We start from the raw sequence: 49,554 nt of genomic DNA, 5'->3' as shown, positions 1-49,554 counted from the left end.
GGGCGAGAGCGGGGGCGACGACAACGCAGAGGGTGAGACCGGGGGCAGCGGGTCCCCGGCCGACACCTTCGACACCTTCGGCGGCCCCGTCGATGACGAGGGCTGCAGCTGCTCCGACACGGACAAGAGCGGGGGCTTCGCGGGCCTGGCCTTGCTCGCGCTGCTCGGCCTCGCAACCCGCCGTCGCCGCGAGTAGTCGGGGCGCGGGGGCCCGCTCAGCGCCGCCGCCGGAGGCCCGCGAGCACCAACAGACCGAGGGCGACCCCGAGCGCGCCGCCGCTGTCGCGGGCGCCTGCGCGGGTCGAGCACGCGCAGCCCTCGGGGTCGTCGTTGAAGCCCGGGCCACCGAAGGTGTCGAAGCCAGCGTCGAAGCCACCGTCAGCGCTGGTCTCACCGCCGTCGCCATCTCCGGGGTCGCCCCCGTCGCTCCCGGGGTCGCCGTCGCCGTCCCCGGGGTCGCCGTCGCCGTCGCCCCCGCTGCCGCCGACGGTGATCACGACCGTCGCCGACTGCGTGACGTTGTCGCCGAAGTCCTCGGCGACCGCGACGAGCTCGTAGGTGCCGCCGCCGAAGCTCGCGTTGGCGAACAGCCACGGCTCGTCCTCGTCGGTCGAGATCAGCTCACCGTCGATCATCAGCCCGACGGCGACGACGCCAAACTCGGCGTCCTCGGCCTCAACCTCGATGTCGAGGGTCTCGCCCGGCTCGAAGGTCGCGCCGCTTGGTGGGTTGACGATCGCGACCGAGGGCGCGTTGTTGTCGGGCGGCGAGCCGTAGGCCGGTCCGCAGGTGGCTGACAGGGCCGACAGCGGCGTCGAGCAGCCGTTGTTCCACGAGGCCGAGCTGTTGGTCGGATCGGTCGCGAAGCCGCCACACGCCGCGCTCGGGGCCCAGTTGCCGTTGATGTCGTGGCAAGGCGTGACGTCGATCCCCGAGTTTTGCTCGATGAAGGGCACCGCGCGGCTGATCAGGGTGTAGGTGTCGGCCCCAGCGCCGCAGTCGGGGCCCCCGGACACGGTCCCGAACGCGCGCCAGCTGCCATCGGGGAGCTGATAGTAGGCCGGCCCGCCCGAGTCGCCGCCGCAGGCCGCGTTCCCGACCTCGCCGACGACCACGACCTCGCTCTGAGCGGTCACGGGGGTCTGGATGACCGTCTGGGACCAGCGCTTGGTCCCGGCCCCGCTCTCGCCCTCGTTGTTGCCGAAGCCGACGATCATCGCGGGCTCGCCGACGGTGAGCAGGTCGAGCTCGCAGCCGTACATTGGCGGGGTGATCGGGATGTCGTTGATCGGCTGCGCGAGCTTGCAAAAGGCGTAGTCTCCGGCGTTGACCCCGTTGTTCTCGTTGGGATCCCAGTCGGGGTTGCGCAGGCAGTACTCGACGCTGACGACCCGCTCGGCGAAGCCGCCCGACTCGCCGAAGCGGATCTCGTTGACGTAGGGACAGTGGGCCGCCGTCGACACGATCTGCGGGTGGATCAGCGTGCCCGAGCACAGGCCGTTGGCGAGCAGCAGCGCGGTCGTTGGCCACTGGCAATTCTGGGCCGGGGTGCCGTCGGAGATCAGCGGATCTTGGTCCGGCGCCTCGACCTGAGGTTCGGCAGCTTTGACGGCTGTGGCGGCGAGGAACGTGACGAGGGCGACAGACAGTCCACAAGTCCAAAGGGGACGACACATGGCTCCAAACTACCATCTGGGCGGTGGCTGAATAGACTTGATGATGTCTGGACTGTATCTTGTAAGAAGTGAATTCTAACTCACGGTCTCGTGTAGAGGTCGGGGTCTACGGGCAGGTTTCGCGGCCGCGGGGATGAGCTCTTGACCGGTCGCAAGGGTCCGCGCTAGGCCCATCGAGTGCGGTACAGCCGCAGGTGAGGGCGTATGGATAGGTCTTTGGTCAGCGTCCTCCGAAACCACGCCGCGCGGACGCCGGACGCCGTCGCGTACACCTTCTTGACTGCGACGGGGCCGATCGAGCTGCGCTGGTCCGAGCTCGACGCGCGCGCGCGCGCGGTCGCAGCCGAGCTCCAAGCAGAGGGTGAGGTCATCGGTGAGCGCGTCGTGATCCTCGAGCCGACCAGCCCGGAATTTGTCGTCGCGTTCTTCGCTGCGCTCTACGCGGGGGCCATCGCCATGCCCCTCGCGCCGCCTCGCGATCCCCGGGGCCTCGAGCGGACCGTACCGGTGCTGCGAAGCGGTCGTCCTCGGGTCGGCTTGATCAGCGCCCGGCTCCAGCCAGAGGTTGAGGCGCTCGCGCGACGCTTCGAGGAGTTTCGCGGGATCCGCTGGCGCTCGACGACGCGCAGCCAAGAGCGTGGCCAGGGCTGGCGGCCGCCCGCTGCGGATCCCGATCGCCTGGCGCTGCTTCAGTACACCTCGGGCTCGACCGGTCGCCCGCGCGGGGTCGCGGTCTCCGACGCGAACCTGCGCCACAACCTGGCGATGATGCGCGACGCGTTCGCAACCACGCGTGACTCGACGATCGTCTGTTGGCTGCCGATGTTTCACGACATGGGCCTGATCGGGAACATGCTCCACGGGCTGTTCCTCGGCTGCCACAGCGTGTTGTTCTCGCCCCGCGCGTTCCTCGACAAGCCGGTCCGATGGCTCGAAGCGATCGCGCGTCACGGCGCGGACTTCAGCGGCGCGCCGAACTTTGCCTACGAGATGTGCGCGCGCAAGGTCTCGGCGAGCGAGGCCGCGGAACTCGATCTGTCGAGCTGGCGCGTGGCCTTCAACGGGGCAGAGCCTGTCCGCGATCAGACCCTGGTCCGATTCAGCGAGCGCTTCGCAGCGAGCGGGTTTCGGGCCGAGGCGTGGTTCCCCTGCTACGGGTTGGCGGAGGCGACGCTGTTCGTATCGGGCGGCGACCACCGGGCCCGCGCGCGACGATGCTCGGCGCCGGGCGACGCCGAGCGCGTGCTCGTCAGCTGCGGTCACGCTTGGTCTGAGCAGGAGATCGCGATCGTCGAGCCGGAGGCGCGCGAGCGCGTGGCCGAGGGCGAGGTTGGTGAGATCTGGCTGCGCGGAGCCAGCGTCGCGCAGGGCTACTACGGTGCCGCGAGCGTCGAGACCTTCGCCGCGCGCCTCGCCGACGACGACGGACCCTTCCTGCGGACGGGCGACCTCGGCTTCCTGCGCGGAGGCGAGCTGTACATCGTCGGACGGCGCAAGGATCTGATCATCATCCGCGGGCGCAACCACTACCCGCAGGACATCGAGTACACGAGCGAGCGCAGCCACGCGGCGCTGCGCGTGGGCTGCTGCGCCGCGTTCACGGCGGGCGACGAGCTCGGCGAGGGCGTCGTCGTGGTTCAAGAGCTTCGCACGCGCGAGGTCGAGGTCGAGGTCGACGCGGTCGACGCGGTCGTGGCCGCGATCCGTACGGCCGTGTTCACCGAGCACGGCGTGCCCGTGGCTCGCGTCGTGCTCGTCGTCGCCGGGCAGGTGCCGAAGACCTCGAGCGGCAAGGTCCGGCGTCGGACCTGCCGCGAGCGGCTGGTCGCGGGCACGCTGAAGCTCGTGTACGACAGCGACAGCGCGGCGGTCGACGTGGGCCGCCCCCTGCGAGCGCCGGACGACGACGACGACGCGCGCGCGAGGATCCGCGGCCTCGTCGCCAAGCTGCTCGGGCTACCGGAGTCGGCGATCGCCGATCATCGGGCGCTGATCGCCCTCGGGCTCGACTCGCTGGCCGCGGCCGAGCTGCGTGCCCGGCTCGGGGGCGAGGCCAACGAGCCGGCGCTGTCGTTCGAGGTCCTGCTGTCGACGGCGACGGTCGCCTCGCTCGCGGCGGCCGCTCGACCCCCAGCTGCGCCGTCCCCTGCGCTGACCCGCCCGAGGGCGGCGACGATCACCCGGCGCGCGGCGACGGCCGCCGAGGCGCGGCTGTGGCTACTCGAGCAGCTCCAGCCGGGCACCCAGCATGTCCCCTTCGTGATCGAGATCGAGGGCGTCGTCGACGAGCGACGGCTCGCGCGGGCGTGGCGAGATCTGGTCGCGGGTTGCCCGGCGCTGCGGACTCGCTTCATCCAGCGCGAGGGCCCGGAGGGCGCGCTCGAGGCAGAGCTCGTCGAGGTCGACGCGCCCGAGCTCGCGCGTGTCGAGCTCGTCGAGCCCGACGCCGCGACCCGCGATCAGCGAGCCCGGGCGCTGATCGAACAGACCTGCGCGCGGGTGTTTGACACGAGCGAGGCGCCGCTGATCCGGGGCTTGCTGATCCGCGGGCTCGAGCAGCGCAGCAGGCTCCTGGTCGTGGTCCATCACCTGGTCGCCGACGGCTGGTCCGTCTCGTTGCTCGGTCGCAGTCTCGCGCACGCTTACCGCTCGCGGCCCTGGACGATCGCCGGGATCTCCGATCTGGCGGCCGAGCTCGTGGCGCCAACGGAGTCGACTCGGGCCGCGGATCTTCGTTATTGGCGGGCCGAGCTCGGCGACGCGGACTGGTCGATCGCGCTGCCCCGTGATCGCGGCTCGACGCCGAGCGAGCGCGGGGCCGCGCTGCGGGTCTGCACCCGGGCGCCGAGCCTGGGCCCGGCGCTCGCGCGGGTGGCCAGGTCCGAGCGGGCGACGCCCTTCGTGGTCATGTTGGCGGCGCTGGTGAGCTTGCTGCATCGCTACTCCGGCCAGGCTGAGCTGTGCGTCGGCACGGTCGCGGCCCAGCGCGCCGCGCCAGCCACTCACGCGGTCGTGGGTCCGCTCATCAACACGATCGTCTTGCGCAGCGACTGCGCCGACGATCCGAGCTTTGCGACGCTGATCGGGCGGCTCAAGGCGACGGTGATCGCTGGCTTCGAGCACGCGGCGCTGCCCTTCGACGAGGTCGTCCGCGCGCTCGCGCCGGGCTCTGGTGGTGGGCGCTCGCCCTTTCAGGTCATGTTCGTCTACCAGAACTTCCCGCTCGAGCCGCTCGAGGTCGAAGGCGCGCGCTGGTCGGTGACCGAGCCCGAGGTTCCGCTCGTGCCCTTTGACCTGACCCTCGCCATTCGGCCCGAGGGCGACGTGTTGAGCGTCTCCCTCGACGTCGACGCGGCGATGTTCTCACGCGCGAGCGCCTCGCGGATCCTGCGGGACTACCTGCGCGTGCTCGAGGCCGCGCTGACCGACCCGAGCCGCCCGCTGTCTGCGCTCGGACCCTGGGACGCGGCCGAGGCGGGTCCGATCGAGGCGCACGCGCTCGTCGGCGCGACGGACCCGGCCTTTGTTCCGATCCATCGAAGCATCGCAGCGGTCGCGGCCCGCGATCCCTCGCGCCCGGCGATCCTCGGCCCACGCAGCTGGACCTTCGCCGAGCTCGCGCGGGCCGCAGACGCCCTCGCCAGCCGGCTCCGCGCCCACGAGCTCGGCCCCGGCGCGCTCGTCGGCGTCCACGTCAGCGATCGCGCGTCGGCCCTGGTCGCGATTTTAGGCGTGCTCGAGGCCGGCGCCGCCTACCTGCCCCTCGATCCCGAGCTGCCGGCCGCGCGACTCGGGACGTTGCTCGACGACGCCCAGCCCGAGCTCGTCGTCAGCGATCGCCCCGTCAGCGAGCTGACGGTCCACGGTCGCGCCGCGCTCACGCTCGATTTCGACGCCTGGCTCGCTGGGCCCGCGCGCAGTCGTGGGCCCAGCGTCGACGTCGATCCCGAACAACCGGCCTACGTGCTCTACACCTCGGGGACCACGGCGGCGCCGGTCGGCGTGGTCGTCTCGCACCGGGCCCTGGCTTACCACGCGCGCGCGCTGGCCTCGTGCTTCGAGCTCGGGCCCGACGACCGCGTGCTGCAGTTCGCGTCGCTCGCGTTCGATGTGTCGGCCGAGGAGCTGTTCCCGACCTGGTCCCGCGGCGCCGCGGTCGTGGTGGTGACCGACAGCAACCCGCGCGCGCTGACTCGCGCGCTCGCGGACCTCGCCGTGACCGTGCTCAACCTGCCGTCGCGCTACTGGGAGCTGTGGTTTCAAGAGTGCAGCGAGGAGGTGCTGCCGAGCCTGCGCCTGCTGATTACCGGCAGCGAGCCCGTGTCTGCCGAGCGCCTCGCCGAGTTTCATCGCCGGCTCCCCGATGTCCGCTGCGTTCACGCATACGGCCTGACTGAGTGCACGATCACCTCGCTGATCCACGAACTGGGCGGCGATCCGGACCCCGCCGAGATCCCGATCGGGCGGCCGATCCCCGGGACCTCGGCGTGGGTCCTCGACGCGGGCGGACACGCGCTCGGGCCTGGCGGCCGCGGCGAGCTGTACCTCGGCGGCCCTGGGCTTGCGCAGGGTTACCTCGGGCGACCGGCCGCGACCGCGGCGTTGTTCGTGCCCAGCCCCTTCGGTCCACCGGGCGCGCGCCTCTACCGGACCGGCGACCTGGTCCAGCGCCTGTGGACTGACGAGCTGGCCTACCGCGGGCGCGATGACCTGCGCCTCTCGGTCCGGGGCTACCGCATCGATCCGGCCGAGATCGAGGCTCAGCTGCGCGTGGCCGGGGCCGTCGACGCGGTCGTCGTCGCTGACGAGGAGCGCCTCGTCGCCCACCTCGAAGCGCCGGCCGAGCGCGTCGCCGACATTCGCTCGCAGGTCGCGGCCCAGCTGCCAGCGTACATGCGGCCGAGCGTGTGGGTGGCCGTCGACGCGCTCCCGCGGCTCGCCAACGGCAAGATCGATCGTCGCCGGCTCGCCGCGGCGGGCCTGGACTCGCGCGACGATCCCGGCGAGGCGCCGATCGGTCCGCTCGAGCGTACCGTCGCCGAGATCTTCGCCGAGCTGCTGTCGCCGGACGAGCCCGCGCGGATCGATCGTGACACCCACTTCTTCGCGGCCGGAGGTCACTCGCTCCTGGCGCTCCAGGCGATCGCGCGGATCGAGGTCCGGCTCGGCGTTACCCTGGGGCTGCGCGCGCTGTTTGACGCGCCGACGGTCCGCGGCGTGGCCGAGACGCTCGCGCAGGCCCGGCCCGAACCCGACCCGACGACGATGGCACCCACGATCAAGTCGCCCGCGAGCCCCGGCCCCGCCCCGCTGACAGCCGCGCAGCAGCGGCTAGCCTTCATCGAAGGGCTCCGGGGCGACAGCGCCGAGTACAACATGCCGCTCGCGGTCCGAGGCCGGGGGCCGGTCGACGGCGAGCGCCTCGGGCGAGCCTTCGCCGCGCTCGTCGCCCGCCACGACGCGCTCCACAGCGTGATCGTCGACGGTCACAACCACGAGGGTCCACAGGCCTCGCTCGTGATCCGTAGCCTGGACGAGTGGCCGAGGGTCGAGACCCGGGCGCTCGAGCTCGCCCGCCAGCCCTTCGAGCTCGAGCGTGGTCCGCTGATCCGCGCCGAGCTCCTTCACGGCGACGACGATCGCTGGATGCTGGTCGTCGTCGTGCATCACATCGTCTGCGACGGCCGCTCGCTGCGGGTGATGCTCGACGAGCTCGGCGAGCTGTACCGCGGCGACTGTCCGTTGAGCGCTCAACCCGGACGCTACGCCGACTATGCGCGGTCGGAGGCCGCCCGCAGCTACGAGCTCGGTCTCGCGTTTTGGCGCTCGGAGCTCGCGGGCAGCGAGCCCGTGTGGCTGCCGACCCTGGGGTCCACGGCGACCGGCGAGGCCGGCCGCGTCAACGCCCGCGTGCCGGTCACTCGCGCCGAGCTCGAGCGCCTCGCCCGGCGAGCGGGGGCCACGGTCCATATGGTCCTGATCGCGCTGACCCAGGTCATGCTGGCGCGCTGGAGCGGGGACTCGGACGTCCGGGTAGCGACGCCGGTCGCGAATCGGCCCGGGACCGAACACAACGGCGTGGTCGGCTGCTTCGTCAACACCGTGATCCTCCGGGCCACGGTTGGCGAGCGCACGCCCTTCGCCTCGTTCCTCGACCAGCTGCGCAACATCGCCCTGGCCGCCTACGAGCACCAGGCGACGCCCTTCGATCAGGTCGTGGCCGCGCTCGCGCCGGCCCGCGGCTCGGGCACGCCGCTGATCGAGCTGATGTTGCTGCTCGAGTGCGGGGAGATGGAGCTCGCGCTCGGCGAGGAGATCTCGACCGAGGTCCACGAGCTCGACACCGGCGCTGCCAAGTTCGACCTGACCCTGACCGTGCGCCTGCGCGAGCGTCGGGTCGAGGCCGAGCTCGAGTACGATCGCGGCCGCTTCGAGCACGCGACCGTCGAGTCGATGCTCGCGAGCTTCGCCGAACTCGCCCAGTCGGTCGTCCGCGAGCCCGAGGGCGAGTGCGGCGCGCTGCGCATGCTCGACGAGGACGGTGAGGCCCAGGTCGAGGCCTGGGAGTCCGGCGGCCCGGTCGAGGCCGGGGCCGAGGTCCAAACCACCCTCCACGACTGGGTCGAGGCCCAGGCCCGAGCCACACCCGACGCCGTCGCGGTCGAGTGCGGCGCGCGGACGCTGCGCTATCGCCAGCTCGACGCGCGGGCCAACCAGGTCGCGCGCGGGCTCCGGCGCCTCGGGCTTGGGGCCGGGGCCCGCGTCGGGCTGCGTATGGATCGGAGCGAAGATCTGATCGTCGCGATGTTCGGCGTGCTCAAGGCTGGGGCGGCCTACGTCCCGATCGATCCCGAGTACCCCGTCGAGCGCCAGCGCTACATCGAGGACCACAGCCGGGTCGAGCGCACGCTCTCGGGTATCGGCGCCTTCGCCCGCGAGGATCCTAGCCCGGTGAGCGTCGAGGTCGAGCCCGAGCAGCTCGCCTACGTCATCTACACGTCGGGGTCCGAGGGCCGGCCCAAGGGCGTCGGGATCCCGCACCGCGCGGCTGCGGCGATGGTCGCCTGGGCCCGGGCGACCTACGGGCCGAGCCGGCTCGCGCGGGTGCTGGCCTCGACCTCGGTCTGCTTCGATCTGTCGGTGTTCGAGATCTTCGCCCCGCTCGCGGTCGGCGGGGCCGTGATCCTGGTCGAGTCGATCGAGGCGATCGCCGAGGCCGAGGACCCGACCCTGGTCAACACCGTGCCCTCGGCGATCGCCCACTTGCTCGGCCGCCTGCCGGCCTCGGTCCGGACCGTCAACCTCGCCGGGGAGGTGCTCCCACGCAGCGTGGTCGAGGCGCTCCACGATCGGGGCGTGAGCGAGGTCTGGAACCTCTACGGGCCGTCCGAAGACACGACCTACTCGACGGCCGCCCGGATCGCGCGCGACGATCCTCGCTCGCCATCGATCGGTCGCGCGCTGCCCGGGACCACGACCCGAATCCTCGATCCCCACATGCAGCGGGTCCCGCCCGGAGCGCGCGGCGAACTCTACCTCGGCGGCGTCGGGCTCGCGCGCGGCTATGTCGAGCGGCCGGCACGTAGCGCGACGCAGTTCGTGCCCGACCCGTTCGCGCGCGACGGCCAGCGCCTCTATCGGACCGGAGACTGGGCTCGCCATCGGCCCGACGGTGAGCTCGAATTTCTCGGGCGCCGCGATCATCAGGTCAAGGTCCGTGGCTATCGGATCGAGCTCGGCGAGGTCGAGGAGGGCCTGCGTCGCGCGGGCGCGCTCGAGGCTGTCGCCGTCGTGGGCCGCGGTGACCACCTGATCGCCCACGTCGAGCTCGACTCGAGCGCCACGGACGGCCTCGTGGGCCTGCGCGCGCGGGTCGCCGAGCTCCTGCCGCGCTACCTGATCCCGACGAGGTGGGGTGAAGTCGTCCGCTGGCCGCGAACCTCGAGCGGCAAGATCGATCGTCGCGCGCTGCCCGAGCCCGCGCGGCACGAGGCGGTCGGCGCCGCGCCCGAGGGCCCCGTCGAACAGCGCGTCGCGGCGATCTACGCGGAGGTCCTCGGGCTCGAGTTGGTCTCGCGCGAGACCGACTTCTTCGACGCTGGCGGCCACTCGCTCCTCGCTATCCAGCTGGCCGAGCTCGTGCGCCGGGCGTTCGGCGTCCCGGTCCCGGTTCGGGCTCTGTTCGACGGCCCGACCGTCCACGAGCTCGCGGCGGTGATCTCCTCGCTCGGCGCTCACGAGCCCGACCAGCCACCGTCGGCGGCGCCTGCGATCGCGCGAGGCGAGGGCCGCGACTGGCCGGTGACCGCGGCCCAGCGCCGGCTGTGGTTCGTCGAGCAGCTCGCGCGGGGGCGCTCCCACAACCACGTGCCGATGGCGATCGAGCTCCGCGGCCCGCTCGACGTCGACGCCCTGCGGCGGAGCTTCGAGCTCCTCGTCACCCGTCACGAGGGCCTCCGGACCTGCTTCGTGGCGATCGACGGGGTCCCCCACCAGCGCCTGATCGATGTCCCGCTGCCCTTCGAGCTCGTCGAGATCGGGCCCGACGAAGTCGAGGCCCGGGCCGCGGTCGAGGTCGAGCGGCCCTTCGATCTCGAGGCCGGGCCCTTGTTTCGACTCACGGTCCTGCGCACGAGCCCCGACGCGGCCCTGTGGGTCATCGTGATGCACCACCTGATCTGCGACGAGTGGTCCCTCGGCGTGCTCCTGCGCGAGTTCGCGGCGCTCTACCCCGCGCTGCGCTCCGGCGCCCCGGCGCCGACGCTGCCGGCCCTCCCGACGCAGCTGATCGATCTCGCCCTGGCCCGAGCCGAAGCCAGCGAGGCCGAGGTCCGCGAGTGGGACGCCCAGCGCCGCTACTGGACCGAGCAACTGCGCGAGGTCGAGCTGGTCCCCGTCCCCGGCTCCGCGACGCTGGTCTCGCGCGGGGCGGCGTTGGGCCGCTACCGGGACTTTGCGATCCCGGCGGCGATCGTCGAGCGGATCGACGCGCTCGCCCGGGCCGCGCGGGCGACTCAATCCATGGTCCTGCTGGCCGTGTACGCCGCCTGCCTGACCCGGCATACGGGGGCCCGCGACCTCGCTATCGGCATGCCCACGGCCTCGCGCAGCGCGGCGACCGAGGGCCTGGTCGGCTTCTTCGTCAACGAGCTGGTCGTGCGCATCGACTGCGACTCCAGCCTCGGCTTCGGGCAGCTCCTCGCTCGCACGCGCGCGCTCGTGCTCGCCGCGCTCGACAACCAGGCGCTGCCCTTCGACGAGGTCGTGGCCGCGGTTCGCCGTGCTGGCGATCCGCAAACGCCCCTGGTCAACGTTCAGTTCGACGCCCACAACGCGCCCTTCGGGCCGCTCGAGATCGCCGATCTTCAGCTCGCTCCCCGGACCCTGGCCCGGGCCACGGTGCCCTTTGATCTGCAGCTCTCGGTCGAGGACACGCCGGGCGGTATCGCCGGGTTTGTCGGTTGGAACCGCGAGCGGATCTCCGAGGACTGGGCCCTTCGCTTCATCGCAGACTTCGTGCGCCTCGCCGAGCTCGCCACGATCGATCCCGAGGCCCCGATCGCGCAGCTGTTTGGCTCGGGCTCGGGCTCGGGCTCGGGCTCGGATGACGAGGCCGAGGACTTTGTGTTTTGACCTTGGGCCACCATCTGGACCGTGGGCTCGACGCGGGGCCGAACGAGGCGGCGACGACGGTGCTGATCGACGCCGGACACCTCGTCGTCCCGTCCTCGGGGGCGGTGTTGGCCGACCAGCGCGTGCTCATCGAAGGTCAGCGCATCCTCGCGATCGGCCCCGACCTCGACGCCCCGCCCGAAGCCGAGCGCATCGATCTGTCCGACGCCTGGTTGCTGCCCGGGCTGATCGACTGCCACACCCATCTGTGCTTCGGCGTCCGCCCGATCCGCTCGGATCGCCAGCGTGAGCTCGAGGCCAGCGTCTTGACCTACACGGCGAGCAACAGCACGGCCTGGCGCGCGCTCCAGGGCGCTCACAACGCCAGGGCCATGCTCAGGGCCGGGTTCACGACGGTCCGCGATCTCGGCAACGCCGGGGCCTGGGCCGACAGCGCACTCGCCCGCGCGATCGAGGAGGGCCTCGTGCCTGGTCCCACGATGATCTGCTCGGGCAAGGCCTTGACGCCGTCCGGGGGGCAGTACGCCTCGGGCATCGTCCCGCCCGAGCGCCCCGGCCTCGTTGGGATCGATTGGACCGTGGCCGACACCCGCGAGCGAATGCTCGCGGCGATGCGCGAGAACGTCGCCCACGGGGCCAAGCTGATCAAGGTCATCGTCGACGATCAGCGCTGCGGCTACACCCGCGACGAGCTCGCGTTCGTCGTCGAGCATGCCCGGGACGCGGGCCTCGCCGTCGCCGCTCACTGCGTGACCGATGCCGGGACCCGGCGGGCCGCGCTGGCCGGCGTCAGCTCGATCGAGCACGCCGTCGAGGCTTCGCGCGAGACCCTGGAGCTGGTCCGTGACCACGGCGTGGTCCTGGTCGGGACCGAGCTGAGCCAGGGCTATCTCGAGGCCGCGGGGGCGCCCCCGGATCACGCTCGCGAGCTCCACGAGCAGGTCATCACGCGCCTGCGTCACGCGATCGAGCTCGGCGTCGAGATGGCCTTCGGCAGCGACATCATGTCGGACATTCCCGGCCGCGATCGTGGTCAGCTGGCGCTGACGATCCTCGACAGCTACGTCGAGGTCGGGCTCGCGCCCCTGCGTGCGATCTCGATGCTGACCCGCGACGCCGCCAAGCTGCTCGGGCTCGACGACGATCGCGGCGACCTCCGCGTCGGGCTCCGCGCTGACCTCGTCGCCACGAGCCGGGATCCGCTGCAAGACATCCGCGCGCTGCGAGAGCTGCGCCTGGTCATGCAGGGCGGGCGGGTCCTCGCGCTAGCGCGGCGACCGCCTTGAACTCACGCCGCCAGGCGCATCTGGGGCCGCTGTTGCCGTTGTCGACTCGGCCTCGCTTCAGGCAGGAAGGGGCCAAGGTCGCACCCACGGTTCGTCTTCAAGGGGCCTTTCAAAAAAGGCCCCTCGCTGCGGCGGCAAAGCCCCCTCCGCTCACCCCAAACGCTCGCCTCTCGGCGAGTGCTCGTCTTCAAGGGGCCTTTCAAAAAGGCCTTTTTGAATTCAGCGTTTGATTTAGATTTAGCTGCGCTTCTTGTTGAAGCGCTTCATCGCCCGATGGATCGCCTTGTCGCTCTTCTTCTTCTTGCTCGCGGCCTGCTTGTCGGTGCGCGTGTGGACGAAGTCGAGCTCGCGCCCGAGCTTCTCGTAGCTGGCGAGGCGGTCGGCGTCGAGCTCACCGGCCTCGGCCGCGGCCCGGACCGCGCAGCCGGGCTCGCGCTCGTGACGGCAGTCCTTGAACCGGCACTCGCGGGCGAGGCTGCCGATGTCTTGAAAGGTCGCGTCGAGGCCCTCGTCGGCGACCCACAGCTGGAGCTCGCGCATGCCGGGGGTGTCGATCAGCATCCCGCCGCGGGGCAGCACGAACAGCTCGCGATGGGTGGTCGTGTGGCGGCCGCGGGAGTCGGCCTCGCGCACGGCCTTCGTCGCCTGGACCGCGCCGCCGATTAGCTGGTTGATGAGCGTCGACTTGCCGACCCCCGACGAGCCGATCAGCCCGATGGTCTTGCCCTTCTCGAGGTACTGCTCGATCGCCTCGACGCCTTCGGACGCGAGCGCGCTGAGCGGGTGGACCGGGACCGAGAGCGCGACCGGGGCGACGTCCGCGAGGACCGCGTCGACGTCGTCGCACAGATCGACCTTGTTGATCAGGATGACGGGCCGGGCCCCGCTCTCCCACGCGAGGGTCAAGTAGCGCTCGAGCCGGCGAAGGTTGAGGTCGTGATTGAAGGCGGTCACGATGAACAGCACGTCGATGTTGGCCGCGACGACCTGGGCCTCGACCTGCTCGCCCGCAGACTGGCGCATGAACACCGAGCGTCGGGGCACGACCGCGTGGATCATCGCGGGCCCGTCACTCTCGGGTAGCTCGACGGCGACGAAGTCACCGACGGCCGGGAAGTCGACCCGGGCGTTGGCGTCGTGGCGAAAGCGACCGGAGACCTCGGCCGGGAGCTCGGCGTCGTTGGTTGCAACGCGGTAGTGCTCGCGGTGCTCGACGAGGACGCGCGCGGGGACCAGCCCGGCGTCGGCCCACGGCTTGAACGTTCGCGCGGACCGGTCATCCCAGCCGAGGGCCTCGAGATCGTGGGGGGCGGCGGTCATCCGGCCTCGCTCGGCGCGGCGCCGGGTTCATGCAGCACGCGGCCGAAGTCGCGGACAGGCTCGCGGTGGAAGCCGACCGAGAGCGTGGGCGCGAGGGCGAGCACGGTGTGGTACCAGCCGCGCGGGATGATCAGCAGCTCACCGGGCGCGAGGATGAAGTCGGTCGCGTAGGCGTCGGCGAAGCGCGGGTAGCAGTCGAGATCGGGCTCCCAGGGGTTGACCCAGCAGGGCTGGTCGCGGTTGAAGCTCTTGAAGGGGTACATCGACGGGCTCTGGTCGGGCGAGTAGAGCTTGAAGCGCTTGCGCCCGATGACCTGGCCGAGGAAGGCGTCGCCGCTGTCGCGGTGCAGGAGCGTCGAGATCTGCCCGGCCGCCGAGCCCATCCACAGCTGCGCGGGTCCGAAGCCCTCGGGATCGAACAGCGGCGGCGGGAAGAAGGCGCGCATCGCCTCCGGCATCACGCAGCCGATCGTGTAGGGCGCGGGCTCGATGGCCGCGAGCGCGGCCATGAAGTCGGCGACGCTGGTGATCCCGAGGGTGCTTTGGATCTCAACCTTGGCGAAGCGCTCGCCGACCCCGTCGAGGGTCCAGCCCAGGGCCTCGGTCCAGGCCGAGAGCCCGCCTTCGACGATGACCGGGACGCTGGCTTCGACGAGGGCCGCGACCTCATCGGCGGGCGTGGCCGAGACCCGTCGCGGCTCGGCGACTCGATCTGTGTTCGAGGAATTGACCCTGCTCGCGTAGCGGGCTTCGATCTCGGCGAAGCGGGCGAGCGCGGCCGCGTTGGGCCGCTTGGTGATCTGCGCGAGGATGCCGAGGATCGCCATGTCGCCGTCGGCCTCGATCCGTTCGAAATTGAGCTGATCGTGAAAGTCGATGTTGTCGCCGGTCGCGATCTCCACCGCGATCGCAGCTGGCATGCGAATCTTGGCCCGAGGGGCGTCGGCGTGGCCGCTGCGGTACGCGAGGCGATCGGCGGTGATCTGGAGCTGAAACGCGCCACCGTCGTCGCCTTCGAGTTCGAACTGGCACACGCCCTCGATCCTCGCCGGGTTCTCGAAGCCGGCCTCGAAGCGCTCGAACAGCAGCGCCGCGGGCGAGCCAGGTTTCGGTCCAAAGGCCATTGCGTAGAGTATTTACCACGCCCACGCGGTGCCATGATAGGCTCCGGAAGATGTGCGGGATGGAGGATAGCCTGCGGCGCCGATCGGGGAGCACATGAGCGAGGAGCTTGTCTACCTTCGTGGCGACGCGTGCGCGAGACCCTTGGTCTCGCGCTGGCCGGCCACCGAACAACACATTCCGCCGATCCAGTCGGCTCTCAACCTCGTCAACGTGTGGCTACCCCTGCTCCGGTCCTACGTCGAGGCGCCCGAGTATCACTGGAAGGCGGCGCGCACCCCGGCGCTGATTGGCGGCCCATGGGTCGACATCGATCCGGCTCGGGTCGCCGAGGTCGAGACCGTGCTCGAGGCCATGCAAGCGCGCGAGCGCGAGCGAATTGCCCTCGCCCGCGATGTCGAGCAGCTCGACGCGCTGGTCCGCAGCGCCGCCACGGGGGGGAGCATGACGCCGCTCTACGCCCGGATTCCGCCGCGCCTGCGTGGCTACGTCGAGCTCGTCTACGACCTCGCCAATTCACCCCGCGTCCGCTTCCTCGAGGGGCTGCTCTACCGCAGCCCCCACTACGTCCCAGAGCTCCAGAGCGTCGCCCTGCGCAGGCTCGCCGGCGATCACCGAGCGCCACAATTCACGACCCCGGTCCTCGACTCGGACCCTGATCTGTGCGCCTCGGTGCCATTGGCGAGCGAGGTCTACGACGAGCTGTTCGCCGCTCGCCGCCACGGTGTCCCGCGCGCCCGCGTCGACGAGCTCGGTGAACGCCTGGCGATTTCGGCCGAAGATCGGGTCGGGTTTCGCGAGCTGTTCACGGCGGGCGCGGACGCAACATTCGCGCGTAGCGGACCACGTGAGACCACGCCGATCGATGGGCTCCGCATGCGATATTTCGGGCACGCCTGTGTGTTGTTCGAGACCGATGAGGTGAGCGTGCTGTTCGACCCGGTCCTGGCCTACGAGCAGCCTTCGGGCGCGCCTCGCAATAGCTGGAGTGATCTGCCCGATACCATCGACTACGTCGTCCTGACCCACTATCACAAAGACCACTTCAACCTGGAGACCCTGCTGCAGCTCCGGCATCAGATCCTTCGCGTGGTGGTCCCCAAGAACACTGGCGGGACCGTCGAAGACCCCTCGTTTCGGCGGACGCTGGCGGCGATCGGGTTCTCCGAGATCATCGAGGTCGACGAGCTCGAGTCGATCGCGCTCGCGGGCGGCGAGCTCACGGCCTTGCCCTTCCTCGGCGAGCACGCGGACCTCGACATCTCGAGCAAGGCCGCCTGGCACCTGCGCCTCGGTGGGTTTTGCGCGGTGTGCGCCGCTGACTCGGCGAACGTCGACCCCGAGCTCTACGCTCACATCCACGCGATCGTCGGTGAGGTCGACGTGCTCTTGCTCGGGATGGAGAGCGTCGGTGCGCCGCTGTCCACGACCTACGGTGGGCTGTTGTTTCGGCCGCTGCCCCGGACTTTGGATCAGGAGCGTCGGACGACCGGCTCGGACTACGCCGGGGCCATGGCGATCGTCGACCGCCTCCGCCCTCGCCGGGTCTACATCTACGCCATGGGCCTCGAGCCGTGGCTGGGCCACCTGCTGCCGATCGAGGCCAGTCGCGACGGCCAGGGTGTTGCGGACTCCGATCGCGTAATCGCGGACTGTCGGCGTCGGGGTATCATTGCGGACCGGCCGCACTGCGCGGCGGAGCTCTGGCTCAGAAACGGATCTGACTGAATGCATGAGCTCAACATTGGGCTGTGGCTGCCGACCCGGGCCAGCATGTCCTCGATCGCCGTCCACTCCCCAGGCATGTGGCTCGAGCAGCTCGAGCGCGAGTTCGTCGAGCGCCTGTCGGCGAGGCCCGGGGTCCTGATCGTCCCCCAGCTCGACTTTCGCGTGGCCCACATCCGCAACGGTCGGGTGCTCGCCGGGGACTTCGACTTTGCGACCCTCGACGCCTACTTTTGGTTCGGAGAGCTCGACCGGTCCTACGGCAGCTTTCACCTCGAGGTCCTCGAGGCGATCGGTCAGCGCTGCCCGGTCCTCAACACCGCCGAGTCAGTCCGCACGACGCTCGACAAGTACCGGACCCAGATGGTGCTCGAGCGCCACGGCGTCCCGGTCCCGGACTTCATGCTGATCTCGCGCGACAACGTCGAGGCCGTCCGCGACCTGGTCGACGCGCGGCCGCACATCATCAAACCGCGGCTCGGGAGCTTCGGCGTCGGCATCACCCGCGTCGCCAATCACGATCAGCTCGTCGACATCGTCGACTACTCGGAGCACCCGAGCCACTTCGTCGAGGCGTTCATCGAGTCGACGCCGGATCGCTTCATCGGGGTCAACGTCGTCGGCGATCAGGTCGTGGCCGCCTACGGCAAGGAGGTGGCCAAGTTCCGGGGCTGGAAGGTCATGGATCGCCACCGCCGCGGCGGTGGCATGTTTTCGCGCCAGCCGACGCCCGAGCAGCGGCGCATCGCGATCGCGGCCGCGCGCGCGACCGGGCTCGACTTCGCGGGCGTCGACATCATCGAGTCGAAGGCGGGCGAGAGCTTTGTCGTCGACGTCAACCCCTTCCCGGGCTTCTACCCGGGGATCCACGAAGGGGTCGACCTCGTGCGCCACCTCGTCGACGCGCTCCTCGCCAAGCTCCCGCGCGTGGATCTGGCGACCAGCTCGTGACCGTGGCCCGCGATCGGCTGTCCGCGGCGCTCGCGGCCTGGTCGTCGACGCTCGGCGTCGACGGGGTCGAGACGCGGGCGAGGGAGCTCGAGGCCGCCGAGACGGCGACCTACGCGACCGCCTCGCGGGTGCTTGCGATCTTGCGGCCGAGGACGCGCGCGGAGGTTCAGGCCTGCGTCCGCGTCGCCGCCGAGCACGGCGTCCCGCTCTACCCGACCAGCACGGGCAAGAACTGGGGCTACGGCTCGCGGGTCCCAACCACCGACGGCGCGGTGGTCCTCGAGCTCGGCGGCCTCGATCGGATCCTCGAGCTCGACGAGGAGCTGGGCTACGTCGTGATCGAGCCGGGCGTGACCCAGCGCCAGCTCCACGACTTCGTCCGCGAGCAGACCGGCGGGCGGCTGTGGATTGACGCGACCTCGTCGAGCTTCGACTCCAGCGTGATCGGCAACCTGCTCGAGCGCGGGCACGGAGTCACGGCCTACTGCGACCACGTCGCCTGCGCGAGCGACCTCGAGGTCGTGCTCGCCGACGGTGAGGTCATCTGCACGGGCTACGGCGCGTTCGGGGGCGAGCACCCGGAGTCGGCGACGCGGGCCCTCGACTCGTGGGGCCTCGGGCCGGCCCTCGCCGGGCTGTTCTCGCAGTCGAATTTCGGCGTGGTCACGCGCGCGACGATCTGGCTGATGCGCGCGCCCGAGTACGCGCGGGTTGGGTTCTTCACCGTCGAAGGTGACGACGCCCTCGCGGCCGCCGTCGACGCGATTCGTCCTCTTCGCCTCGATCGGATCCTCCCGAGCGGGCCCTTCTTCGGCAACGTCTACCAGGCGCTGCGCAAGGTCATGAGCTATCCGTGGGCGGCGACCGGTGGCGCGGTGCCGCTGGACTCGACGACCGCCGAGGCGCTCGCGGCCCCGCATCGCTACGGCCGCTGGAACGGCTCGATCGGGCTGTGCGGGACGGTCGAGCAGGTCGAGCTGCAGCAGCGTCGGCTCGAGGCCGCGCTGGCCGGGCGCGCGTCGTGGTCGTGCTTCGTCGACGCGTCGCTCGCCGGGCTCGAGCGCGAGTTTCCGGCTTCGCGCCACGCCGAGGTTCGGGCGGTCGTCGCTGGGTTCACGGGCGGCGTGGCCGGGACCGGGCTGCGCGGCGCGTACTGGCGCGTGGGCGATCCGCCGACGAGCGAGGCCATGGACCTCGACCGCGACGGCTGCGGGTTCAAGTTCACGACCGCGACGGTCCCCTTTCGCGGCGCGGAGCTGCTTGCAGCTGCACGCTACGCGTGCGAGGTGATCTCGAGCCACGGCTTCGAGCCGGGAATCGGCGTGTTCCCGGTCCGCGAGCGCGCGCTGCAGCTGCACATCTCGACGGCCTACGACCGTCGCGTGGAAGGCCACGACGCGGCCGCGCTCGCCTGCCACGCGGCGCTCGCCGCCGGGCTGATGGACCGCGGCTACTTCCCGACCCGGCTCGGGGTCGGATCGATGGACGCGCTGACCCGGCAGACTCCGCGCTACGGCGAGCTGCTCGGTGCGCTGAAGCGGGTCTTCGATCCCTGCGGGATTTTGGCGCCGGGGCGCTATGCGGCAGAGCCCGCCGGGTCCCCGCTGCTGAGCATGACCGATGCCGAGCACTGCGCGCTCGAGCGCGAGGCCCCGCGCGAGCATCGGTACATCGCTGGCAAGGTGCCTGCGATGGCTGGCGGCACCCTCGAGCACAGCCGGCTCGTGGCCGAGCTCGGGTCCATGCTGCGCGATGCCCTCGAAGGCGGGCCGTGCCGAGTTCTGACTGCCGACGCGCGGATCCGCATCGAGGCTGTCGACGTCGACACCTACCCGGATCTCGCGGTGGTCCATGGCCCGCCGAAGGTCGCCGCCGACACCCATGCCTTGCTCAACCCCACGTTGATCGTCGAGGTCCTGGCGAGGTCGACGGAGGCCTACGACCGCGGGCTGAAGGCCTCGTACTTTCGCCGGATCCCCTCGCTGCAGGCTTATCTGCTCGTGGCCCAGGATCGCCCGCTGCTCGAGCTGCAGGTCCGCGAGCGCGGGGATCGCTGGGCCCTGCTCGAGGCCGGGCCTGGGCAGCGGCTGACGATCGAGGCCCTCGAGCTCGAGCTCGAGGTCGACGCAATCTATCGCGAGGCGCTCTCGGCCTGAGCGCTAGCAGCCCGGGGTGCAATGCCTCGCGCCGCCTCGCTTGGCCTCTTCGCCGAGGGCTTTGTCGCCAAAACTTGCAGTACGCCCGGTACAGCGGCGTTTTGGCTTCGCGCCCTCGGCGAACATTCCGGCGCGAGGCGACACGATGCATTGCACCCCGGGCTGCTACCCGGCCGTGCCCGCGCCGACTCGAGCGAATTCGACGAGCTGGCGCAGATACAGACGCAGCAGCTCGGCGTCGATCGGCGGGCAGCGAATGCCCGCGGGCTCGAGCCCGCGCTCGGCGTTGTGGCAGTCGAAGCGCATGTTGAGCCCGGGCCCGTCATGCGGCGGCGCAGCTTCGGCCCCGAGCTCCGCGGAGATCCGCGCGAGCATCGGCAGCAGCGGAGCCACGGCGCAGGGCGTGCCCGCGTCGACGCGCCCGCGCACGGCCGCGACCCACTCGTCGATCGGCACGCGCGGGAGCGGATGACCGAGGCCGGCGAGCTCGTCGAGCAGCGCTGGCCAGTGAAAGCGATCGTGGTTGACGAGGTGAAAGGTCGTCGCGCTCGGAGCCGAACCGAACCCGAGCTCGACGATCGCGGCGGCGACATAGTCGACGGGGGTCATGTCTTGGGACCAGCCGATGTCCGGCGCGAGCCCGAGCTCGATCGAGCCGACGACCATGCGCGAGAGGAAGTCGCGGGTGTTGGCGCGGCCGCGTTGGGTGTCGCCGCTGACGGTCCCGAGCCGATACACGCATGTCGGGACGCCGCGCTCGCGGGCCTCGGCGACGAGCTGCTCCGCGACCCACTTGGACTGGCTGTAGCCGCCGCGGGGCAGGGCGTGGCCGACCAGGGCAGCGTCTTCGCGGCAGACCTGCGCGCCAAAGCCTCCGAACACGCCGACGGTCGAGACGTAGTGGACGGGCTTGAGCCGACGGTGACAGGCGAGGGCCAGGATCGTGGCGGTGCCGTCGACGTTGGTCCGGCGCAGGGCCTCGAAGGGATAGAGGAAGTTGACCTGCGCGCCGTTGTGGAGCACGGCGTCGACCGACTCGCCGAGCTCGTCGAAGTCGGCGGCCGCGAGGCCGAGGTTGGGCTCGTCGAGGTCGCCGAGGATCGTGTTCACGCGAGGGCTGGCGGCGGCCGCGTCGAGGCCGAGCTCGCGCAGCGCCTCGCGCAGCCGGGCGTCGGCGTGGGCGCGATCGCGAGCGCGGACCAGGCACGAGATCGACGCGTCGGTTCGACGCAGGAGCTCGCGGACAACGAAGGCCCCGACGAAGCCCGTGGCGCCGGTCAGCAGGATCCGCGCGGCCGGGCGGCGGGCTGGGCTGAGCTTCGGTGTCGGGCGAATGTTGGGGGCGAGCCGGGCTGCGTCCTCGAGCTTGGGCGCGTCGGGCTCGCGCAGGTCGTGGGCGCGGGCGCGGTCGACGGCCGCGGCGAGCTCGGCGAGGGTCGGGGCCTCGAACAGCCGCCGCAGCGGGAGCGAGACCCCGAAGCGACCCTCGAGCCGAACGAAGAGCCTGGCGAGGAGCAGCGAGTGGCCACCGATGTCGAAGAAGTCGTCCTCGCGATCGATCTTGTCGACGCCGAGCAGCTCCGACCACAAGGCTGCGAGGGCGAGCTCGGTCTCGCCGCGCGGCGGGTGACGGACGACCCGAGCCCTGGCTCCGGCGCTCGATCGACGCGCGAGCGCGAGGCGATCGACCTTGCCGGAGGTCGTGGTCGGGAGCGCCTCGAGGAACACGAAGCGAGCCGGGACCGCCTGGCCGGGCAGCTGCGTGGCGAGCCACTCCCGCAGCGCTCGGTCGAGGTCGGCGGCCCGGCGGCGGACATCCGCGACCCGGACCGGCCGGTTGGCGCGCCGCTCGGGCGGCAGGGCGCCGATCTCGTTAGCGGGAAAGCGCGGCGCTCGGCGCTCGCCGACGGCTGGCCCGAAGGCGACGTCGATCCTGCCAGGCTCGGCGCTCGGGCGAAGCTCGACCTCGCGGCCGAGGCGCTCGCCGATCGCCCACAGCTCGGCGGGCTCGATCGCGGCGCTCGGGGCCGCGGTGGCCGGGGCCGCGCGGATCGCCGCGGCGTCGGGGAGCTCGGCATCGGCGAGGGCCGCGAGCACGCCGAGCTCGTCGCGCACGCGGGCGTCGAGGAGGCCGCCGATGCCGATGGCGGCCGGGGTCGCCCCGAGCAGCTCGGCGATCTCGGCCAACCCGAGCGGGCGCGCGGACGCGTCAAACCACTCGATCAGCTCGCGCTCGACCTGCTCGCCGACCTCGATGCTCACGTCGTAGCGAAACTTGGTCAGCTCGTTGTGAGCGCGGCCGGGCTCGAGCTCAATCCGAAGCGCTGCGATCCGCGGCGTCCGGGCCTCGAGCTCGACGAAGAGCTGCGGCGCGATGAGCAGCTCTTCTTCGCTCGCGCGTAGGCGCTCGATCTGATCGAGGAGCTGCGCTCGCGGACAGTCGTCGTCGGCCCGGTCGACGACCACGGAGCTGAGGAAGGCGTGGTGGAGATCGAGGTTGCGGACGTCGCCGATGAACAGCTGGCCGCCCGGGCGCAGGGCCGCGAGCGCGCCGTCGATGACCCGCAGGAGATAGTCTACGCTCGGCCAGTACTGCACGACCGAGTGGATGACGACGAGATCGAGGGACTCGGCCTCGAGCCCGGACCAGTCATCGGCGGCGGCGAGGCGCAGCTCGACGTGGGCGAGCTCGGGCGCGCGCTCGACGAGGACGCCGAGCCGCGCGAGCGCCCGCGCCGACAGATCGCTGGCGATGTAGCGGGTGCTGGTCGGGGCCAGCTCGCGCACGAGCAGCCCGTTGCCGCAGCCGAGCTCGAGGATCCGAGCGTGGTCACGACCAAGGCGGGCGGCGAGGCCCTCGAAGCGCTCGCGCAGCTGCGCGGCGGGGAAGGGCTGCCCGCGCGAGTCGATCCAGCCGCAGGCCTCGTAGGGATCGGTGGCCGTGGCGGCGAAGGTCTCGTCCCATACGGTTCGCCAGCGACCGACGTGTTCGGTCTCGAGCTCGCCGGAGGCCTCGGCCTCGGCCTCGGGGACGACGAAGGCGACCAGCTCCGGGGCCTCGGCACCCGCGAGGCTCAGGACTGCGGTGGCCCGGACCTCGGGCGCGCGGGTCAGGAGGGCCTCGACCTCACCGAGCTCGAGCCGAACGCCGCGGATCTTGACCTGATGATCGACGCGACCGAGGAACGCGAGGGTCCCGTCCTCGCGCCAGCGAACGAGATCGCCGGTTCGATACATTCGCGCGCCGGGGGGACCATTGGGGTCCGGGACGAAGCGCTCGGCGCTCGCGCGCGGGCGCCCGAGGTAGCCCCGCGCGAGGCCCTCGCCAGCGAGGTGGAGCTCGCCGACGAGCCCGATCGGCGCGGGCTCGCCTCGCCCGTCGAGGACCTGGGCTCGGGTCCCGTCGATCGGACGGCCGATGTGAACGGGGCCCGAGTCCAGGGTCGCGCTGGTCGAGTACACGGTGTCCTCGGTCGGGCCGTAGAGGTTGTGGATCGCGTTGACGTGGTCGAGGCCAGCGAGCGCGACGACCAGGGCCTCGGGGACCGGCTCACCCGCGAGGTTCACGACCCGGACCGAGCGCGGGATCCGGCCGACGCGGACCAGCTCCGCGACCGCCGAGGGCACGCTGTTGATCAGCGTCACGCCGACGTCGTCGTCGAGTTCGGCGAGCTCGAGCACGTTGTCGACGATCACGGCTCGTCCACCGCTGGCCAGCGGCGCGAGGAGCTCGAACATGAACAGGTCGAAGGCCACGGAGGTCGCGAGCAAGACGCCGGCGAGGTCCTCGGGCGCGTAGCGTCGCCGCAGCCACTCGACCAGGGCCACGACGCTGCGCTGGCTGATCCCGGTCGCCTTGGGCTCGCCGGTCGAGCCCGAGGTGAACAGCACGTAGGCCAGCTGCTCCGGGTGCGGCTCGAGCTCTGGCGTGCGCTCGGGGCCCTGGCCCTCGGGTCCCTCGGCGTCGATCTCGAGCCGCGTGACGCTGGTGGTCAGGGCCCGGCCGAGGCGGGCCTCGGTGACCAGGAGGCGCGGCGCGGCGACGGCGAGGCTGCGCTCGGTCCGGGCGGGAGGGTGCTTGGGATCGAGGGGCACGACGCAGCCGCCCGCGGCCCAGACGCCGAGCGTGAGCGCGACGAGCTCGGGACCACGGGAGAGGTAGTGGGCCACGCGGACCTCAGGACCGACGCCCGCCTCGCGGAGTCGTCGGGCCCACCGGGCGACGCGGCGCTCGAGCTCGCGGTACGACCAGCTGGTGTCGCCGTGGGTGAGCGCGGTCGCGTCGGGGCTGCGCCGGAAGGGGTCTGCGAGCGCGGCCAAAATGCCCGAGAATTCGGCGCGCTCGGTCGCGGGCGCCGGACCCCGCGACCACGCGGCGAGCTGCTCGAGCTCGGTCGGGGCGAGCAGCGCGAGCGCGGACAAGGGCTGGCGCGGCGCGGCGGCGGCCGAGCGCAGCAGCCGACACAGGTGCTCGATCAGCCGCTCGATCGACGCGGCCTCGAACAGATCGGTGTTGTACTCGAGGGTGCACGCGAGCCCTTGGGCGTTCTGCGTGAAGTACCAGGTCGTGTCGAACTGCGCCGAGCCCTTGTCGAGGGGAATGCTGGTGATCGGCGCGCCGCCCAGGTCCGGAGTCAGGGGCGCGTTCTGGACCACCAACATGGTCTGAAACAGCGGCGAGCGGCTCAGATCGCGGTCGGGGGCGAGCTCCTCGATCAGCCGCTCGAAGGGGAGATCCTGATGGCTGAAGGCGTCGAGGGTGGTCCCGCGGACGCGGCGGAGGAGCTCGGCGTAGCTCGGGTCCCCGGACAGATCCACGCGCAGCGCCAGGGTGTTGGCGAAAAAGCCGATCAGCTCGGCGAGCTCGGTCCGGTTGCGGTTTGCGACCGGCGTCCCGACGAGGATGTCTTCGCGCCGGGTGTAGCGGCCGAGCAGCGCGGCGTAGCCGGCGAGCAGGGCCATGAACAGCGTCGCGCCCTCGGCCCGGGCGACCTCGGTCAGCGCGGCCGTCGACTCGGCGTCGATCGTGAACGAGACCGCCGCGCCGACGTAGGTCTGGACCGGCGGGCGCGGACCTGCGATCGGGAGGTCGAGAGGCGGCGGGAGCTCGGCCAGCTGCCGCCGCCAGTAGCCGAGCTGCTCGTCGAGGACCTCGCCGCGAAACCACTCGGCCTGCCAAACCGCGAAGTCGGCGTACTGGATCGGCAGCTCGGTCAGCGGCGAGGGGCGGCCGGAGGACAGCGCGTCGTAGAGCGCCCCGAGCTCGCGGATGAACACCCCGATCGACCAGCCATCGGAGATGATGTGGTGCATCGCGAGTTGAAGGATGAAGCAGTGTTCGTCGAGCTCGAACACAGTTGCGCGCAGGAGCGGACCGCGCGCGAGATCGAAGGGCCGGCGGGTCAGCGCCAGGGCTGCGGTGATCGCCTCGGCTTCACGGGTTGCGACCGGCGTCTGCGAGAGGTCGACGTAGCCAAGATCGAAGGGCGCGGGCGGATCGATGATCTGCGCGGCCTGCCCGTCGACGAGCACGAAGCGGGTCCGGAGGGTCTCGTGCCGACGGACGAGCTCGTCGAAGCTTCGGCGGAGGGCGTCGACGTTGACCGGGAGATCGAGGCGGATGCAGCCGGGCACCGTGTAGGTCGCGGTCCCGGGCTCGAGCTGGTCGAAGAACCACATCCTTTGCTGGGCGAAGGACAGCGGCAGCGGCCGGCCACGCTCGATCCTGGTGATCGGCGCGGGCGCGGAGCGACCCTCACCCGGGCCGGCCTCGATCAGCTGCGCGAGCTTGGCGACGGTCGCGTTGGCGAAGAAGGCGTCGAGGCGGACGTGCATGCCCTGCTCGCGCAGATGGGTCAGGACCCCGGTCGCTAGCAGCGACTGACCGCCGAGATCGAAGAAGTCGTCGTTGATCCCGATCGGTGAGAAGCCGAGGTATTGGGTCCAGACCTCGGCGAGCCGCCGCTCGAGCGCCGTTCGAGGGGCGAGGTACTCGGCGGCGCCCTCGGGCCGCTCGTGGACGTTCGGATCGACGCGCTCGCCGTGCCCGGACTCGGGCGCCGCCTCGACGAAGATCTCGACGCCCTCGTCGAAGGCGAGGGCTCGCTCGTAGAGTTCGCGCAGCTCGGTCGCCGCAGCAGGTCGCTCACCGGCCAGCGGGGCGCCGGACTCGGGCGCGGCGGTCCAGCCGCGGAAGTTGAGCGAGAGCCACCGAGCTCCGCTGCGGTGCTGCTCGACGGCGGCGGCGGCGGTGAGCGCCGCGTCGACGGCCGCGGTGGCGGTGGATGAAACCCGATGCAAGAGGCACCACGCGGCGGGCTGGGTCGAGACGGTCGCGAGCAGCTCGAGCGCCGCGTTGACGGTCGCGGGCGCGAGCCCGAGCACGAGCCCGCGGGTCGCGTCGACGAGGTCCGCGAGTCGCTCGCCGAGCTCGGAGGGGGCGTCGAGATCGCAGGCGTGCCAGCGGATCTCACAGCCGCTCGCGGCCAGGGCCTCGACTCGCTCGCGCGGGGGTTGGGGGCCGACGAGATGGAGCTGCGAGGGGCCTGCGGTCGCGGTGCTCGAGCCGTAGGCGCAGGCGAACCACCAGTTGGGGCCGTCGAGGGCACCGACCAAGACAGGCGCGCTCGTGGCCAGGGCGGGGGCGGGGGCATCGTCGGTCTTGGGCATCGCGTCGGCGCGCGCGACCCAGCGCTGGCGACCGCGATATGCGACGCGCTCGGCGGCCGCCTCGGACTCGCCTGCGTCGAGCTCGGCGACAAGGCGCGCGAACACAGCGGGCGCGATCGGGCCTGGGGGCACATCGATCGCGCGGGCGTGCGCGCGCGACTGCAAGGCCACACCTGCGATCGCCGCGGCGCGCGGGCGAGGGGCCTCGGCCCCGGTCACCGCCGCGATGCCCTCGCCGATCAGGGTCAGGCGGGTGTCGTCGGTCAGCTGGTCGCTGAGCGCGAGCATCGAGGCGAGCTCCTCGACCTCGGCTGCAGGATCGAGCAACCACACGATGTGTGGCGCGGGGCCGTCGCCACGCAGCTGCTCGGCCCAGCTGGTCGCGCTCGCAGCAGTCGGTGGAGCCGCGCGCGTGAGGACGTGGCCGGCGTCGAGCAGCGCGCGAGCGCGCGCGTCGGCGGGGGCCCCACTACGATCGATCAACACGACGCGCCGCTTCTCTGGCTTCGTTTGCCCCCGACCCTCGCAGGCCTCGACTCGCCAGCTGGTCCAGCGCAGCAGGCCCTCGTCATCGTCGACCCTGGTCGCGCTCGCGCTCGCGCTCGCGCCGAGCGGATCGAGCCAGTAGCGTCGACGCTCGAAGGGATAGGTGGGGAGCACGACCCGGGCTCGGCGCTGACCCTCGACGAAGCGATCGAAGTCGATCTCGACCCCCGCACACCACGCCTGGCCGAGGCTCTCGAGCAGCTGGACCTGCTCGTCCTCGCCAGGCTTGGCCAGGGCCGCGATCGCGGCCCGAAGGTTCTCGTGGCGACGCTGGCGAACGAGGCTGGTCAGGGTGCGGCCGGGCCCGAGCTCGAGCACGACGGTCTCGGGCTGGTCGAGGACCACGTCGAGGGCGGCGGCGAAGCGGACCGGCTCGCGCAGCTGTCGAACCCAGTGTCCGACGTCGACGGCCTCGCGGTCCCCGAGCGGGGCGCCCGACAGCGTCGACACGATCGGGATCTTCGGTGGGCGACGCTCGGTCGCCGCGACCACGCGAGCGAACTCCGGCAGCGCCGGGTCCATCATCGCCGAATGGAACGCGTGCGAGGTCGCGAGCTGGCGGACCCCGACCCCCTCGCGCGCGAGCTCGCGCTCGAGGGCCGCGAGCGCGTCGTGGGGGCCCGCGACGACGCACTGATCGTCGGCGTTGACGGCCGCGAGCGCGAGCGCGTCGCCGAGCCGGCCGTCCAACTCGCGCGCGGGCAGCAAGACCGCGAGCATGCCCCCGGACGCCAGCGCCTGGACCAGGCGCCCACGCTCGGTGATCAGCGCGAGGGCGTCGGGCAGCGCGAACACACCCGCGAGGCAGGCGGCGACGAGCTCGCCGACGGAGTGGCCGACGAGGCGGGTCGGCTGGACGCCCCACGCCATCCACGTCCGGGCCAGGGCGTACTCGAGCACGAACAGGGCCGGCTGCGCCCAGTCGGTTCGGCGTAGATCCGGGCCCGCGCCAGCCGGCGTCCGAAACCACCGCTGGGGCGCATCACCGAGGCTTGGGCGGAGGAGCTCGACGCAGGCGTCGACCTCGCGGGCGAACACCGGCTCGCGCTCGTAGAGCGCTGCGCCCATGCCGACTCGCTGCGCGCCCTGGCCGGGGAACGCGAACACCAGCTCGGGCGCCCGGGGACCGACGGTGTGGAGGTCTTCATCGAGCTCACGCAGGCGCGCGCTGGCGTCCTCGAGCGAGCCGCTCACGATCGCCAAGCGTCGCGCGAGCTGCCGCCGCCCGACCCGGGTCGTGTGAGCGACGTCGGCGAGGGCGAGCTCGGGCGTGGCCTGGAGGTGCTCGCCGAGTTCGCGGGCTGCGTTTCGAAGCGCGGCCTGACTGCGAGCGCTGACGAGGATCAGCTCGGACGCGCGCCCGGGATCGGTGGCCGCGCGCGGCGGCGCTTGCTCGAGGATCACGTGGGCGTTCGTGCCCCCGATCCCGAGGGAGTTGATCGCGGCGCGGCGCCGCGGCCCCGCCCACGGGCTGAGCTCGGTCTGGACACGAAAGGGGGAGCGCTCGAGCTCGAGATCGGCGTTGGGTTGCTCGAAGTGGAGCGTCGGAGGAAGCTCGCCGTGGCGCAGCGCGAGCGCGGTCTTGATCAGGCCGGCGACGCCCGAGGCCGTGTCCGGGTGGCCGCAGTTGGACTTGAGTGAGCCGAGCGCGCAATACCCCCGGTCATCGGTGTCCTCGCGGTAGGCCCGGGTCAGCGCGGCGACCTCGATCGGATCGCCGAGCGCGGTCGCGGTCCCGTGGGCCTCGACGTAGCTGACGCTGCGCGCGTCGACGCGGGCGTCGGCGAGCGCGTCGCGGATCGCGGTCACCTGGCCCGCGATGCTCGGGGCCGTGAACCCGGGCTTGTCGGCGCCGTCGTTGTTGATCGCCGAGCCCTTGATGACCGCGTAGATCGGATCACCGTCGGCGAGCGCGTCGGCGAGGCGACGCAGCGCGACCACGCCGAGGCCTCGGCTCGGCACCGTCCCGGTCGCGGCGGCGTCGAAGGGCCGGCAGCGGCCGTCGTCGGAGCAGACCCCCGACTCGGCGTAGAGATAGCCCTGGGCCTGGGGGATCAGCAGCGCGACGCCGCCAGCGAGGGCCATGTCGGTCGCGCCGCGGCGCAGGGCCTGGCAGGCGAGGTGCACGGCGACCAGCGAGGTCGAGCAGCCGGTCTGGACGTTGACGCTCGGCCCGCGCAGGTCGAGCTTGTACGAGACGCGCTGGGCGAGCAGGTCGTTGGAGTTGCCGAGCATGGTCTGGAACGCGCCCATCTGCTCGAGCAGCTCACGGTTGGCGAGGAGGTTGTGGAGCAGGTAGGTGTTGAGCGACAGCCCCGCGAACACGCCGATGTTCTTGGCGGGGAAGCGCGCGGGGTCGTGGCCGGCGCGCTCGAGCACCTCCCAGCAGGCTTCGAGGAACACCCGCTGCTGCGGATCCATCATCTGGGCCTCGCGCGCGTGGTAGCCAAACAGGCCGGCGTCGAACAGCTCGATGTCGTCGATGGTCCCGCCCGCGCGGACGTAGTGTGGGTGGTCGAGGGCCACGGGATCGGTGCCCGCGGCGAGCAGCTCGGCCGACGAGAACCGGGTGATGGTCTCGCGACCTTCGCGCAACAGCGCCCAAAATTGGTCGAGATCGCGGGCGCCGGGGTAGCGACAGGCCATAGCGATGATCGCAATGTCGCGCTCGCTGTCGTCGGCTTCGGATCGGGCCCGGTCGCGGGTCGGCGCCCGCGTCGAAGCCTCGCTGCTCGCTTCGGTCGGGGCCGCGAGGAGCTGCTCGAGGTGCCGGGCGAGGGCGTCGATCGTCGCGTGGTTGAACAGCTCGACCCGTCGGATGGTCTGCTCGAAGCGGGCCTGAAGCCGGCTGTGGACGCGAACGAGCAGCAGCGAGTGGCCGCCGAGATCGAAAAAGTTGTCGAACACGCCGACCTGCGAGACGCCGAGGACCTCCTGCCAGACCTCCGCGATGCTGCGCTCGATCTCGGTTCGGGGCGCGACGTACTCCTCGCCGAGCTCGCGCCGGGGCTCGCCGAGCTCGGGCAGCGCGTGAAGATCGAGCTTGGCGTTGGCCGTGCGCGGGAGCTCGGCGAGCTCGACGAAGCTCGCCGGGATCATGGCCTCGGGCAGCAGCTCGCGCAGGAACGCGCGGAGGCGCGAGGGCAGCGAGTACGCGCCGACGGTCCGCGCGGGGTTGTTGGTAGGAGCTCGGCCCGCGCGGGGGGGGCCGGGGAACGCGACGCGAATTCGGCCTTGGGCCCCGCGCACGAGGGCGAGGTCGAAGCTCCCGTCGGCGTCGTGGCGGAGCCAGCTGAGCTCGACCGCGTAGCCGAGGCGCTCGCCGAGGGCGTGGAGATCTTCGGGCTTGATCCCCGCTCGAGGCGAGCCTGTGATCGCCATGCGGAGCTCGCCGAGGGTCGCGGGGCCGTCGGCGGCCTCGACCAGCGCCCACGCCCGGCGCTCGGCGTCGAGCCGCGCGTTGGGGACGCTCGTGAGCCCGAGCAGCTCTGGGGCCTCGTCGATCAGCAGGCGCTCGAGGCCGTCGAGCGAGCCGACGGCCGCGGACCAGTCGCGCCAGGTGAGGGTCCGCGCGGGGGTCTTTGGCTCGCCGACGTGGATGACGACCTGGTAGCGAAAGCGGGTGAGCTCGTTGAGCTCGCGCCCGCGCTTGGGCACGACCTCGACATCGGACACCGCGGGCAGACGCTCGCGCAGCGCGACGAAGAGCGCGGGGTCGACGAGCAGCTCCTCCTCGCGTCGCGCGGCCTGGCGGATCCGCTCGCGCAGCTCCGGGCGGCGCGTCGCCGCGGGCCAGCTGTGGATGGCGATCGAGGTGTGGAGCAGATCGACCAGGGCCAGGCTGCGCACGTCGCCGACGACCACGACCCCGCCCGGGCGGCACGCGGCCACGGCCCCGTCGAGGACCCGCAGGAGGTAGTCGACATCGGGGAAGTACTGGACGATCGAGTTGAGCACGACGAGATCGAAGTCGCCGGGCAGGCCCTCGAAGTCGTCGGCCTCGCGCTGCTCGAGCACGACGTTGTCGATCGTCGCGCCCGGCCGGCCGAGCTCGCGGCGCAGCCGATCGAGCGCGACCGCCGAGAAGTCCGTGGCCCGGTACTCGACGCAGCGCGGCGCCACGCGAAACAGGATCAGGCCGCTGCCAACCCCGATCTCGAGCACGCGGCGCGGGGCCCTGGCGACGAGCCGCGCGACGCTGTCGTGGACCCAGGCCTGCATCTCGCCGTCGGAGATCGGCTCGCCCGTGTAGCTGCTGTTCCAGCCCGAGACGTCGAAGCGCGGGTCCTCGGGCTGGGCCACGGCGTAGGTCTCGTCGTAGAGCGCCTGCCAGTGGCTGACGTGCGTGGCGCCGAGCTCCTCGCCCTCGGGTCCGGCCGCGGCCTCGGTCTCGGTCTCGTCAGCGGGGGCCACGAACGCGACGAGTCGCCGCTGGAGGGCCTCACCGCGGACGACGACCGCGGCCTCGCGCACCTTCGGGTGGCGAGCGAGGGCGGCCTCGATCTCGGGCAGCTCGATACGGAAGCCGCGGATCTTGACCTGGCGATCGGCGCGGCCGCAAAACACGAGCTCGCCGTCGGGCAGCCGCCGCGCGAGGTCTCCGGTCCGGTACAGGCGGGCGCCCGGCCGGCCCGAGAAGGGATCGGGTACGAAGCGCTCGGCGCTCAGGCGCGGACGGCCGAGGTAGCCGCGCACGACCCCGACGCCGCCGACGTAGACCTCGCCGACGACACCGACGGGCGTCGGCTCGCCCGCGTTGGACAGCACGTGGACCTCGACGTTGGCGATCGCGCGGCCGACCGGCGGCGGCGCGTTGTAGATCCCCTCGCAGCGGTGTTGGGTGCAGAAGATCGAGGCTTCGGTCGGGGCGTAGACGTTGAACAACCGGCGGTCGCGGGCCCAGTGCGTGACGACCTCGCCCGCGCAGGCCTCACCGCCGACCGTCAGCGCGCGCAGCTCCTCGAAGCGCTCGCGCGGGAGCAGCTCGAGCAGCGCGGGCGTGGCGGCCACGGCCGTGATGTGCTGAACCTCGAGCAGCCGCGTCAGCGATGGCGGGGACAGCAGCACGCTGCGGTCGGCGAGGACCAGCGTCGCCCCGCTCGCGAGGGCCATGAAGAGCTCGAGGACCGAGGCGTCGAAGCTCAGCGAGGCCTGCTGGAGCACGCGGCTGTGCGCGTCGACCTCGAACAATTTGATCGCCGCGTGGATCAGGTTGACCGCGCCACGGTGAGGCACGAGCACGCCCTTGGGTCGCCCGGAGGTGCCCGAGGTGTAGATCACGTAGGCGAGGGTGTCGGGGCTCGGGGCTGGCAGTTCGCGGCGCTCGCTCGCCTGCGCGAGCTCTTCGTCGAGGTCGACGAGCTGCGCGCGGGTTCGCGCTAGGGTTCCGCGCAAGGCTGCGTCGGTGACCACGATCTCGGCGTTCGAGTCGTCGAGCATGAACGCCAGCCGCTTGGGCGGGTAGCAGGGATCGAGGGGGACATAGGCGCCGCCGGCCTCGAGGATCCCGAGCACCGCGACGACCATCTCGATCGAGCGGTGGAGGTAGACGCCCACGCAGCTCTCGGGGCCCACGCCGCGCTCGCGCAGCCGAGCCGCGAGCGCGCTCGCGCGGCGCTCGAGCTCGGCGTAGCGCAGCTCGGGCCCGGACGCGAAGCCCTCGGACTCGAGCGGCATGCGGACCGCGACGGCGTCGGGGTGCCGTCGTGCGGCCGCCCAAACAAGCTCGTGGAGGCAGCACGAGGGCGCGCTCGCGTCTGTGCTTCGATTGAGCTCGACGAGGGCTTCGCGCTCGCGCGGTGCCAGCATCTCGAGCCGCGCGAGCGACTGATCGGGGCGCGCGAGACCGGCCCGGAGCAGCTCGACGACGTGCCCGAAGATCCGCGCGATCGTCGAGGCCTCGTAGCGATCGCTGCGGTAGCGGACCTTGGCCTCGACGGGGCCCGTTTGGCGGGACAGATCCACGCGCAGCTCGGGCTCGGGCCCAACGAGCGCCAGCCCGGCGGGCCCGTGGATCTCGTCGAGGGTCACGGCCACGTCGAACAGCGGGAGCTCGACGCCGTCCCCGGCCTGGCCGAGATGGCCGAGATGGCCGAGATCGTCGACGAGGCGCTCGTAGGGGTAGCGCTGGCGCTCGTAGGCCGCGAGCAAGGTCTCGTGAACGCGGCCGAGCAGCGCACGGAACTCGAACCTGGCGTCGATCTCGTCCTGGATCACGACGACGTTGAGCTCGGCGCTCGCGGGGTCGGTGGTGTAGGCCGGGCTGCCAATAGCGACTCGGCCGTCACCGCTGTGACGGATCAGGCACGCCGCGATCGCGCTGACCAGCGCCGTGTAGATCAGCAGGGGTCGATCACCGCTGACCTCGCGCAGGCGTTGGTCGAGGGCTTCATCGAGGACCAGGGTGTGGGTCGCAAAGCTGCCCGGATCGCGGCCCTCGTGATCGCGGCGCCAGCTCGCGCGGGCGTCGGCGCGGGTCAGCCGCTCGATCCAGTAGTCCTTCTCGGCCTTGAGCTGCTCGTCGAATAGCAGGGTCCTCGGGGTCGTGGACATGGCGAGCTCCGCGTCAGGGGTCGAAGTGAAATTCGGGTTCGTTGGACGTAGGCGCGAGCTCCCGCGAGCTCCCGACCCGCTCGCGCAGGGTCGCAACGAGGCTCGCGCAGGTCGCCGCGCCGACCCGCGCGCGCAGCTCGAACTGCCCGGCGGCCGTGCGCGTGAGGATGATCGGGAGCTCGCGCTCGAGCTCGGGGTGCTCGCGGAGCGTGGCGACGAAGCCGCGCGGACCGTCGAGCAGGGCCGCGTCGGGCAGCGCCGGCTCGGCCGCGACCCTCGCCAGGCGCGTCGGTCGACGCAGCAGCGGGAGCCCGTAGGCGCGGTGGGTCCGAGCGCGGGCTCGCTCGGCGCGGACCCGCTCGAGCCGCTGTGGCCACTGCAGCTCGGGGTCGGCGTCGACCTTGACCGGGAGCAGTTCGGCGTCCGGCTCGTCGTTGATCAGGACCAGCGCGTGGCCACGCCTGGCCGCTCGCGCCGCGGCGAGGCCGAGCGCCGCGACGAGTGAGAGCGGATCGCGGTCGTCGAGCGCGAGGGCCCTGACGATGGGGGCGCGCGGGCCTCGCTCGCGGCTGAGCAGCTCGATCGGTCGGGCGCGATCGCTGAACTCGGCGAGGACCTCGAGCCAGTAGCCCTCGGCGGCGCGGTAGTCCGCCCCTGACAGGCGTGGGGCGCTGGGCTTGGCGGGCGCCGCAGCGGGCGAGGGGACCCGCGCGCTCGCTCGCCGAAGCTCGGCGAGCCGCGCGGGGCTCAGCTCGCGCCCGGCCTCGGGCCGCAGCAGCCGATCCTTGACCGCCGCGTTGTAGCTGCGCAGGAACGCGTGGACCCTGGCCGGGCTCATGCCGTGGCGCTGGAGGTAGAAGGTGCTCCAAAACTCGAACCCGGCTTGCTGTTGCCAGGTCGAGCCCTCGACGGCCAGGAACATGTGCTCGATCCACGCGCAGGCCTCGGTCACGTCCATGGTGTCGTGGGTCCAGGCGAAGCCCTCGCCGCAAAGCCCGTGGCGCTCGCGGTCACGATAGATCGGCGTGATCGGATCGCAGTACCAAAGCTGGGCCCGAAAGTAGGACGGCCGCGCGGTCTCGATCAGATCGATGGTCTCGGACACGCTCTCGCTGGTCTCGCCGGGGAACCCGACGATCAGCGACGCATAGCAGGCGACGCCGAGGGCCTCGAGCCGCGGGATCGCGCGCAGGTAGTGCTTGCGCCGCGCGGACTTGTTCATGATCTCCAAGATCCGATCGCTGCCCGACTCGACCCCGAGGATTACGCCCTCGCAGCCGGCCGCGGCCATCAGCTCGAGGGTCTCGTCATCGCCGTGATCGCAGCGGTAGAACGAGTTCCAGCGGAAGCCGTAGTCGCGCGCGATCATCAGGCGCAGGATGTCCTTGAAGCGGCGCTTGGGGACATTGAAGGTGTCGTCGATGATCGTCAGGGTGTCGACGCCGCCGAGCTCGGCGATCGCGTCGAGCTCGGCGGCGACCTCGTCGACGGACAGCACCGTGTAGCGACCGGCGCGCTCGGGGAAGCCACAAAACGCGCACGAGAAGGGGCACGACTTGGCGGTCCGGGTGGTCACGAAGCGGCCAAACGCCCCGGGCGGGAACAGTTGATAGTCGACGCGGCTGGCCGACAGATTGTTGTATTCGACGCTGCGCTCGCTAAACACGACTCGCTGACCCCGACGGATCCCGAGGTTGTGGATCGGGTCGAGGGACGCGCCGCGCGCGAGCGCGTCGACGATCTCGCACAGGGCGGCCTCGCCCTCGGCCGAGATCACGTAGATGTCGCCGCCGAGGTAGAGCAGCTGCTCTTCGAACAGCTCGGGCGTGAGCGCCTTGGCCTGACCCGCGATGTAGGGCCCGCCGATCACGATCGTGGTCTCGGGCCGATGCTCGCGCACGAACGCGACGAGCTCGAGGATCGGTTGCGGGTGGGTGTAGAGCGTGGTCGTGAGCGCGACGACCCGGAGATCCTCGGCCGCGAGCTTGCGCGCGAAGGACTCGCGCTCGAGGTGGGGGAGGTTGACGTAGTCGAAGGCGTGGCCCGCCTGGCTCAGCCGGGTCCCGAGCAGCGCGACCGCGGGCCACAGGAAGTCGGCGTTGTGCAGGTGCGGCCCGTCGGGGTGGAGATGGTTGATCAGATCGAGGGCCCGAAACGGTCGGCCCTGACGCCAGACCAGGCTGAGATCGAGATCTTGATAGGCCGCCGTCGTCGCGCCCATGGCCCGGACTCGACGCTCGTGGGCGACGATGTCGATGTCGTAGAAGCCGACGATGAGGCACTCGGCCATGGCGAGCCCTCAGAAGCTGAAACCCTCGCGGGTCAACGAACTCACCGCGGTCGCGGGCGTCGGCGGTCCGACCGTCGCGCTCGCGAGCGGGGCCTCCGGTGTCGCGGCGCTGCGCCCGAGCAAGGTTGCGAGCTGGGCCCGGAGCTCGGCCCGGGTCGAGGCCGGGCACGTGCCGCCGAGGCGCAGCGCCGCCGCCCCCGGCGTGGTCGTGAGGCGGAGCTCGAGCCCGATGGACGCGTAGGCTGGGACGTCGCGCCACGGGGGCGGCAGGTCGCCGGCCCCGTCGATCCACAGGCCGATCGAGAATTTGGGTGATTGATCGTGAAAGGGCAGCACGCGTGAGCCGCTCGTGAGCACGTCGAGGCTGTGGACGCGATGGGCGTGGGCGCGGACGAGCTGCTCGCCGACCTCGGCCTCCCACGCGGCAAAGGTGAGCGTCGGGCGGGGCTCGAGCGCGATCGGGAACGCGGCGTCCGAGGCCGGCGCGACCGGTGCGCCCGCGATCACCAGCCCGATCGCGCGGAGCTCGTCGAGGCGCCAGGCCAGGACCGCGATCGCAGCCAGGGTTCGCGTGCTCAGGGCGAGGGGGTCGCGCAGCTCGGTCAACGCGGGCGGGAGCTCGACGGTGCAATCGCCGTCGCCGTCGCCGTCGCCTTCGAGGCTGCGCGCGAGCGCCTGCCCGCCGCCGAGCGTGGGCACGAAGGCCTCGCGGCAGTAGCTCTCGGCCGCGAGCCGGGCCTCGGCCGAGAAGCTCGCGCGGACCTCCGGAGCTGGCTCGGGCCGATCCTCGAACGCGGCCGCGGCCTCGAGGTTGGCGATCAGCCCGGCGTGGACCCGCTCGTCGACGACCCCGCTGATCTTCTCGCGGACCACGGCGTTGAACGCCCGCAGGTAGCCCTTGATGCGCTCGAGGGCCATGCCCTGGCGCTGGAGGTAGAACAGCGACCACTGAAAGAAGCCGTACTGCGGCAGGAAGATCGACTCGTCGACGGTCTGGAACACGTGATCGACGAGGTCGCAGGCCGTGGCCGCGTCCATGGTCGAGTGCGACCACCGAAACGACGAGCCTTGGATCTGGTAGAGCTCCTTCTTCTTCCACACCGGGGTCAGCGGGTTGGCGTACCAGGGCTGGGCCGAGAAGGTCACGGGCCGGGTCGTGCGGATCAGATCGAGGGTCTCTTCGACGGTCTCGCGGGTCTCGCCTGGGAACCCGATGAACACGTTGGCGTGGGCGAGGATGCCCTCGTCGGCCAGGCGTGGGATCGCGCGGAGGTAGTCCTCACGCTTGGCGGTTTTGTTCATGGCCGCGAGCATCTTGGGGCTGCCCGACTCGACCCCGAGGAACACCCCCTCGCAGCCCGCCTTGGCCATCAGCGCGATGATCTCGTCGTCGGTGTGATCGCTGCGCAGCGTGCAATTCCAGCGAAAGTCTCGCCAGTACTCGTTGCGGATCATCATGCGGAGGATCTCGCGGAAGCGCTTTTTGGGGACGTTGAAGGTGTCGTCGATGAAGGTGAGGGTCGTGACCGTGCCGATCGCCCGGATGTTGTCGAGCTCGCGCTCGACGTCGGCGACCGAGGTGTAGGTGTACTTGCCGGCCTGCTCGGGGAAATTGCAGAACGCACAGGCGAAGGGACACGACTTGGCGGTTCGCGTTGACACGAATTGCCCGATCTGCTCGGGCGAGAACAGCGTGTAGTCGACGGGGTTGTCTTCGATCGGGTTGCGCTCGACGACCGAGGGGGTGAACACCATGCGCTCGCCGTCGCGGATCGCGAGGTTGTCGATCTCGCCGACCGCGGCGCCTGAGCGCAGGGCGTGCAGCAGCCGCGCGAGGGTGGCTTCGCCCTCGGAGCTGATCACGTAGTAGTCGGCCCCGAGCGCCTGGAGCTGACGCTCGACCCCGAGGCGGTCGTCGCTCTTGGTCACGTTGGCGATGTAGGGCCCACCGACCACGATCGCCACGTTGGGGTCGCAGCTGCGCACGAATTCGATGATCTCGGTGATCGGCCAGGGGACGACGTAGAGCGTGGTCGAGATCGCCACGGCCAGGACCTCGCGGGTCCGCAGCTTCTCGCGCAGGGCCTCGCGCTCATGGGTGAAGGCGTTGATGAAGTCGAAGCTCAGCCCGCGTCGCGTCAAGTAGCCGCCGAGGTAGGTGATCGTCGGCCAGATGAAGTCGGCGTTGTGAAACGGGACCTCGCGCGTGCCGCCGTCGCGGACATAGAGCTTGGTCAGCAGATCCAAGGCCTGGTGGGGCGCGCCCTCGTAGTCGACGTAGGACAGGCGGATGTCCCGGTAGGCGCCGGAGCTCTGTCCGTGGCTCTTGACTAGGTCGAGGTAGTCGACGAAGCGCTGGCTGTTCATGCCAACCAATAGACAGTCGAGGCGCGCGGTCATGGTGTCCCTTGGCTGAAATCGAAGCTCGCGCGGGGCGGGGTCGGGGCGGCGGCGCGACTTGGACCACCGTCTTGGCCAAGGTCGAGCTGCAGATCGAGGACCCGGCGGTCGGGATGCTCGACGATCGCGGCGAGCAGTTGGTGGTAGAGCCCGATCATCGTGAGGATCGTGGCCCGATCGAACAGCTCACAGGAGTACTCGACGTCGCCGAGCAGACCCTCTTCGTCGTCGGTCAAGGCCAGGACCAGATCGAACTTGGCCGTGCGGCTGTGGGTTTGCCATGGGCTGATCGTCAGGCCCGGCGGGGACTCGGGCTCGAGGACCGTGTTTTGAACTGAGAACGCGGCGCGGAACAGCGGATTGTGTGTTGTCCGGCGCTCGGGTCGAAGCAGCTCGACGAGGCGCTCGAAGGGCGCGTCCTGGTGGTCGTAGGCGTCGAGGGTGACCTGGCGGACGCGGGTCAGGAGCTCGCGGAAGCTCGGTGTGCCCGACGAGTCCACGCGCAAGACCAAGGAGTTGACGAAGAAGCCGATCAGCGGCTCGAGCTCCGCGCGGTTGCGATTGGCGACGGGCGAGCTGAGGACGATGTCGTCCTGATCGGAGTAGCGAGTCAGGAGCGCGACGAAGGCCGCGAGCAGGGTCATGAACAAGGTCGCCTCGGCCTCGCGAGACAGCGCGAACAGGGCGTCGCGCAGCTCCGGCTCGACGCGAAAGGCCTCGATCGCGCCGCGGTAGCTGGGCTGGTCGGGGCGCGGGCGGTCGGTTGGCAGGCGCAGCTCCGGCAGCTCCGCGAGCTGGCGCTGCCAGTAGCGCAGCTGGGCCTCGATCCGCGGGTGGTCGAGCTCACGCTGCTGCCAGAGGGCGAAGTCGGCGTACTGCAAGGGCAGCGGCGCGAGCGGCGAGGGCTCGCCACGCGAGCGCGCCGCGTAGTTGCGCGCGAGCTCGTGGCGCAGGACCCCCGCGGACCAGCCGTCGAACAGGATGTGGTGGATGTTGAGCAGCAAGACGTGGTCTCGCGGCCCGAGGATCACCAGGCGCAGGCGCCACAGCGGGGGCTGCTCGAGGTCGAAGGGTCGCTGGGCCTCGGCGTCTGCGAGCTGCTCGGTTCGGGCGAGGCGCGTGGGCTCGTCGAGCCCGCTGAGGTCGACGACGGGCAGCTCGACCGGGAGCGCGTCGAGGATCACCTGAGCGGGCTCGTCGCCGACCATTCGAAACGCGGTCCGGAGGATCTCGTGGCGCGCGACGATGTCGCGGAAGCTGGCCACGAGCGCGTCGCGATCGAGGGGCCCACGCAGACGGACGGGGACCGGGCCGTTGTAGAGCGCCGCGGCGCCCGGTGGGAGCACGTGATGCATCAGCCACAGGCGCCGCTGGGGGCTCGACAGCGGCAACACCGCTGGCCGTGCGCTGGCCGTGGGCGCCGGGCGCTCGGGCTGCGCGTGGTCTGGCCTGCGCTCGGCCAGGGCGGCCTCGACCGCGGCCGCGAGCCCAGCCAGGCTCGGCTGCTCGAACATCGTCCCGAGCGGGAGCTCGACGTGGAGTGTCTTGGCCAGCTTCGACATGACCTGCGTGACCTGCAGCGAGCGGCCGCCGAGATCGAAGAAGCTGTCGTGGAGGCCGACCTGCTCGACGCCGAGGATCGTCTTCCAGCTCGCGGCGATCACCCGCTCGACCTCGGTCTGGGGCTCGGCGAACGCGACCGCGAGGGCCGGGCGCTCGGGCTCGGGCTCGGGCAGGGCCGCGCGATCGATCTTGCCGTTGGCGGTCAGCGGCAGCTGGTCGAGCTGCACGAACACCGAGGGCAACATCGAGTTGGGCAGCCCGACGGCGAGGTGCTCGCGCAGCACCGTCGTCGATGGCATCGGACCGTCGACGACGAGCCAGGCGACCAGCCGCGCGGCGCCCGAGTCGTCACCGCGCAGCTCGACGACGACATCGCGGACGCCCGGGTAGCGACGCAGCGGCGCCTCGATCTCGCCGAGCTCGACGCGGACTCCGTCGAGCTTGATCTGGCGATCGACGCGACCGCAGAACTCGATGACCCCTGCGGGTCGCCGACGCCCGCGATCTCCGGTCTTGTACAGCCGCCCGCCCGGGGTCGGGGAGAAGGGGTCGGGGACGAAGGACAGGGCCGTGTCCCGCGGCAGGCGATCGTAGCCGCGGGTCACCGCGAGGCCGCCGACGTAGAGCTCTCCGACGACGCCGTCGGGGACCGGGCGCATGTGCTCGTCGAGCACGTGGACCCGAGCGTTGGCGATCGGCGCCCCGATCGGTGGAGGGCCCTCGCCGCCCGGGGCGACGTGAGCCATGCAGTCGATCGTCGCTTCGGTCGGGCCGTAGCAATTGACGAAGCGCCGGCCTGGACCCCAGCGATCGGCCAGCTCCGCGCTGCAGCGTGCGGCGCCGACGTGAATGACCCGCACCGCGGGGACCTGTTCGGGCTCGACGAGCGCGAGCACGGCGGGGGTGATCGCACCGATCACGCTGACCTCTTGCTCGCGCAAGAAGCTCGCGAGGCCGGGACGGGCGGCGCGGCGCCAGGCATGGCGCGGTGCCAGGCACAGCGCCGCGCCGCGGGTCAGGGCCAAGAAGGTCTCGAGCACCGAGGCGTCGAAGCAAAACGAGCAGATCCGGCTGACCCGGTCGCGCGCGTCGATCCCCGCGCCCTCGGCGAATTGATGAATTGCGTTGGCGAGGCCGCGGTGTGTGACCGCGACGCCGCGCGGCGCACCGGTCGAGCCGGACGTGTAGATGACGTAGGCGAGGTGATCGAGGTCTGCGCTGCGATCGGGGCGCTCGACCGTCGGGGGCTCGGCGGACGCGTGGTCGTGGATGACCAGGGTCGGGGTGTCGGGCGGCAGCCGCGAGCACTGCTGCGGCTCGACGATCGTCACGAGCGGGCGCGCGTCGGCGAGGGTCTTGGCCAGGCGCGCGTCCGGGTAGTCGGGATCGAGGGGCACGTAGGCCCCGCGGGCCTTGAGCACGGCCAGTAGCGCGATGACCTGATCGGCGGGGTCGTCGAGCAGCAGCGCGACGCGGACCTCGGGTCCGACGCCCCGGGCCTCGAGCGCGCGCGCGAGCGCGGCCGCGCGGCGGTCGAGGGCCCCATAGCTGAGCGAGTCGCGGGGCCCATCGCCGAACGAGCCGGTCCCGGCCAGCGCCGGGGCGTCGGGTCGCAGCGCCGCGTGGTGCTCGAAGCGCGAGAGCACGGTCCCGGGCGGGATTGGGCCGGTCACGCCGTCGCCGTCGTCGACTCGCGGAGCCGGGGGCAGCTCGGTCAGCGGCCTGCCGTGGTCGGTCACGCCTGCATCGAGAAGCGCGACCACGAGCGCGCCGAAGGCCTGCACGGCCGCGCCCGCGTAGCTTGGCGCGTCGACGCGAATTCGGACGCGCTCGGCCTCGCTGGTGGCGTGGACGATGATCTCCGGGCGCGGCTCGAAGTCACCGGACAGCCCGTCGAGCGCGACGCCGACGTGGATCAGCGCCCGGCTCGGGCTGAGCTCGGCGAGCGTGGGCCCGCAGGGCTCGTCCTGGCTGGCGAAGCCGTCGAGCAGCGATCGTCGAGCGGCGCTGAGCAGGTCGCGAAAGCGCAGGTCCGCGGTCAAGCTCTGGACCAGTGGGATCGTATTGGCGATCGCTCGTCGCTCGCCGTCGATTCGTGGCGGCGTGCCAACGATGACTTTGTCGGTTCCAGCGAAACGTGCGAGGGCGAGCTGGGTGCTCGCAACAAGAGCGGCGAGCTCGAGCAGCTTGGCGCCGCTGGTCACCGCGCGGAGCAGAGTCGTGGCGCGCTCGTCGAGCACGAATTCGAGCTCACCCGCGGGGGCGCCGGGCCACAGCCCCGGAGACGCTGAATCGAGCCCCTCGAGCTGTCGATGCCAGCGATCAGTGGTTGTTGATAGTCCGCTCATCGCCGCCCCGGACTCTAACACGGACCGCCGGCCTTTGAGGGATTACTCGACGATGCGAACGACCGTCCCGCTGCCTCCGTCAACTTCGACATGATCACCAGTACATAGCTCCGCGACGCAATCACGAGCACCGACCACGCAAGGTAGGGCCAATTCCCGGGCGAGGACCGATGCATGTGATAGATGGTTGCCAGTTGCGACGACGACGGCCGCAGCGTGGGCCGACAAGGGCACCCACGCTGGGGTCAATACTGACGTGATCAGGACTTCACCGGCCCCTAGATTAGCGAGATCGGACGGGTCATTAAGGATGTGCGCGCGGCCCGCCGCTCGCCCTGGGCTCGCTGGCAGACAGTGCCAGATATCGCCTTGCTCGCCGCCTGTGGCCGGTTGACGCAGTATTTCGGCGATCTCCAGGGCCCGCTTGAAGGGCACAGGCAACTCACCATCACCAAGGTACAGCGGCGGCGACAGTCGAGCCTGGTGCGAGCGCGCGCGTCGGCGGGCCGCGATCTGGACTTTGATCGTTGGATCGACATCGCCTGATTTGACGAGGGCCTCGAGCTCGCGGTGTTCGAGAAAGAAAACGTCGTCATTACGCTCGATCCAACCTTCGCCGACGAGTTTTGTCCCAAAGGTCAAAAGTATTCGACGCATGCACGGCCACGCTCGCGTCACTTCTTGCACCGCACGCGAGCGCGCGCGAGCCAGCTGTTCGGCGCGCAACAATAGCGCGTCGAAGCGGGCTCGCGCGCGCGGGCTCAGGCTGGCCGAGACCCGCTCGCGCGCGTCGTCGCGGAGCTTCGTGGCTGCGGCGACGCGCTCGGCGACGGCCGTGACTGGCGGCGTCAGGCCGCGCTCGGCGACGCTCGGCTCACCCCAATCGAGCGAGAACACAGCGTGATCTTCGAATGTCGGGACCTCGATCCCGAGCAGGAGCGTGCGCGGGTTGAGACCCTCGACCTGCGCCCGCACGAACTCGACCAGCAAGAGCTCGGCCTTCCACGCTGCGTTGCAGATCCCGGATAGCAACCCGAAGCCGAAGGCCGAGACCTCGACGAGGGCCTCGAGCCGCGCGAGCGCTCGGTGTCCGTGCTCGTCGTCGCCCTCGGCGTCGCGGAGCAGGCGATCTCGACGCGGAACGAACTCCTTGACCCAGGCTTGGCGACACGCCCGGCTCCCCGGGTCGCTCGGCCGTCCGGCGAAGATGATCGAGGCCCTTCGCGGGTCGCGAACGAGGTGCACGAGCAATCGACCGATCATCATTAGGGTGCCCCGCAGATCGCTGGGGACCGTGTCGACCGTCGTGTAGTACCAGCCGTTGACGAGCACGCTCGTGGGCTCGGGCGACGGCAGCCCGACCCAGCGGAGGCGAAAGTCGGCGGCGCCCCGCTCGAGCCCGGGGATCAGCCAGGTCGCGGCCAGCGGCGTCAGCGGGGCCCCGAGCCACTCACCGAGGCGCAGGTGACGAGCCCAGGCCCCCGGCCGCGGGGCCGCCCACGCGGGGGGCTTGGGTGCGCTCGTGAGTGGCCGGGCCTGGAGCAGGTAGAGCGTGTCGTCGTCCAACGCCCACTCGATCTGCACGCTGCCAGTGAGCCCGAGCGCGGCCTCGACCCGGACGAGCAGAGCCGCGACCGCGCGGGCCCGAGCCGGGGTCAGGACCTCGGGCTCGCCGCGGCACTCGGCGCGCTCGCCCTCGACCCGCCAGTCCTCGCCATTGATCGTTCCGGCCAGGAGCTCGGCGCCCAGGCCGAGGACAGCGCTGACCCGAACCCCCGCGGCGCCGCTGCCCGGATCGACGCTCGCCGCGACCCCGGCCGCGCGCGCGTCGATCTGCCGTTGAACCAAGATCGCCAGCCTCGAGTCTGGGGGCCGACCGAGGCCCTCGCGGTAGGCCTCAATCGCCGCCCCCGCGCCACGCCAGCATCGCTCGATCGCTGCGGCCACGGCGGTCGGTCCGTGGACCTCGAGCTCGCTCGCGTAGAGCCCGGCGAAGGACGCGTCCCCGTCCTCCTCGACGGCCGAAGACCGAACCGCCCAGGGGCCCTCGTCGAGCTTGGCGATCGCGGTCAGGAGCTCGGCTGGCAGCCCATCCCCGCCGGCGGACTTGGCGCCGGTGGGGCGGGCGTCGACGGTGCACACGAAACCCTCGGGGACCTCGAGGCCTGCACCGCGCAGCCTCGCCAAGGTCGCGGCCTTGCGTCCGACTCGTGCGGGGGCCCGGCAGCGCGGGTCATCGAGCGATACGATCAAATCGCACATCACGACATCGAACTCGAGATCCACGTGTTGTCATAGATGTATCATCTCGCAGGGACCTGCGATAGGCTTCCGACCATGGCCACTGATTCAGACGATCTTTACATAGTCGTTATCAACCATGAGGAGCAATACTCGATCTGGCCCGTCGGCCGACCGATCCCCCTCGGTTGGGAGGCCGTGGGTGAGCCTCGAGATCGGGCGGCGTGCCTCGACTACATCGAGGAGACCTGGACCGACATGCGTCCCCTGAGCCTCCGTCGTCACATGGCCGAGCGCTGATGGCCCTTCGAACAGGCAGCCAGTATCTCGCGGCGCTTCGTGACGGTCGCACGGTGATCCACGACGGACGGGCCGTCGACGTGAGCGAGGCGCCCGGCTTCGCGGCCACGGCCGCCACCGTCGCGCAGTTCTACGACTTTCAGAACCTGGCTTCGATGGCCGAGATCATGAGCTACACGAGCGAAGACGGCGAGCGCGTGGGCATGGCCTTCATCGAGCCGCGCAGCCGCGAGGATCTCCGCCGCCGCGCGGCCGCCTACGCGGCCTGGGCTGAGGTCAGCTGCGGGTTGATGGCCCGGAGCCCGGATTACATGAGCACGTGTCTGGCGGCGCTCGGCGGCATCAGCCGGGTGTTCGAGGGTGTCGACCCGGTCCTGGCCGCGCGCGCGCGCAAGATCTACATCGACGCGCGGACGCGGGACCTGTGCTACACGCACACCTTCTCGGAGCCGTTCAAGGTCTTGCCGCCCGCGAGCGAGGGCTCCGAGCCCGCGCCCTCGTGTCGGGTCGTGCGTGAGACCGCCGACGGCCTCGTGATCTCGGGCGCGCGGGCGTTGGCTACCCTGGCGCCGTTCTCGGACATGAATTTCGACCTCCCGGGCGGTGCGCTGTGTGTCCGCGAGGGGCAGCCGTGGCTGGCCGGCTTCGTGATGCCAAGCTCGGCGCCGGGCCTGCGCTGGATCTGCCGCGATACTCTCGGCGGCTCTGGACGCGAGGCGTCGCTGAGCTCGCGCTGCGACGAGATGGATTGCGTCGCGCTGTTCGACGAGTGCCTGATCCCGTGGGAGCAGGTCTACCTCTTGGTGCCCGCCGATACACCCTTTCCGGCGATGCCGCTGGTCATGGCCGGGCTCCAGCACCACGTGGTCGTGCGCTGCGTGGCCAAGACTCGGTTGTTCGTCGGCCTCGCGCACCTCATCGCCGAGTCCTCGCGGGTCGGGCAATTCGTCAACGTGCGCGCCAAGATCGGCGAGATGATCGGCTTCCTCAACACCATGGAGGCCTTCGCGATGGCGGCGATCGAGGGCGCGATCGAAGACCCGGAGACCGGTCACTGTGTTCCGCACCCGGCCAGCGTCGAGGCGGGCGTGACCATGTACTCCGAGTTTCACGGCAAAATGGTCCATCACCTGCTCGATCTCGGCGGCTCGCGCTACATGAGCACCCCCCAGGCCGCGACCCTCGATCTACTCGGGGGGCTCGTCGAGGATCACTTTCGCGGCCGGGCTGAGTCGGGCCGTGACAACGTGGCCCTGTTTCGACTGGCGTGGGATCTCGTCGGCAGCGGCTGGGGCTCGCGTCACAACCTCTACGAGCGCTTTCACTTTGGCGACGCGACCTTGCGCAAGAGCGCCGCGTACCTGCACCACGACATGGACGGCGCCGTCGGTATGGTCCGGCGCTTGTTGAAGCTGCCCGCCGCCGGCGGCTTCAGCACCGGAGCCGAGGGCTGAACGCGATGCCCGATCACGCGCCCGATCAACCGGCCCCCGTGACCGCGGTGTTCGACGCGGCGCTGCCCGCCGCCCTCGACGCCGGTCGTCGGTCACGCGCGCGCTGGGTCTACGCGTTCGAGCTGCTCGGCGGCGAAGGCAGCTGGACCCTCGATCTCGCCGCGGCGACGCCGAGCTGTCGGCCTGGGGCCAGGGCCGGGCACGACTGCCACCTGGCGATCGCCGCCGCCGAGCTCGCCGCGGTCCTCGAAGGCCGCGCGGATCTCGAGCAGCTGTTCTTCGAGCAGCGCCTCGTGGTCAAGGGCAACATGGAGGCTGCGGCCGCGCTCCCCGGTGTGCTCGACGAGCTCCTCGGCCCGGAGCGCGCCTTCGGGCTCGCACCGCTCGTCGCTCCGCTCCCGGTCGACGAGTTCCTCCGCGATCGCTGGCCGGATCGTCTGTGGATTGGGGGGGCGCCCGATGCCAGCCCCGAGTTCGCCGCGATCCCGCAGCTGCGAGACGTCCACGCGCTGCTCGAGGTCTGGCCCGGCGTGGTCCGAGTGTTCGGGCCCCACGACGATCACGCCCTGTCTCCGCAGGTCGATGTCGAGACCGGCGCGAAGCTCTACGAGCGCGGCTTCACGCTCGTGTTTAGCTGCGTGGATCTGCTCATCCCCGCGCTGAAGACCCAGCTCGAGGCGTTGAGGAGCGAGCTCGGGCTCGCGCCCAACACCTGGGCGCGGTGCATGGTCTACGCGAACCCGACCGGGGGCGCGCTCAACCCTCACTTCGACGAGAACGCCAACTTCGTGGTCCAGCTGCACGGTCGCAAGATCTGGCGGCTCGCCCCCAACACCCACGTCCGGCACCCAACCACGAGCCACCTGATCGGCGGGCCCGTCGACCCGGAGCTCGAGCCCGAGCTCGACGCGCCGCTGCCTGATCGGCTCCCGGACACGGCTGAGACCGTCACGCTGACCGCGGGCTCGCGGATGTTCCTGCCTCGGGGGTATTGGCACGAGACCCGCGCGAGCGAGCCGTCGATGTCACTCAACTTCACCTTCAGTCAGCCGTGTTGGGCCGATGTCCTGGCCGAGGGCCTCCGCCGCCGTCTGCTCGAGGAGCCGGCCTGGCGCGAGCTCGCGGAGGTCGGCGAGCCCGCGCGCTTGGCCGAGCTGACCCGCGCGGAGGTCGAGCGGCTCGCCGCGGTCGAGCCTGCCGAGTTGGCCGGGAGCTTGGTCGCGAGCTTGGTCCCGCGGATCCCCGACGAGGTCGACGTGCTCGATCTGCGCCGCGACTGGGTCGCCGCGCTCGCGCGGCTCGGGGCGCGAGCAAGCTCCAGCGGGGACTCAGGCGCAGATTGACGCGGCCGGGCCGAGCAGCCCGAAGCCGAGCGCGGGCATGTCGAAGTTGACCGGAGTCGAGAAGTCGGGCTTGGTCCGGCTGCCCTCGGGATCGATGATCTCGCGGCTCTCGCGGCTCTCGACGCCCGCGGCGACTTCATCCCACAGCAAGCCCACGTCGTGGCCCCGGCCCCAGGTCTGCGGTCGCATGCAGATGTCATGGAACGCGATGACGCCCTCGGGCCCGACGAAGCGACGGTAGAGCTCGTAGTCGGACCGCGCGCCGGCGTAGGAGTGGTCGCCATCGATGATCAACAAGTCGACGAGGCGGCCGTCGAGCAGGCGCTCGACGTCGACGAGCGTGCCGTGGTGACCCGAGCGATCCCGAATCATGTGGAGCGTCTGCGTGGCCGGCCCGAAGCGCGCGAACAGGGCGTCATCGTCGTTGGGCTTGCACGCGTCGAAGGGCGAGTCGGGGGCGTCGATCGCGATGATCAGCCCGTCTTTCGCTGTCAATTGACTGACGCAGTACAGCAACCCGCCGGCCGCGGTCCCAATCTCGACGACGACCCGCGGGCGCATGCGCGCGACGAGCCCGACGAACGCTCGGAGCTCGACGGGGTTTTGGATGGCCGGGAAGCGATCGATCGTCCTTTGGACCAGGCCGTCAGCCACCTTGTCTGGGGGGGCTTCGTCGAGCCAGCCGAGGTCGCGCATCCGCTCGAGCAGCTCGGTGCTCGGGCTGCCGGCCTCGAGCGCCGAGACCTCGGCCTCGCTCGCGTCGATGAACCCGGGCCGCCAAGAGTGAAACAAGACCTTCGCGGCCCCGAAGCTCGGCGCAGCGAGTTCGAGGCCGTGAATGTGGGCAATGAAACCGAGCATGTCGCCGTACTTTGCGAAGTAGCGGCTCAGCTCATCACTCGTTGTCCAGCGAATTGAATCCAAGGTAGTGTCACTCCCGGGGGCTCGTGCCCGCGCTGACGGGCTGCTATGCGTTGGGTAGGTTCTGGGGCATGAAGTTGATGCATGCGAGCATCAGCCAGTTGTCGCCCTGCGCGTCGACGGCGGACGAGTGCGCCCAAAATTGCATGAAGCGATACTCGCCCTCGACGTTCTTCTTCATCGCCGCGCCCTTGGTCACGGTGGTCCCCGTCACGACGGCGATGCCATGGCCGTAGCCCTGGATCTTGAGATTGTCGAACTCGTACTCGACTTCGATCCGCGCGGTGGCGAGGGCCTTGAGTTCAGCCATTTTCTCGGTGATGCCGCCGGAGGCGTCGACGGTGAACCAGTCGTCGTGGAGCAGTTCGCCGAAGGCCTTGGGGTCGCTCGCTAGGGTGGCCTGTCGCAGCCGGTTGTTCAAATCGGAGAGTTTTTCAACAAGTTGTTCCGCCATGATCTTTCATCCTGTTCTTTGTTGTCGTGGTTGATGCTGGGAAGCGCTAGGCCAATGAGTATGAGGATGTGCGGCGTCCTCAGACAACATGTTTTTTTGCGAATCACTGCTCGAAGATCGATGGTCTCGGAGCGTACACTTTAATCGTGTCGATGGAGTCAGAGGGGCGTAAACGCCCCAGGGTCGAATCCTGCGACCAAGCGACGATCGGAGGGGCGGCGCCCGTGGCGCCGATTCTCCGGACTGAGCCCCGAACTACTGCATGAACTGGAGTTGACGCCTTCAACCCGCGGATCTCATAGTCGACGCTGAATGACTCTCAGTTTTGCACGGCGGATATCTTTTGGAACGATGGTCCGCGAGGATGATGGCCCGGGAGGAAGTTCAAGGGGTTTGGGCGGGTCGTTGATCGCATCACGCGAATCGATTGGGCACGAAACGAGGTTTAGTAGCCGGTGGTACGATGTCTCGCGAGGGATTGCACCACGGGCTGCTAGCAGCCCGGGGTGCAATGCATCGTGTCGCCTCGCGCCGGAATTTTCGCCGAGGGCGCGAAGCCAAAACGCCGCTGTACCGGGCGTACTGCAAGTTTTGGCGACAAAGC

The 49,554-nt window shown here is 71.0% G+C and carries 19 protein-coding genes; 9 read left to right on the top strand and 10 right to left on the bottom strand.

From position 1 onward, the window contains the following. Positions 1-196: MYXO-CTERM sorting domain-containing protein (locus ENSA5_RS17525; protein ID WP_146155815.1), on the top strand; the 196-nt coding region annotated here is incomplete at its 5' end. Positions 197-215: 19 nt separating this feature from the next. Here the strand turns inward: ENSA5_RS17525 and ENSA5_RS17520 are convergent. Beyond that, positions 216-1,676, bottom strand: coding sequence for a trypsin-like serine protease (locus ENSA5_RS17520; RefSeq protein WP_106392821.1), 1,461 nt, complete (start codon positions 1,674-1,676; stop codon positions 216-218). Positions 1,677-1,892: 216 nt separating this feature from the next. On the opposite strand from ENSA5_RS17520, the gene ENSA5_RS17515 reads away from it, so the two are divergent. Both ENSA5_RS17515 and ENSA5_RS17510 read left to right on the top strand, forming a co-directional pair. Continuing rightward, positions 1,893-11,309, top strand: coding sequence for a non-ribosomal peptide synthetase (locus ENSA5_RS17515; protein ID WP_181197856.1), 9,417 nt, complete (start codon positions 1,893-1,895; stop codon positions 11,307-11,309). Positions 11,310-11,311: 2 nt separating this feature from the next. After that, on the top strand, positions 11,312-12,595 hold the full coding sequence (locus tag ENSA5_RS17510; protein WP_181197855.1) for an amidohydrolase family protein: 1,284 nt from the start codon (positions 11,312-11,314) through the stop codon (positions 12,593-12,595). A gap of 237 nt (positions 12,596-12,832) precedes the next feature. Here ENSA5_RS17510 and rsgA read toward each other — a convergent pair whose 3' ends face one another. Further along, positions 12,833-13,915 (bottom strand): ribosome small subunit-dependent GTPase A, encoded by a 1,083-nt coding sequence (gene rsgA / locus ENSA5_RS17505; protein ID WP_106392818.1) that lies wholly within the window; start codon positions 13,913-13,915, stop codon positions 12,833-12,835. After that, on the bottom strand, positions 13,912-15,039 hold the full coding sequence (locus ENSA5_RS17500; protein ID WP_106392817.1) for a cupin-like domain-containing protein: 1,128 nt from the start codon (positions 15,037-15,039) through the stop codon (positions 13,912-13,914). Before ENSA5_RS17500 ends, rsgA begins: the two co-directional genes overlap by 4 nt. Positions 15,040-15,133: 94 nt before the next feature. On the opposite strand from ENSA5_RS17500, the gene ENSA5_RS17495 reads away from it, so the two are divergent. From ENSA5_RS17495 to ENSA5_RS17485, 3 genes are read left to right on the top strand one after another with little or no spacing between them, the layout of a single operon-like run. Further along, the gene (locus ENSA5_RS17495; RefSeq protein ID WP_106392816.1) at positions 15,134-16,765 is read left to right on the top strand and encodes an MBL fold metallo-hydrolase; all 1,632 of its coding nucleotides are present in this window, start codon (positions 15,134-15,136) and stop codon (positions 16,763-16,765) included. Beyond that, positions 16,766-17,713: an ATP-grasp domain-containing protein gene (locus ENSA5_RS17490; RefSeq protein WP_106392815.1), complete on the top strand. Its 948-nt coding sequence runs from the start codon at positions 16,766-16,768 to the stop codon at positions 17,711-17,713. Then, a complete protein-coding gene (locus tag ENSA5_RS17485) occupies positions 17,710-19,869 on the top strand; it encodes an FAD-binding protein (protein ID WP_106392814.1) in 2,160 nt (719 codons plus the stop codon). The genes ENSA5_RS17490 and ENSA5_RS17485 overlap by 4 nt, the downstream gene beginning before the upstream one ends. Before the next feature lie 165 nt (positions 19,870-20,034). Here the strand turns inward: ENSA5_RS17485 and ENSA5_RS17480 are convergent, their stop codons facing one another. The 5 genes from ENSA5_RS17480 to ENSA5_RS17460 are packed head-to-tail and all read right to left on the bottom strand — an operon-like array spanning position 20,035 to position 44,523. Further along, entirely contained in the window at positions 20,035-33,636 is a 13,602-nt protein-coding gene (locus tag ENSA5_RS17480) for a hybrid non-ribosomal peptide synthetase/type I polyketide synthase (protein ID WP_106392813.1), read from the bottom strand. Positions 33,637-33,649: 13 nt separating this feature from the next. Next, the gene (locus tag ENSA5_RS17475) at positions 33,650-35,926 is read right to left on the bottom strand and encodes a PhpK family radical SAM P-methyltransferase (protein ID WP_106392812.1); all 2,277 of its coding nucleotides are present in this window, start codon (positions 35,924-35,926) and stop codon (positions 33,650-33,652) included. A 9-nt stretch (positions 35,927-35,935) separates the two neighbouring features. Next, positions 35,936-38,326, bottom strand: coding sequence for a PhpK family radical SAM P-methyltransferase (locus ENSA5_RS17470; protein ID WP_106392811.1), 2,391 nt, complete (start codon positions 38,324-38,326; stop codon positions 35,936-35,938). Continuing rightward, entirely contained in the window at positions 38,323-42,237 is a 3,915-nt protein-coding gene (locus ENSA5_RS17465) for a non-ribosomal peptide synthetase (RefSeq protein ID WP_106392810.1), read from the bottom strand. The genes ENSA5_RS17470 and ENSA5_RS17465 overlap by 4 nt, the downstream gene beginning before the upstream one ends. 42 nt (positions 42,238-42,279) lie before the next feature. Further along, positions 42,280-44,523, bottom strand: coding sequence for a PEP/pyruvate-binding domain-containing protein (locus ENSA5_RS17460; protein ID WP_106392809.1), 2,244 nt, complete (start codon positions 44,521-44,523; stop codon positions 42,280-42,282). Positions 44,524-44,574: 51 nt separating this feature from the next. Here ENSA5_RS17460 and ENSA5_RS17455 point away from each other — a divergent pair, with 51 nt between their 5' ends. From ENSA5_RS17455 to ENSA5_RS17445, 3 genes are read left to right on the top strand one after another with little or no spacing between them, the layout of a single operon-like run. Then, entirely contained in the window at positions 44,575-44,778 is a 204-nt protein-coding gene (locus tag ENSA5_RS17455) for an MbtH family protein (protein ID WP_106392822.1), read from the top strand. Beyond that, positions 44,778-46,232 carry a 4-hydroxyphenylacetate 3-hydroxylase N-terminal domain-containing protein gene (locus tag ENSA5_RS17450; protein WP_106392808.1) on the top strand — a complete coding sequence of 485 codons (1,455 nt, stop codon included), beginning with the start codon at positions 44,778-44,780 and terminating at the stop codon, positions 46,230-46,232. The genes ENSA5_RS17455 and ENSA5_RS17450 overlap by 1 nt, the downstream gene beginning before the upstream one ends. A 5-nt stretch (positions 46,233-46,237) precedes the next feature. Next, positions 46,238-47,575 (top strand): JmjC domain-containing protein, encoded by a 1,338-nt coding sequence (locus ENSA5_RS17445; RefSeq protein ID WP_106392807.1) that lies wholly within the window; start codon positions 46,238-46,240, stop codon positions 47,573-47,575. On the opposite strand, the gene ENSA5_RS17440 is transcribed toward ENSA5_RS17445, so the two are convergent. Together ENSA5_RS17440 and ENSA5_RS17435 are read right to left on the bottom strand one after the other, a co-directional pair. Beyond that, positions 47,561-48,436, bottom strand: coding sequence for a class I SAM-dependent methyltransferase (locus ENSA5_RS17440; protein ID WP_106392806.1), 876 nt, complete (start codon positions 48,434-48,436; stop codon positions 47,561-47,563). The two genes, ENSA5_RS17445 and ENSA5_RS17440, sit on opposite strands and share 15 nt — an antisense overlap. A 106-nt stretch (positions 48,437-48,542) precedes the next feature. Next, complete coding sequence (locus tag ENSA5_RS17435; RefSeq protein ID WP_106392805.1) at positions 48,543-48,950, bottom strand: nuclear transport factor 2 family protein; 408 nt, start codon at positions 48,948-48,950, stop codon at positions 48,543-48,545. Positions 48,951-49,554 lie beyond the last annotated feature (604 nt).

It is taken from the genome of Enhygromyxa salina (assembly GCF_002994615.1).
Lineage (GTDB): Bacteria > Myxococcota_A > Polyangia > Nannocystales > Nannocystaceae > Plesiocystis > Plesiocystis salina_A.
Note: the sequence above shows the minus strand (reverse complement) of the source record. Positions and strands in the feature narration are given on the sequence as shown.

Excerpts from the sequence above, each read along its gene's own strand:
- ENSA5_RS17520 (WP_106392821.1), bottom strand. The coding sequence starts at position 1,676 with ATGTGTCGTCCCCTTTGGACTTGTGGACTGTCTGTCGCCCTCGTCACG.
- rsgA (WP_106392818.1), bottom strand. The coding sequence starts at position 13,915 with ATGACCGCCGCCCCCCACGATCTCGAGGCCCTCGGCTGGGATGACCGG.
- ENSA5_RS17500 (WP_106392817.1), bottom strand. The coding sequence starts at position 15,039 with ATGGCCTTTGGACCGAAACCTGGCTCGCCCGCGGCGCTGCTGTTCGAG.
- ENSA5_RS17495 (WP_106392816.1), top strand. The coding sequence starts at position 15,134 with ATGAGCGAGGAGCTTGTCTACCTTCGTGGCGACGCGTGCGCGAGACCC.
- ENSA5_RS17490 (WP_106392815.1), top strand. The coding sequence starts at position 16,766 with ATGCATGAGCTCAACATTGGGCTGTGGCTGCCGACCCGGGCCAGCATG.
- ENSA5_RS17480 (WP_106392813.1), bottom strand. The coding sequence starts at position 33,636 with ATGTCCACGACCCCGAGGACCCTGCTATTCGACGAGCAGCTCAAGGCC.
- ENSA5_RS17475 (WP_106392812.1), bottom strand. The coding sequence starts at position 35,926 with ATGGCCGAGTGCCTCATCGTCGGCTTCTACGACATCGACATCGTCGCC.
- ENSA5_RS17470 (WP_106392811.1), bottom strand. The coding sequence starts at position 38,326 with ATGACCGCGCGCCTCGACTGTCTATTGGTTGGCATGAACAGCCAGCGC.
- ENSA5_RS17465 (WP_106392810.1), bottom strand. The coding sequence starts at position 42,237 with ATGAGCGGACTATCAACAACCACTGATCGCTGGCATCGACAGCTCGAG.
- ENSA5_RS17455 (WP_106392822.1), top strand. The coding sequence starts at position 44,575 with ATGGCCACTGATTCAGACGATCTTTACATAGTCGTTATCAACCATGAG.
- ENSA5_RS17450 (WP_106392808.1), top strand. The coding sequence starts at position 44,778 with ATGGCCCTTCGAACAGGCAGCCAGTATCTCGCGGCGCTTCGTGACGGT.
- ENSA5_RS17445 (WP_106392807.1), top strand. The coding sequence starts at position 46,238 with ATGCCCGATCACGCGCCCGATCAACCGGCCCCCGTGACCGCGGTGTTC.
- ENSA5_RS17440 (WP_106392806.1), bottom strand. The coding sequence starts at position 48,436 with ATGCTCGGTTTCATTGCCCACATTCACGGCCTCGAACTCGCTGCGCCG.
- ENSA5_RS17435 (WP_106392805.1), bottom strand. The coding sequence starts at position 48,950 with ATGGCGGAACAACTTGTTGAAAAACTCTCCGATTTGAACAACCGGCTG.